This window comes from Flavobacterium hungaricum, from assembly GCF_015182285.1.
Lineage (GTDB): Bacteria > Bacteroidota > Bacteroidia > Flavobacteriales > Flavobacteriaceae > Flavobacterium > Flavobacterium hungaricum.
In genome coordinates, this window is the sequence record NZ_PRDM01000002.1 from 576,714 (window position 1) to 634,384 (window position 57,671).

Annotated in this window: 44 protein-coding genes and 1 riboswitch (2 of these 45 cut by a window edge); of the genes, 36 read left to right on the top strand and 8 right to left on the bottom strand. The window is 35.0% G+C overall.

Annotated features, from left to right (window positions below; genetic code table 11):
• The 13 genes from C4F50_RS10285 to C4F50_RS10340 form a co-directional block, all read left to right on the top strand.
• Nucleotides 1-1,104 carry the 3' portion of a sulfate adenylyltransferase subunit 1 gene (locus C4F50_RS10285; protein WP_193846586.1) on the top strand. The gene continues 141 nt to the left of window position 1, outside the view, so only the last 1,104 of its 1,245 coding nucleotides appear in the window; its start codon lies beyond the left edge, outside the window; it ends in the stop codon at nt 1,102-1,104.
• A 79-nt stretch (nt 1,105-1,183) separates the two neighbouring features.
• Entirely contained in the window at nt 1,184-3,274 is a 2,091-nt protein-coding gene (locus C4F50_RS10290) for a HEPN domain-containing protein (RefSeq protein WP_193846588.1), read from the top strand.
• Nucleotides 3,267-4,040 carry a uroporphyrinogen-III C-methyltransferase gene (cobA, locus tag C4F50_RS10295; protein WP_193846590.1) on the top strand — a complete coding sequence of 258 codons (774 nt, stop codon included), beginning with the start codon at nt 3,267-3,269 and terminating at the stop codon, nt 4,038-4,040. The genes C4F50_RS10290 and cobA overlap by 8 nt, the downstream gene beginning before the upstream one ends.
• Before the next feature lie 283 nt (nt 4,041-4,323).
• Nucleotides 4,324-4,905 (top strand): precorrin-2 dehydrogenase/sirohydrochlorin ferrochelatase family protein, encoded by a 582-nt coding sequence (locus C4F50_RS10300; protein ID WP_193846592.1) that lies wholly within the window; start codon nt 4,324-4,326, stop codon nt 4,903-4,905.
• A gap of 94 nt (nt 4,906-4,999) precedes the next feature.
• Complete coding sequence (locus C4F50_RS10305; protein WP_193846594.1) at nt 5,000-6,052, top strand: NAD(P)/FAD-dependent oxidoreductase; 1,053 nt, start codon at nt 5,000-5,002, stop codon at nt 6,050-6,052.
• A gap of 510 nt (nt 6,053-6,562) precedes the next feature.
• Complete coding sequence (locus C4F50_RS25775) at nt 6,563-6,697, top strand: hypothetical protein (protein ID WP_255521127.1); 135 nt, start codon at nt 6,563-6,565, stop codon at nt 6,695-6,697.
• Between the two features lie 249 nt (nt 6,698-6,946).
• Nucleotides 6,947-7,061, top strand: a riboswitch (SAM riboswitch).
• A 328-nt stretch (nt 7,062-7,389) separates the two neighbouring features.
• Nucleotides 7,390-8,391, top strand: a complete 1,002-nt coding sequence (locus C4F50_RS10310) for a homocysteine S-methyltransferase family protein (protein WP_193846596.1) — start codon at nt 7,390-7,392, stop codon at nt 8,389-8,391.
• Nucleotides 8,392-8,450: 59 nt separating this feature from the next.
• Nucleotides 8,451-9,053: a hypothetical protein gene (locus tag C4F50_RS10315; RefSeq protein WP_193846598.1), complete on the top strand. Its 603-nt coding sequence runs from the start codon at nt 8,451-8,453 to the stop codon at nt 9,051-9,053.
• 221 nt (nt 9,054-9,274) lie between these two features.
• Nucleotides 9,275-11,950 carry a methionine synthase gene (gene metH / locus C4F50_RS10320; RefSeq protein ID WP_193846600.1) on the top strand — a complete coding sequence of 892 codons (2,676 nt, stop codon included), beginning with the start codon at nt 9,275-9,277 and terminating at the stop codon, nt 11,948-11,950.
• A 162-nt stretch (nt 11,951-12,112) separates the two neighbouring features.
• On the top strand, nt 12,113-13,069 hold the full coding sequence (gene metF, locus C4F50_RS10325) for a methylenetetrahydrofolate reductase [NAD(P)H] (protein WP_193846602.1): 957 nt from the start codon (nt 12,113-12,115) through the stop codon (nt 13,067-13,069).
• A gap of 215 nt (nt 13,070-13,284) precedes the next feature.
• A complete protein-coding gene (locus C4F50_RS10330; RefSeq protein ID WP_193846604.1) occupies nt 13,285-13,938 on the top strand; it encodes a class I SAM-dependent methyltransferase in 654 nt (217 codons plus the stop codon).
• A 151-nt stretch (nt 13,939-14,089) separates the two neighbouring features.
• Nucleotides 14,090-15,313: a dicarboxylate/amino acid:cation symporter gene (locus C4F50_RS10335; RefSeq protein ID WP_193846606.1), complete on the top strand. Its 1,224-nt coding sequence runs from the start codon at nt 14,090-14,092 to the stop codon at nt 15,311-15,313.
• Nucleotides 15,314-15,420: 107 nt separating this feature from the next.
• Nucleotides 15,421-16,830, top strand: coding sequence for a pyridoxal phosphate-dependent decarboxylase family protein (locus C4F50_RS10340; RefSeq protein ID WP_193846608.1), 1,410 nt, complete (start codon nt 15,421-15,423; stop codon nt 16,828-16,830).
• An 85-nt stretch (nt 16,831-16,915) separates the two neighbouring features.
• On the opposite strand, the gene C4F50_RS25840 is transcribed toward C4F50_RS10340, so the two are convergent.
• The 3 genes from C4F50_RS25840 to gldA all read right to left on the bottom strand — a co-directional run bounded on the left by C4F50_RS25840 (nt 16,916) and on the right by gldA (nt 20,290).
• On the bottom strand, nt 16,916-18,184 hold the full coding sequence (locus tag C4F50_RS25840) for an outer membrane beta-barrel family protein (protein WP_348536994.1): 1,269 nt from the start codon (nt 18,182-18,184) through the stop codon (nt 16,916-16,918).
• Nucleotides 18,185-18,213: 29 nt separating this feature from the next.
• Entirely contained in the window at nt 18,214-19,035 is an 822-nt protein-coding gene (locus C4F50_RS25845; RefSeq protein WP_348536996.1) for a TonB-dependent receptor plug domain-containing protein, read from the bottom strand.
• A 358-nt stretch (nt 19,036-19,393) separates the two neighbouring features.
• On the bottom strand, nt 19,394-20,290 hold the full coding sequence (gldA, locus tag C4F50_RS10350; protein ID WP_193846610.1) for a gliding motility-associated ABC transporter ATP-binding subunit GldA: 897 nt from the start codon (nt 20,288-20,290) through the stop codon (nt 19,394-19,396).
• A gap of 147 nt (nt 20,291-20,437) precedes the next feature.
• Between gldA and C4F50_RS10355 the strand changes: the two genes are divergently transcribed.
• The 19 genes from C4F50_RS10355 (at nt 20,438) to C4F50_RS10440 (ending at nt 42,722) form a co-directional block, all read left to right on the top strand.
• Nucleotides 20,438-21,016 carry an outer membrane beta-barrel protein gene (locus C4F50_RS10355; protein WP_193846612.1) on the top strand — a complete coding sequence of 193 codons (579 nt, stop codon included), beginning with the start codon at nt 20,438-20,440 and terminating at the stop codon, nt 21,014-21,016.
• 195 nt (nt 21,017-21,211) lie between these two features.
• Complete coding sequence (locus tag C4F50_RS10360) at nt 21,212-21,796, top strand: outer membrane beta-barrel protein (RefSeq protein ID WP_193846614.1); 585 nt, start codon at nt 21,212-21,214, stop codon at nt 21,794-21,796.
• Nucleotides 21,797-22,148: 352 nt separating this feature from the next.
• Nucleotides 22,149-23,804, top strand: a complete 1,656-nt coding sequence (locus C4F50_RS10365) for a T9SS type A sorting domain-containing protein (RefSeq protein ID WP_193846616.1) — start codon at nt 22,149-22,151, stop codon at nt 23,802-23,804.
• Between the two features lie 55 nt (nt 23,805-23,859).
• The gene (locus tag C4F50_RS10370) at nt 23,860-27,390 is read left to right on the top strand and encodes a hypothetical protein (protein ID WP_193846617.1); all 3,531 of its coding nucleotides are present in this window, start codon (nt 23,860-23,862) and stop codon (nt 27,388-27,390) included.
• Between the two features lie 4 nt (nt 27,391-27,394).
• The gene (locus C4F50_RS10375) at nt 27,395-30,916 is read left to right on the top strand and encodes a DUF6443 domain-containing protein (RefSeq protein ID WP_193846619.1); all 3,522 of its coding nucleotides are present in this window, start codon (nt 27,395-27,397) and stop codon (nt 30,914-30,916) included.
• 2 nt (nt 30,917-30,918) lie between these two features.
• Nucleotides 30,919-31,302, top strand: a complete 384-nt coding sequence (locus C4F50_RS10380) for a hypothetical protein (RefSeq protein WP_193846621.1) — start codon at nt 30,919-30,921, stop codon at nt 31,300-31,302.
• Between the two features lie 67 nt (nt 31,303-31,369).
• A complete protein-coding gene (locus tag C4F50_RS10385) occupies nt 31,370-31,627 on the top strand; it encodes a hypothetical protein (protein WP_193846623.1) in 258 nt (85 codons plus the stop codon).
• Nucleotides 31,628-31,629: 2 nt separating this feature from the next.
• A complete protein-coding gene (locus tag C4F50_RS10390; protein WP_193846625.1) occupies nt 31,630-32,010 on the top strand; it encodes a CHASE3 domain-containing protein in 381 nt (126 codons plus the stop codon).
• A gap of 325 nt (nt 32,011-32,335) precedes the next feature.
• Nucleotides 32,336-32,458 (top strand): hypothetical protein, encoded by a 123-nt coding sequence (locus C4F50_RS25780; RefSeq protein WP_255521128.1) that lies wholly within the window; start codon nt 32,336-32,338, stop codon nt 32,456-32,458.
• A gap of 224 nt (nt 32,459-32,682) precedes the next feature.
• Nucleotides 32,683-33,081 (top strand): hypothetical protein, encoded by a 399-nt coding sequence (locus C4F50_RS10395; RefSeq protein ID WP_193846627.1) that lies wholly within the window; start codon nt 32,683-32,685, stop codon nt 33,079-33,081.
• Nucleotides 33,082-33,106: 25 nt separating this feature from the next.
• Complete coding sequence (locus C4F50_RS10400; RefSeq protein ID WP_193846629.1) at nt 33,107-33,250, top strand: hypothetical protein; 144 nt, start codon at nt 33,107-33,109, stop codon at nt 33,248-33,250.
• Nucleotides 33,251-33,506: 256 nt separating this feature from the next.
• On the top strand, nt 33,507-33,947 hold the full coding sequence (locus C4F50_RS10405) for a hypothetical protein (RefSeq protein ID WP_193846631.1): 441 nt from the start codon (nt 33,507-33,509) through the stop codon (nt 33,945-33,947).
• Between the two features lie 384 nt (nt 33,948-34,331).
• On the top strand, nt 34,332-34,733 hold the full coding sequence (locus C4F50_RS10410; RefSeq protein ID WP_193846633.1) for a hypothetical protein: 402 nt from the start codon (nt 34,332-34,334) through the stop codon (nt 34,731-34,733).
• Between the two features lie 313 nt (nt 34,734-35,046).
• The gene (locus tag C4F50_RS10415) at nt 35,047-35,481 is read left to right on the top strand and encodes a hypothetical protein (RefSeq protein WP_193846635.1); all 435 of its coding nucleotides are present in this window, start codon (nt 35,047-35,049) and stop codon (nt 35,479-35,481) included.
• A 561-nt stretch (nt 35,482-36,042) separates the two neighbouring features.
• The gene (locus C4F50_RS10420; RefSeq protein WP_193846637.1) at nt 36,043-36,465 is read left to right on the top strand and encodes a hypothetical protein; all 423 of its coding nucleotides are present in this window, start codon (nt 36,043-36,045) and stop codon (nt 36,463-36,465) included.
• Nucleotides 36,466-36,850: 385 nt separating this feature from the next.
• Nucleotides 36,851-38,023 carry an L-lactate MFS transporter gene (locus C4F50_RS10425; RefSeq protein ID WP_193846639.1) on the top strand — a complete coding sequence of 391 codons (1,173 nt, stop codon included), beginning with the start codon at nt 36,851-36,853 and terminating at the stop codon, nt 38,021-38,023.
• Nucleotides 38,024-38,132: 109 nt separating this feature from the next.
• Nucleotides 38,133-40,367 (top strand): formate C-acetyltransferase, encoded by a 2,235-nt coding sequence (gene pflB, locus C4F50_RS10430; protein ID WP_193846640.1) that lies wholly within the window; start codon nt 38,133-38,135, stop codon nt 40,365-40,367.
• 77 nt (nt 40,368-40,444) lie between these two features.
• Nucleotides 40,445-41,227, top strand: a complete 783-nt coding sequence (pflA, locus tag C4F50_RS10435) for a pyruvate formate-lyase-activating protein (RefSeq protein WP_193846642.1) — start codon at nt 40,445-40,447, stop codon at nt 41,225-41,227.
• A gap of 145 nt (nt 41,228-41,372) precedes the next feature.
• Complete coding sequence (locus tag C4F50_RS10440) at nt 41,373-42,722, top strand: deoxyguanosinetriphosphate triphosphohydrolase (protein WP_193846644.1); 1,350 nt, start codon at nt 41,373-41,375, stop codon at nt 42,720-42,722.
• Nucleotides 42,723-42,799: 77 nt separating this feature from the next.
• Here the strand turns inward: C4F50_RS10440 and C4F50_RS10445 are convergent, their stop codons facing one another.
• From C4F50_RS10445 to C4F50_RS10465, 5 genes are read right to left on the bottom strand one after another with little or no spacing between them, the layout of a single operon-like run.
• A complete protein-coding gene (locus C4F50_RS10445) occupies nt 42,800-43,801 on the bottom strand; it encodes a DUF3078 domain-containing protein (protein WP_193846646.1) in 1,002 nt (333 codons plus the stop codon).
• Nucleotides 43,802-43,836: 35 nt separating this feature from the next.
• A complete protein-coding gene (locus C4F50_RS10450; protein ID WP_193846648.1) occupies nt 43,837-45,624 on the bottom strand; it encodes a 1-deoxy-D-xylulose-5-phosphate synthase in 1,788 nt (595 codons plus the stop codon).
• Between the two features lie 53 nt (nt 45,625-45,677).
• On the bottom strand, nt 45,678-46,343 hold the full coding sequence (locus C4F50_RS10455) for a hypothetical protein (RefSeq protein WP_193846650.1): 666 nt from the start codon (nt 46,341-46,343) through the stop codon (nt 45,678-45,680).
• A complete protein-coding gene (locus C4F50_RS10460) occupies nt 46,340-47,224 on the bottom strand; it encodes a hypothetical protein (protein ID WP_193846652.1) in 885 nt (294 codons plus the stop codon). Before C4F50_RS10460 ends, C4F50_RS10455 begins: the two co-directional genes overlap by 4 nt.
• A 4-nt stretch (nt 47,225-47,228) precedes the next feature.
• Complete coding sequence (locus tag C4F50_RS10465; protein WP_193846660.1) at nt 47,229-48,473, bottom strand: energy transducer TonB; 1,245 nt, start codon at nt 48,471-48,473, stop codon at nt 47,229-47,231.
• Between the two features lie 146 nt (nt 48,474-48,619).
• Here C4F50_RS10465 and C4F50_RS10470 point away from each other — a divergent pair, with 146 nt between their 5' ends.
• The 4 genes from C4F50_RS10470 to pbpC all read left to right on the top strand — a co-directional run.
• On the top strand, nt 48,620-49,063 hold the full coding sequence (locus C4F50_RS10470) for a nucleoside deaminase (protein WP_193846662.1): 444 nt from the start codon (nt 48,620-48,622) through the stop codon (nt 49,061-49,063).
• 13 nt (nt 49,064-49,076) lie between these two features.
• Nucleotides 49,077-49,709 (top strand): hypothetical protein, encoded by a 633-nt coding sequence (locus tag C4F50_RS10475; RefSeq protein WP_193846664.1) that lies wholly within the window; start codon nt 49,077-49,079, stop codon nt 49,707-49,709.
• A gap of 278 nt (nt 49,710-49,987) precedes the next feature.
• Nucleotides 49,988-55,672: an alpha-2-macroglobulin family protein gene (locus tag C4F50_RS10480; RefSeq protein WP_193846665.1), complete on the top strand. Its 5,685-nt coding sequence runs from the start codon at nt 49,988-49,990 to the stop codon at nt 55,670-55,672.
• Between the two features lie 215 nt (nt 55,673-55,887).
• On the top strand, nt 55,888-57,671 hold the 5' portion of the coding sequence (gene pbpC, locus C4F50_RS10485) for a penicillin-binding protein 1C (RefSeq protein WP_193846667.1). The gene runs 592 nt beyond the window's last position; the window shows 1,784 of its 2,376 coding nt (coding positions 1-1,784); its start codon is at nt 55,888-55,890; its stop codon lies off the right edge, out of view.

A 57,671-nucleotide genomic window follows, 5' to 3' on the forward strand; every position in this document is an offset into this window, starting at 1 on the left:
GATTATCTTGATTTTTCTTTGGCAACAGACGGATTGGTAGCAGAAAGAGAACAAGGAATCACAATTGACGTTGCGCATATTTATTTTTCGACTGCGAAGAAAAGTTACATTATTGCAGATACTCCAGGGCACGTAGAATATACCAGAAACATGGTTACAGGAGCGTCGACTTCTCAGGTTTCAATCATTTTAATTGATGCCAGAAAAGGCGTGATCGAGCAGACATACCGTCACTTTTTTATCAATAATTTATTGAGAGTAAAAGAAGTAATCGTAGCGATTAACAAAATGGATTTAGTGGATTATTCAGAAGAAGTTTTCAATAAAATCAAAGCCGATTTTCAGGCATTAAATGCAAAAAGTACTTTCAAGGAACAAAACGTAAGTTACATTCCGTTAAGCGCTATAAACGGCGGAAACGTGGTTGACAAATCAGAAAATATGCCTTGGTATGATGGACAGACAGTTTTAGAACATTTAGAAGGATTGCATTCTCATGATGTTTTTGAAACAGGAAAAGCACGTTTCCCAGTTCAAACTGTTATTCGTCCAAAAACAGAAGAATACCACGATTTTAGAGGATACGCAGGAAAATTATACGGAAACTCAATTAAGGTTGGAGATGCCGTAACGGTTCTTCCTTCATTAACAGAATCAAAAGTATCAAAAATTCACTTTTTCGATAAAACATTTGACGAAGCTGCAGCAGGATCTTCAATTACAATCGAATTAGAAAATGATATCAATGTAACGAGAGGTGACATGATTGTAAAATCATCTGAACTTCCAAAAATTGAAAAAGAAATCACCACAACCGTTTGCTGGATGGACAGTAAAAAACTGGTTGCAGGAACAAAATATATTGTACAGCACAACACAAACTCTGTTCTGGCAAAAGTAGAAAGTATCAAAAATACAATTTCAACAGATTATTCTGGAACAAAAGAGGCATCGCAATTGGCGATCAACGAAATTGGAGAAGTAAACATCAAATTAAGCAAGCCTTTATATTTTGATGCCTATAACGAAAATAAATCAAACGGAGCTTTTATCTTAATTGATACCGCAACCAATACCACCGCTGGAGTTGGATTTATTAGATAAAATGCAATAGACTTTAAGTCTTGAGCACAAATAAGAAAGTTAAAGTTAGCTATTAGCTAAGAGCCAAAAGCAAAAGAAAATGGAAAGTTTTAGAACAGAAATAGAAAATCCGATCGTTCAGAAAGAGATCATCGAATTAGAAAAAAAGATTCATTTATTCCGTGGAGGAAAAATTGATGATGAGCGTTTTCGCAGCTTACGTTTAGCGCGTGGTATTTACGGGCAGCGTCAGGAAGGCGTTCAGATGATTCGTATCAAACTGCCTTATGGTAAAGTTACCAGTGAGCAATTAGTACGTATCACGCAGGTTTCTGATGAATATTCTACAGGACGTTTACACATAACGACGCGTCAGGATATCCAGATTCACTATGTAAGTCTAGACAGAACACCGGAACTTTGGGCAGATTTGGCTAAAGACGATATTACACTTCGTGAAGCCTGCGGAAACACGGTTAGAAATATTACAGGAAGCGAATTGGCTGGTGTTGACGTAAACGAACCGTTTGACGTTTCACCTTATGCGCACGGGCTTTTTCAATATCTATTAAGAAACCCAATTTGTCAGGAAATGGGGCGTAAATTCAAAATTTCGTTCTCGTCTTCAGACGAAGATACTGCTTTGAGTTATTTACACGATTTAGGATTTATTCCGAAAATTAAAGACGGGCAAAAAGGTTTTAAAATCATGTTTGGCGGAGGTTTAGGATCTCAGCCGGCACATGCCGAATTGCTTACAGAATTTGTTCCGGTAAATGAAATCATTCCAACTGCAGAAGGAATCATCCGTATTTTCGACCGATATGGTGAGCGTGCCAAAAGAATGAAAGCACGTATGAAATTCTTAATCAAAGAAATGGGAAAAGATGTTTTTCTTGATTTGGTTGAAAAAGAGAAAAAAGCCATCGCTTTTGAAACATACGAAATAGATACAACAGCTTTTGAAGGACCAATTGCTGAACCATTATTGCAAGTTCCACAAGTTACAATCGAAGATACTGCAGCTTATGAAGCCTGGAAAAAATCGAATGTAATCAAACAGAAACAAGAAGGTTATTATGCCATTGGAATCAAAGTTTTATTAGGAGATTTTTATACGGATAAAGCCAGATTATTAGCAGATTTAATAAAAAATTACGCAGCAAACGAATTACGTTTTTCATTGCGTCAAAATATTGTAATACGTCACGTAAAAGAAGAGAATCTTCCTTTCTTTTATCAGGAATTAGCCAAACTGGACTTTGTTCATTTAGGTTATAATTCAACGGCAGATATTACAGCTTGTCCGGGTACAGATACTTGTAATTTGGGGATTGCAAGTAGTACCGGAATAGCTGAGGAATTAGAAAAAGTTTTAAATGCAGAATATCCTCAGTATTTAAACAACCGCGAAATTGAAATTAAAATCTCAGGTTGTATGAATGCCTGCGGACAGCATAATATGTCTGCAATTGGATTCCAAGGAATGTCTATAAACTCAGGAAAACTAGTTGCTCCGGCTTTGCAGGTTCTGTTAGGTGGAGGAAGATTAGGAAATGGAGCTGGACGTTTTGCAGACAAAGTAATTAAAATTCCGAGCCGTAGAGGACCAGATGCTTTGCGTACCATTTTAAATGATTTTGATGCCAATGCAAACGGAGAAAAATTCCTAAACTATTACGATGCAAAAGGAGAGAAATATTTCTATGAAATTTTAAAACCTTTCGCAGATGTAACCAATTTAACAGAAGCTGATTTTGTGGATTGGGGTAATGCGGATAATTATGTAAAAGCAGTAGGAGTTGGAGAATGTGCCGGAGTTGTGATCGATTTAGTAGCGACTTTATTATTAGAAGCAAAAGATAAATTAACATTCGCACAAGAATCTTTCGACGAAGGAAAATGGTCAGATGCAATCTATCACGCTTATGCTGGATTTGTAAACGGTGCCAAAGCATTATTACTTTCTGAAAACGAAAAAACAAACAATCACGCTGGAATTGTTGATTTATTTGATAAAGTTTTTGTAGAAAGCGCAAAAATTGGATTGCCGACAACCTTTAGAGAATTGGTATATCAAATCAATCAAAATGATCCAACCGAAGCATTTGCAAAACAATATATCGAGGAAGGAATCGCATTTTTTGCAATCATAGAAAAATACAGAGCACAAGAATTAGCAAATGCTTAATATAAAACCCAAAATAACTTTAGTTGGTGCAGGTCCTGGTGATCCGGATTTACTTACGCTCAAAGCTGTAAAAGCATTGGCTGAAGCGAATGTGGTTTTGTATGATGCATTGGCAAACGAAGAAATATTAGAACACGCACCAAAAAACGCCATCCGAATTTTTGTTGGAAAACGAAAAGGAAACCACAGTTACACACAAGAACAAATCAATCAGCTGATAGTTGATAATGCTTTGACGTATGGAAATGTAGTCCGATTAAAAGGCGGAGATCCGTTTATTTTTGGAAGAGGAAGCGAAGAAGTTGAATTTGCAGAAAGCTTCGGAATTGAAACCACTGTTGTTCCCGGAATTTCATCTGTAGTTGCCGTTCCTGCAAGTCAGGGAATTTCAATTACAAAAAGAGGCGTTTCAGAAAGCTTTTGGGCAATTACAGGCACAACATCAAACAGAGAATTATCTGCAGATGTAGCTTTGGCAGCTCAATCTTCTGCAACCGTAGTGATTTTAATGGGAATGCATAAATTGACAGAAATCGTTCATTTATTTCAAAAAGAAAATAAAGGGGATTTACCGGTTGCCATCATCCAAAACGGAACAACGGCAGAAGAAAAAGTAGGAGTAGGAACGGTAGATTCGATTGTTGAAGTGGTGAAAGAACAAAAATTGAGCTCGCCGGCAATTATTGTGTTAGGAGAAGTTGTCAGAGAAAGCAATAAATTAAAAGGGTTTTACGAAGAGTTTGTTTCAAAAGAAACCATTCATTAAAATTAGATGTTCCGTTAGGACATTTCATCGGTAGAAAAAAAAGAAATCATTGATCAAAATTAGATGTTCCATTAGGAACATTTCATCGGTAGACAAAGAAAGAAACCGTTCATTAAAATTAGATGTTCCGTTAGGAACAATTCATCGGTAGAAAAAAAAAATAAATGTTTTCAATAATAATGTTCCGTTAGGAACATCTGATTGACAATCTATTTTGCAGCGTCAGGTTTTAACCCGAAGTTTGCAGTATTAATTGTTCCTTTAGGAACAACATATTGGTAACATGGAACAAAACGAATTATATCCGATATTTCTAAAACTCCACAACTTAAATGTTTTAATTGTGGGCGGAGGGAACGTAGGTCTGGAAAAGCTTTCTTTCTTGCTAAAATCAAGTCCGAACGCCAATGTTGAGGTTGTAGCAAAAGATTTCCATTTAGAGATCAAAGTGCTCGCAGAACAACATCCTTCGATAACCTTAACAGAATCGAAGTTTAAGAAAAAAATGCTCAAAAAACGGCATATGGTAATTGCGTGTACTGACGATTTAGAAGTCAATAAAAAAGTATACGATTTAGCCCGAAAGCGTTATTTGATTTGCAATATTGCCGATACGCCAGATTTATGCGATTATTATTTGGGCGGAATTGTAACAAAAGGAAATGTAAAAATTGCCATTTCGACCAACGGAAAGTCGCCGACAACAGCCAAAAGACTGCGAGAGTTTTTTGAAGAAGTAATTCCGGAAGACATCAACCAAATGGTTGAAAATCTCAACGAATACCGAAAAACACTCAAAGGAAACTTTGAAGAAAAGGTTAAAAGAATGAATGAGATTACCTCTTCATTAAAAAATAGAGAGTAAAAAGAGCAAGGAAATCAATGATAAAAATCATTTGTCAATAGAATATATTATTCGTTTCTTTGTATTATTAAGAATGATTATAAACAACACCATAATGATTAAAACAGATATACTTATAATTGGAGCAGGACCAACAGGTTTATTTGCCGTTTTTGAGGCAGGATTGCTAAAATTAAAATGCCACATTCTAGATGCCTTGCCACAAGCGGGAGGACAACTATCAGAGTTATATCCAAAAAAACCAATTTATGATATTCCTGGATTTCCAGAAGTATTAGCAGGAGATTTAATCGATGGTTTGCAAGAGCAGATCAAACAGTTTGAACCTGGCTTTACTTTAGGCGAACGTGCAGAAACAATCGAAAAGCAAGAAGACGGAAGTTTTATCGTGACCTCCAACAAAGGAACTAAATTTCACGCACCTGTTATTGCAATCGCAGGAGGTTTAGGAAGCTTTGAGCCGCGTAAACCACTTATAGAAGATATCGAGTTTTATGAAGATAAAGGAGTAAAATACTTCATTAAAAATCCAGAGAAATTCAGAGACAAAAGAGTTGTAATTGCCGGAGGAGGAGATTCAGCATTAGACTGGTCAATTTTCTTAGCAAACGTAGCTTCAGAAGTAACTTTAATTCACCGCAGAAATGAATTTAGAGGTGCTTTAGATTCTGTAGAAAAAGTACAGGAATTAAAAACAGCTGGAAAAATCAAATTGATCACACCGGCAGAAGTAATCGGAATCAATGGTGCTGAGCATGTTGAATCATTAGACATCGAAGAAAACGGAGCACACCGTAAAATCGAGACAGATTATTTTATCCCGCTTTTCGGATTAACGCCAAAATTAGGTCCGATAGGCGACTGGGGATTAGAAATCGAGAAAAATGCTATTAAAGTAAACAATGCATTAGATTACCAAACTAACATTCCGGGAATCTTTGCTATTGGCGACGTAAACACTTATCCAGGAAAGTTAAAATTAATCCTTTGCGGATTCCACGAAGCAACCTTAATGTGTCAAGCTGCGTACGGAATCATCAATCCAGGTAAAAAATATGTATTAAAATATACAACAGTTTCTGGAGTAGACGGTTTCGATGGAACTCGTAAAGAAGCACCAAAAGCGGTTGTTAAGGCGATTGTTTAAGCTTCTAAATTAATAAAATTGAAATATAGTAAAGCCCAAACTTTTAAAGTCTGGGCTTTTTTTTACGGATAATCCTACGAGAATTCCAGAGAGATAAATGCCTGCAGCATTGAAATTATTGTGTCATAATTAGAACTCAAAAGAAGTGACATGTTAGAAATAGAATATAATGCCGCTCCTCTGGAGCCTTTTTTTTGGCTGGTTTAAATTTGTTTTTACAAACATTTTGCTTCCTTCAGGGCATGTCAAATAATCTAATAAACATAGGCCGTAGTTGAAACCACGGGCTGTATTTTTCTGAATTTTGTTTTTTCAGTTTAGTTGCTTAGTCCCGAATTTTCGGCATAGAATCTCGGCAGTTCAAATAATTTAATATTAACTTAAACTCAGTCCCTTTGTCTCGAAGCTGCGAGAGACTAACTTTGTAACATAAATAAAAAAATGATTTTAGTGTTTGTAAAACGAATATAAAATACTAACTTTAAGAATGTATTAAAAAAATTATCTATTATGAGCAATTGGGATGAAGAAACACTACTCGAAGAAAAGTCAAAGATTGACAATGAAATGAAAATGACAGATAATGAATTTACAGATCATAAAGAAGTCATGGATACATTTTTAAATTGGGACAGAAGTTTTTAGACAAACTTGCTGATCAAAAGAACAACACTCTCAAATTTATTGAGTGGACAACAAAAAATCAAACAAACGCTCAAACTTTTTTAAAAGTTTGAGCGTTTGTTTTTTTAAACTTTCCTCTTTACAGCTTACAACTTTAGCGCCTTTAAAAGAATCTTAGAAGCTCAGAACCTTAGCCATTTAGAAACTTTAAAAAACACTTGCAATTAACGGCTTTATGTCTTTACTTTGCACTGTTCATAATTTTATTGAAAGTTATCACGAAAGGCGGAGGGATAGACCCAATGAAACCTTAGCAACCCTTTACCATAAAGAAGGTGCTAAATTCTACTTTATACTGTAAAACAGTAATTAAGATAGATAACACAAATACAAACAGTATTTCTCAAAACTTTTCCTGACAACATTACAACAAAATTTCACTGAATTAATTAGTGAAAGGAGCGAAGCATTGGCGCATTTTTGCCGTCATGGGTTCCCGCTGTACACAATATCTTTTTATTCTGAACCCCAGAATAAAAGGATATTTGCTTCCATCGGGGCTAAAAAGCCATCAATTGTGAACTTTTGAAAACAAATTAAAAAAATGATTAGAGTTCAAACCTAACAGGTTTTTAAAACCTGTTAGGTTTAATTTGAAAAAATATAAAAAAGCTTAGTGTCTTAGCGCCTTCGTGGTAAAAGGCAAAAAAAATATGTCAACAATACAAGAAGCAATAAAAGAAAGAATCCTAATCCTCGACGGAGCAATGGGAACAATGTTACAGCGATACAATTTCTCAGAAGAAGATTTTCGAGGCGAACGTTTCAAAGATTTTCCGCATCCGCTAAAAGGAAACAACGATTTATTATCCTTAACACAACCGCAGGCGATTCGTGCTGTACATGCCGCGTATTACGAAGCGGGAGCCGATATTGTAGAAACAAACACCTTTTCTGGAACCACAATCGGTATGGCGGATTATTTTATGGAAGATCTGGTTTATGAACTCAACTACGAATCGGCAAAAATTGCCCGTGAAGTAGCCGACGAATTCACAGCCAAAAATCCAGCAAAACCGCGTTTCGTAGCCGGTTCAATCGGACCTACAAACCGTACAGCAAGTATGTCACCAGACGTAAACGACCCTGGATACAGAGCGGTAACATTTGATGATTTACGAATCGCTTACAAACAACAAGTTGAAGCTTTATTAGATGGTGGCTGCGATTTACTTTTAGTAGAAACCATTTTTGATACCCTAAACGCAAAAGCGGCACTTTTTGCTATTGAAGAAGTAAAAGACGAAAGAAACATTGATGTTCCAATCATGGTTTCAGGAACGATTACAGACGCTTCAGGAAGAACACTTTCTGGGCAGACAGTAGAAGCGTTTTTGATTTCAGTTTCGCATATTCCGTTATTGAGTGTTGGTTTCAATTGCGCTTTGGGAGCCGATTTGCTGAAACCGTATTTAAAAACATTAGCACAGCATACACAGTTTAACGTTTCAGCGCATCCAAATGCAGGATTGCCAAACGCATTCGGACAATACGATGAAACGCCAGAGCAAACTCAGGTTTTTATAAAAGAATATTTAGATGATAATTTAATCAATATCATCGGCGGATGCTGCGGAACAACACCAGATCATATCCGATTAATGGCTGAGGTTGCAAAGGATTATAAGCCGAGAGTGGCGCCGGTATTTGCGTAATATTTACGTTTCCTGTAAGGTTTCAAAATCTTGCAGGTACTTAGATTTTAAAGAAATTGATGAGAATAATATTAATAGTAATTGGTGTAATTGTTTTAGCAATCTTATTTTTTGCTATTTATAGATATATAGTTGTTAGTATACAAAACAAGAAATTAAATGAGATAAGACTTGGAAGAATTAAGCCAATCTATGAAAAATTAAGCAATGGATTAGAAGTTACTAAAGAAGATGTCTTTCCTTTTGCATCTGATTTATTGACAAGACAAATTACATTTCAGTTATTGAAAGAATATAAAAAATTAGAATTGTTTCCTGATGTTTTTAATACAATTGAAAAAGGAGCGGAAACAGATCTAGCAAATTGGCTTGAATTTCCAACGGAATTAGATGCTTGTCCAGATGAAATAGAATTGGAAGAAAAAGTTACAATTGATTTTGATGGCAATAATGTTTTTTATTATGTTTTTAAGTTTAAAACTTATGAACCGCATTGGGCATCGAAAAACGATTGGATGTTAGGAGTTGTTGGTCCATATTTTGACGATAGCACACCATATGATTTTACTACTGTATTTAGTAGACTATCCAGTAAATATGGAGAAATATCAGCACATGAAGAAGCAAAATGGGTTCATGAAAATATAGCGGGACCAAGATAATATTTTGAAACCGAGTTTGCGTGAGGGATAGAAGTGAAAAGCCCACAGCCTGACGAAGGAAGTGCGAGGACTTGCAACGGATAGCCCGGTTCGCCGCGGCGAATCACGCCCAAATTAATAAAATAGAATACCTACAAGGTTTTGAAAACCTTGCAGGAAAAGAAATTAAGAATAAAAACTTAGAACCTAAGCCTCTCAGAAGCTTAGCAACTTTAAAAGAAATGACTGAAAAAAGAAGAGACCTTGTATTATCAGGATTAGAACCATTAATTATTACGCCCGAAAGTGTTTTTGTAAACATTGGAGAGCGTACGAATGTAACAGGTTCACGAAAATTCCTTCGCTTAATCAAGGAAGAGAAATACGACGAAGCACTTGATATTGCAAGACAGCAGGTAGAAGGAGGAGCGCAGATTATCGACATTAATATGGATGAGGGAATGCTGGACGGAGTTCAGGCAATGACTAAATTCCTGAATTTGATAGCATCTGAGCCCGATATTTCGAGAGTGCCGATTATGATCGACAGTTCGAAATGGGATATTATCGAGGCTGGATTAAAAGTTGTACAAGGAAAAAGCGTTGTAAATTCTATTTCATTAAAAGAAGGAGAAGAAGCTTTTATTCATCATGCAAAATTGATCAAACGTTACGGTGCTGCGGCGATTATTATGGCTTTTGACGAAGTAGGTCAGGCTGATAATTACGACCGAAGAATAGAGATTTGCCAGCGTTCTTATGATATTTTGGTGAATCAGGTTGGGTTTCCTCCTCAGGATATTATTTTCGATTTGAATATTTTCCCAGTTGCAACCGGAATGGAAGAACACCGCTTAAATGCAATTGACTTTTTTAGAGGTACAAAATGGGTTCGTGAGAATCTGCCTCATGCACATATCAGCGGTGGTGTGAGTAACGTTTCGTTTTCTTTTAGAGGTAACGATCACGTTCGTGAAGCCATGCACTCGGTTTTCTTGTACCACGCGATTAAAAACGGAATGACAATGGGAATCGTTAACCCAGAGATGTTGACGATTTACGATGATATTGAGAAAGATTTATTAGAACACGTTGAAGATGTAATTCTAGACCGACGTGACGATGCTACAGAAAGACTTTTGGATTTTGCAGAAAATGTAAAAGGCGAAGTAAAAAGCGACGAAAAAGCGGTTCAGGAATGGCGTCTAGGAACGGTTCAGGAACGTATTACGCACTCACTTGTAAAAGGAGTTGATGCTTTTATTGAAGAAGATGTAGAAGAAGCACGTTTGGCAGCCACAAAACCAATTGAGGTAATCGAAATCAATTTGATGACAGGAATGAATGTCGTTGGAGATTTATTTGGAAGCGGCAAAATGTTCCTGCCCCAGGTAGTAAAATCGGCTCGTGTAATGAAAAAAGCCGTTGCTTATTTACTGCCGTTTATCGAAGCAAGTAAACAAGCGGGAGACAAATCTGGAAACGGAAAAATTCTGATGGCAACTGTAAAAGGTGATGTTCACGATATTGGTAAAAACATTGTTTCGGTGGTTTTGGCTTGTAACAATTACGAGATTGTGGATCTCGGTGTAATGGTGCCTCCAGAAAAAATTATTGCAGCAGCGATTGAACATAATGTTGATATTATCGGTTTAAGCGGATTGATTACACCTTCACTTGACGAAATGGTATATCTGGCCAAAGAACTAGACAAACAAGGAATAAAAATCCCGATTATGATTGGCGGAGCAACGACCTCTCGTGCACATACGGCTGTGAAAATCGCGCCGCAGTACAGAGAAACGGTTATTCACGTAAACGATGCTTCGAGAGCGGTAACGGTTGCAGGAAACCTGTTGGATCATAACCGAAAAATATACGCGGCAGATATTCGCGCAGAATATGATTCTTTTAGAGAAACTTTTCTGAATCGCTCGAGAGATAAAAACTTCTTGACAATTGAAGATGCCCGTAAAAATAAATTACAATTGGATTGGAGCGAGTATACGCCAGTTAAACCAAAAGTGATCGGCCCACAAATTGTTGATGTAGAATTGGATGTTTTAGTTCCATATATCGACTGGACACCATTTTTTCAGACTTGGGAATTGTATGGAAAATATCCAGCGATTTTAACCGATGAGGTTGTGGGAGAACAAGCGACTTCTGTTTTTGCAGATGCTCAGGCAATGTTGAAAATAATCTTAGAAGAGAAAAAACTAAAAGCAAAAGGAATCTATGGCATTTTTCCGTGTAATCAGGTTGACGATGACGATATCGAATTGCGTGATGAAAACGGAAAAGTATTAGAGAAATTTTTGACTTTGAGAGTCCAATCTCAAAAAACAAAAGGTGCCCCGAACATTGCTTTGGCCGATTTTATTCTGCCAAAAGAAAGCGGCATCGATGATTATATGGGGGCTTTCTGTGTAACAACCGGTTTTGGTGTAGACGAATGGGCTGCAGAATACGAGAAAAACCTCGACGATTATAATTCGATTATGGTAAAAGCACTTGCCGATCGTTTTGCTGAGGCTTTCGCCGAATATCTTCACGAAAGAGTTCGTAAAGATTTCTGGGGTTATGATAGAGAAGAGTCTTTAACAAACGAAGAATTGATTAAAGAAAATTATAAAGGGATCCGTCCTGCGCCGGGTTATCCAGCTTGTCCGGATCACTTAGAAAAACCAACGATTTGGAAGCTTTTGGATGTTGAAAAACAAATAGGAGTTAAATTGACAGAAAGTATGGCCATGTGGCCGGCATCATCGGTTTCTGGATATTATTTTGGAAATCCGAAAAGTAAATATTTCGGGCTTGGAAAAATAAAAGAAGATCAGGTTGCAGATTACGCTAAACGCCGAAATGTACCTTTAGAATACGCACAAAAATGGTTAAACCCTAATATTGCAGATTAACGAAAAAAGTTATTTAGTTTCAAGTTCAGGTTTCAAGTTCTCTATAGCAACTTGAAACGTGGAACATGAAACAGGAAACAAATAAAAAGATTGATTTAAGTTTTTGATTCAGATTTTACACAAACCCATTCAAAACACTTAACTCATAACCTAACTTTAAGAATGAAAGTAACAGAACATATAGAAAACGCTAAAGGAAAAACATTATTCTCATTTGAAATTATTCCGCCTCAAAAAGGGAAAAGTATTCAGGAATTATACGATAACATCGATCCTTTGATGGAGTTTAAACCGCCGTTTATTGATGTAACCACTTCGCGTGAAGAATACATATATATCGATAAAGGCAACGGACTTTTGGATAAAAAACTAACTCGTATGCGTCCGGGAACGCTTGGAATCTGCGCTTCTATAAAACATAAATACAATGTAGATACTGTGCCGCATTTGCTTTGCGGCGGTTTTACACAAGAAGAGACAGAATACATGCTGGTTGATTGTCAATATTTAGGAATCAACAATGTAATGGCGCTTCGTGGTGATGCAATGAAAGATGAGCAGTCATTTACGCCAAAAGTGGGAGGGAATAATTTTGCAATTGATTTAGTTCGTCAGATCAACGATTTAAATTGTGGAAAATATCTGCATGAAGTGATGGATATCGATAATAAAGCTAATTTTTGTATTGGTGTTGCGGGATATCCTGAGAAACATTTAGAATCACCGTCGTTACAATCTGATTTAAAAAGATTAAAAGAAAAAGTAGATGCAGGAGCTGATTATGTGGTAACACAGATGTTTTTTGATAATGCTAAATATTTTAATTTTGTGGAAAAGGCAAGAGAAATTGGCATCACAATTCCGATTATTCCAGGAATTAAGCCAATTGCTGTTCAAAGACACTTACAAATATTACCGCAGATTTTCAGAATTGATCTGCCGGAAGATTTAATCGATGCAGTAGATAAATGCAAAAACAATGCTGAAATCAAACAAGTTGGAATCGAATGGGCGATTCAGCAGTCATTAGAATTAAAAGCAGCCGGAGTTCCGTTTTTACACTATTATTCAATGGGAAAATCTGAGAATATTAGACAGATCGCAAGTCAGGTTTTTTAATCTCCTAATACTTAACACGACAGTTTTGTCATTTCGACGAAGGAGAAATCTTCGCTAGAAACTCGATAAAAATTGGATTCTCGTTGCGGAGCTGCTTACGAAGATTTCTCCTTCGTCGAAATGATAAAAAATGTGTGAAGTTGGAATTTGGATTTTTTTATTTAGATTTTCATTCAAGGATTTTGTTTAATTTAGAAGTTTAAAATTTTCATATCATGAAAGACGAAGAATTACAAGCCATTGCTTCTCAATTAAAAAAACCTTCTGGAGAAAAAGGAATTGAAATGGGAAATATGATGAACGAAACGAACATCAATATGACCCGACATTCGATTGAAAATCTAAATATTTCGGCATCAAATAAAATTCTGGAATTGGGTCACGGAAATGCCGGGCACGTTGAATTTTTATTTGAAAAAGCAAAAGACCTAAAATACTACGGACTAGAAATGTCAGATCTGATGTTTCAGGAAGCACGACAGATTAACCGAAATTTTGTTTCTCAAAAGCAGGCGTTTTTCTCTTTATATGATGGAAATAAAATTCCGTTTGAAGAGGAAACTTTTGATAAAATATTTACGGTGAATACCATTTATTTTTGGCAGAAGCCAGAAGAGCTGCTTTCGGAAATCTACAGAGTTCTAAAACCAAATGGTAATTTCTGTTTGACTTTTGCAGAAGAAAGTTTTATGAAACAGCTTCCGTTTACACAATTCGAATTTGAATTGTACAGTATAGAAAAAGCATTGCAATTAGTTGAAAAAACTTCATTTAAAATTATTTATAAAGAAACTTTAACTGAAAAAGTAAAAAGTAAAACCGGCGAATTGGTCGACAGAGCTTTTACAACTATTGTTCTGGAGAAATAATTTTTTTGCCGCAGATAGAAAAGATTCGCACAGATTAAAAATCATTTTAATCCTATAATCTGTGGAAAAAATGACTAATCAATTTTCGCAGTCTTTTTTTAAGTACTTTCATTCTTTTATTAATCATTCTGAATTATAATCGTTTACAATTATGGAAGTTAAGAAAATCAATTTTCTACAAAATTATAGCAGCATACTTTTGCTTCTTGGAGGCATTATAATTGGGAGCATTTTCGGATTGGTATTTGGAGAAAAAGTTTTGGTAATAAAACCGCTTGGAGATATTTTCTTGAATTTACTTTTTACAGCAATAATTCCTTTAATATTTTTTACAATTGGTTCGTCGATTGCTAATTTGGAGAAAACAGAAAAATTAGGAAAATTGTTTGTTATCATGATACTGGTTTTTTTGGCGACTATTCTTATTTCAGCCCTTGTCATGATCTTTGCCGTTTATCTTTTTCCAATTCATCAGGATATAGCTATTACGAAAGTTGCGTTTGAAAATGTTGATTCGGGATCAGCGGGCGATCAGATTGCAAAACTGCTTACGGCAAATGATTTCTTTGAATTGTTGTCACGCAAAAGTATGCTGGCATTGATTGTTTTCTCTTTTTTAATTGGATTTGCTACTTTGCAGTCTGGCGAAAAAGGAACTGCCTTTAAGAGTTTCCTCGATTCTGGAAACGAGGTTATGAAACAACTTTTGAATATCATAATGAAATTTGCACCCATTGGTTTGGGGGCATATTTTGCTTATCAGGTTGGTATTTTCGGGCCACAGCTGTTTGGTGTTTATGCAAAACCTATGGCAGTTTATTATACTGCCTGTATCTTTTACTTCTTCACATTCTTCAGTTTATATGCCATTATTGCCGGCGGCAAAAGAGCTTTCAACGTTTTCTGGAGCAATAACATTACGCCGTCTTTAACTGCAATCGGGACTTGCAGCAGTATTGCAACGATTCCGGCCAATTTGGATGCTGCGCAAAAAATGGGAATTCCGTCTCACGTTCGAAATTTAGTTATTCCGCTTGGAGCACCTTTACACAAAGACGGTTCGAGTATGTCCTCTATTTTAAAAATAACGTTTTTATTCGCGATGTTCGGAAAAGATTTCACAGAACCTTCAACCATACTTTTAGCTTTAGGAATCACGGTAATCGTTTCTATAGTCGAAGGCGGTATCCCGAACGGTGGTTATATCGGCGAAGTTCTGGCAATTACCGTTTATGGTTTTCCGATGGAGCAAGCACTGCCGGTTGCAATGATTTTAGGAACACTAGTAGATCCAATTGCAACTTTGTTAAACGCAAATGGAGATGTAATTTCTTCGATGCTTGTTTCGAGATTTTCGGAGAAAACCAAATGGTAGCTTCAAATAAAAAAAATAAATTCTAAAATTCAAATCTGCGTTGTGTGCTCCAGATAGCTGTCGGGACTGCGTGAAACCAATTTGCAGTTCATTCAAATAAAAATTATATGAATTCAATACTACATCAAGATCTTAATGATTTCGAAAACATCTTAGAAAAAGCAAAACAACAGGGAATAGATTTTCTAAATAATCTGGAAAACATTCCAACATCAACTACCTATAAAATAGATCCCAAAAGAAGTCTGAACGAAACAGGTTTGGGCTCTGTCGAAGCTCTAAAAGAATTTAATCAAAGATTAGCGCCTTTAATGGTATCTTCTCCCGGACCAAGATACTGGGGATTTGTAACGGGAGGATCAACTCCTGCTTCTATTGCCGGCGATTGGCTTGCTGCAGTTTACGATCAGAATCCGCAGGGTGTAAACGGGCAGGGCGGTACAGCAGCCTTAATAGAATTTGAAACGATTAACCTTTTGCTGCAGCTTTTAGATTTACCGGATACTTTTCTGGGCGGATTTGTAACGGGGGCAACCATGTCAAATTTTACTTCACTTGGTGTTGCCAGACAATGGTTTGGAGCACAGTTTGGAAAAGATTTTGCTAAAAACGGAATCTCTGAAAAGATCAATATTTTAACAGCAACACCGCATTCTTCTTCGGTAAAATCCCTTTCTATGCTTGGAATAGGGAGTCATAATTTTACTTTGGTCAAAACAATTGAAGGCAATCGTGAAGCTGTCGATATTCAAGATTTAGAAAAAAACATTCAAGCATTAAACGGAAAACCATTTATCTTAATTTCGAGTGCTGGAACTGTAAACACAGCCGATTTTGATGATTTTAATGCTATTTCAAAACTTAGAGAAAAATATAAATTCTGGTGGCATATAGATGGAGCTTTTGGAGGTTTTGCAGCAGTTTCAGAAAAATACAAGCATTTAATAGAAGGCTGGGAGGGAGCAGACAGTATTACAATTGATTGTCACAAATGGCTGAATGTTCCGTATGAAAGTGCTTTTTATTTGATTAATAAAGAGCATATTAATCTGCAGATTGAAACTTTTCAAAATTCAAATGCACCCTATCTCGGAAACGCATTAGAGAATTTTAATTATTTAAATTTTCTTCCTGAAAACTCCAGACGTCTGCGTGCACTTCCGGTTTGGTTTTCTCTAGTCGCGTATGGAAAAGAAGGATTTTGCGATCTTATCGAAAAAAGCACCTCATTGGCACTGCATTTTGGCAATGCCCTGATCGAGCAGGATTCGTTTGAGTTATTGGCGCCAATTCGATTAAATAATGTTTGTTTTACCCTAAAAGGAGATCACAATCAAGAGAAAGTGTCCTCATTTTTAACTGCTTTAAACGACCGAGGCAATGTGTTTATGACGCCAACCGTATATCAAAACCGAAAAGGGATCAGAGCATCTTTTGTAAATTGGAGAACTGCCGAAAATGATATTAAAATTGTAATCGAGGAGATGAAAGAAACACTTCTGGATTTAGAAATATAATTAAAACACAAGAGCCTGTTTGAAGGAACAGGCTCTTAACTAACACAAAAAAAAACAAAAAACAAGGTATTATAAAGAACGAATTTTAGATTCGATATGTAAAAGCAATGGTTGCAATTCGATTATCGAGCTCATATTTTTTATCCATACTGGTTTGCGCCACTACAGATTTGATATAGAAATTATTAGTATTGAAAATATCAGTAAAGTTTAATTTGATCGTTCCTTTCTTATCCAAAACTTGTTTGGAAACGCCCGCACTAAAATCAAAAAAAGCATCACGCTGATAAACTCCAAGATTTGATTTTGACTGAAAATTAGCATTCACTTCAGCTTTTAAAGTTTCGGTTATTGTAAATGAATTCTGGAGATTCAGGTTAACCGTCACGATTGGGTCAATTGTACTGCTGTTTAGTACATTCCCCATGAATTTATTTTCGAACACATTAAACAAAGTATTGACAGACCACCATTTACTAAGCTCAGAACTATTCGTGATGTTTACGCCGTAATTGTATGATTTGGCTACATTGATCTGCGTGGTGACAGTTGTGTTCGTGTCCGGATTATAGTTGTACACTTCTGTAAAAACATCTTTTGTGCTGTTAAAATAAACGGTTGCCATAAAAGCATTTTTCCAAGCATAACCCATTTCCGCAGCATGCGTAATTTCAGAAATCAGATTCGGATTTCCCTGTGAGTAATTAAAAGAATCATCATAAAAACGAAACGGGTTCAAATCAAACTGACTGGGTCTGTTAATTCTCTTACTGTAAGAAACATGAACGGCATGGTTACTCGTAAATTCATATTTTAGCGAAAGACTCGGAAACCATTTTAAATAATCGTCTTTGTGTTTTTCATTCAGCGTTTTCTGGTCAATGTCAATCATCGTGTATTCTGATCGTAAACCGCCTTGAATGTTCAGTTTTTCCAGCTGATATTTGTAATTGATATAACCTGCATAAATTTGTTCGTTATATTCAAAATGATTGGTCGAATTAGGATCGATCTGCCACTGATTGTCTTCGTAAAACTCATAAACAGACGGATTATCATTGTTTTTAATGCTTGTTTTAAAACCCCATTCGATAGATTGTTTTTCTTTGAATGGATTAACAAAATCAATTTTACCTGTAAAAACTTTTAACTGCGACGGAATAAAACCGCGTCTATCATTCACAACTGTGGCGTTTGCCGTATTAGCTGCACTTTGAAACTGATTCGATCTAAATTTTGAGGTTTCATATTCAAAATCAAAATTCATAGTACTTCCTTCGGTATTAAATTTATGAACGCCCGAAAAAGCATACGTATAATCATTCCATTTTTCTTTGCTGTCGTTATAAGTCAAAGCATTAAAAATAGGCAGATTTGTATTGTCTATAAGAGTATTAGTCCCATTTGCAAAGTTTTTTCATAACGCCCAATTTTGGCATCGACGTAAAATTCTAAATTGGTTTTTGGCGAAACTTCATATTGTGTTCCAACTTTAAAATTATTAGAAGTCAAAGGTTCATCGGTAATCGAAGTCTGATGATTTTTGGTTGCAATTTCCTGACGGGATACATCTGTAAACTGCATTTGATTGAATTCTTTATGTTCTTCTTCACCGCGGAAAGTATAACTGTAATTCCCAAAAACACCCCATTTGTCTTTATTATAATTTAAATTAAAGCCAGAATTGGTTCTATTTTTTCTGCCGCGTCCGTAGCTTGTAAATGCAGTTCCTTTTAAGCCAGACGCATTTGGCTTTTTCAGTATAATATTGATAATTCCAGCTTTTCCGGCAGCATCGTATTTTGAAGAAGGATTGGTAATAACTTCAATCTGTTTTATATTGGATGAGGTAGTTGATTTTAAATAATTAGCCAGTTCTTTTTGAGAAAGCTGGGTTAATTTACCATTGATCATCACGCTCACTCCCTGCTGTCCGCGAATAGATAAATTTCCGTCCTGCGAAACCACCACGCCAGGCGCACGAGACAAAACGTCGAGCGCCGTCCCGCCTTCAGAAACAATGCTGTTTTCTACATTAAAAACAAGGCGATCTGATTTTTGTGCATACAAAACTTTCTTTTTTGCGATTACAATTTCGTCCAGCAAATTGACAGAAGATTCAATTATGCTGTCCTTTTCTTTTTCAGTTTGTGAAAATCCATATGCTGAAAAAGCAAACATTATGGAGGTTATAATATTTTTCATGTTGTTTAAATTTGACAATACTTTAAATTTTATTTCGGAGAGATCATTATTGAAGAACAATTTGTTCTAATCTCTTTGAAACTCTTTTTTGAAGATTTAAAGCTTGAATTGAAACAGCTGAAATAATTTTTTTTATGGTGAAACGTATACGTAACATACTTGTGGCATTTAATTTTGATTTGCCAAAGATATAATTATTTATAATAAGTCTAAATAAAAATAGTTGTTAATTTTTGCTATTTATTTTTAAAGAATTGATTAGTAGGCGGAATGCGATTTTGATAAAAATAAAAAATCGGTTCGTTTTGAATCCAAACGAACCGATTTCCTTATAAAATCTTAATTGAGATTTGAAGAATTATTTGGTAATCTCTCTAAAAACGGCTTCCAGATTTTTATTTTTCTGATTCAATTGTAAAGTTTTTAAACCGTTTTCGTTTGCAAAGTCAAAAATTGCTGGGCGCATGTCTTTATCGGTAACAAATGTCAGTTCCCAGGTCATGTCATGCGTATTAACGTACGAAGAAATGTTTTGCAGTCTGGCCAAAAGCTGCTCTTCAACCTTGAAATCAAACTCTACCTCAATAACTTGCTCGTTATTGGTATTGACTAAATGATCCAATTTATTATCTGCAACAATCTGCCCTTTGTCAATTATTATGACACGATCGCAAATTGCTTCGACTTCCTGCATGATGTGTGTCGATAAAAAAACCGTTTTATCTTTTCCTGCATTTTTGATTACATTTCTAATTTCCATTAACTGGTTAGGATCCAGACCTGTAGTTGGTTCATCCAGAATTAAAACATCGGGATTGTGCAGCAAAGCATTCGCAAGTCCTACACGCTGGCGGTAACCTTTAGAGAGCTGGCCAATTTTTTTATGGCTTTCTGGTGTCAGTCCTGTCAGTTCGATAACTTCTTCAATTCTTGATTTTGGCACCGAATATACATCGGCATTAAAAGCCAAATACTCACGAACATACAAATCCAAATACAACGGATTATGCTCTGGTAAGTATCCAATTGACCGCTGTACTTCTTTGGTGTTTGTCATGACATCGTGACCATTTACAAGGGCTGTGCCATCATCTGCCAATAAATAAGTGGTCAAAATTTTCATTAAGGTAGATTTTCCAGCTCCGTTTGGACCTAAAAATCCAACAATTTCTCCTTTTTGAATCGAGAACGAAATTGAATTTAATGCTTTTTGTGTTCCGTAACTTTTTGATATGTTGTTTACTTCTATCGACATGGACTTTTTATTTACTGCAAAAGTAAACAGAAATAGTCTTGATTGCTACATTTTGTATTCTAAAGAATTTCTTAAAAAAATTAAGAGACCCGCAATTCACGGCATTGTTGTTGTTAAAGGAAACATAAATTTAATAAAAATCCCAAAATGAAAAAGATTTTAGTGATGGCTGCTTTAGCTATCTGCAGTTTTGCAAACGCACAAAAAGGAACAATTTTAGTTGGTGGAAACATCGGTTATACTTCTGAAACGACTGATTCTCGTTTTAGTGAAACAAAATCAAACGAATTTAGCTTTTCTCCAAAAGTAGGTTACCAATTTCATGATAACTGGACTGTTGGAGGTGAATTTACTGTTGCTTCTTCAAAAGATGATCAAGGAGCAAACGAATACAAAACAAATACTTCAAGATTTGGAGCATTTGTACGTTATACAATGCCATTAAGCCAAACTTTTGCTGTATTTGCTGATTTAGGAGCTGGTTTTCAAAACCGTACTGAAAAAGATTATATTGGAGCAAACTACTCAAAATATAAAGCAGACGGAATGTACATTGGTGTAGTTCCTGCTCTTTTCATCAACATGCAAAAAGGTTTCGGTTTAAACTTCAGCATTGGAGGTTTAGGATATGATACATTAAGCTATGATAATAATGGTCCAGACGTTAAAAGATTTAACTTTAACTTCGGTCAAACATTTAACATTGGAATTTCTAAAAACTTCTAATCTTAGTTTTTATATTCAATTTCAGAAAGCACTCCAATTGGAGTGCTTTTTTTATGATAACAATTTGTTTTCATTTTTTTAATTTACGCTCTCTCAAAGAAGGATTGTTTTTAATTAATTGTTACTAAAAACACTATCTGTTGATCTTGGTATTTTTGTTGCTCATTGTATGTGAAATCTTAATAAATATCACAAATGAAAAAAATGCTACTAATTCTTGCATTGTCAGTATTTGGCTTTGCAAATGCCCAAAAAGGAACAATTTTAGTGGGAGGAAACATTGGTTACAATTCTCAAAATGTTGATTACGGTGTAGTTGACATAAAAACAAATTCGTTTGAATTCTCTCCAAAGGTCGGGTATCAATTGCACGATAACTGGACAGTGGGAGGAGAATTTGGACTTGAATCTTCTAAACAAAACAACGGAGGTAGCGAATCAAAATTTAATAGTTTCAAGGCTGGGGCATTTGTACGTTATACAGTTCCTTTGACCGAGACATTTTCTGTTTTTGCAGATTTAGGTGCCGGTTTTCACAATCAAAAAGTAAAAAATTATGATGATGAAGGAGACCTTCTTTCAACAACAAAAGCTGATGGACTGTATGCAGGTGTAACTCCAGCTCTTTTCATTAATATGAAAAAAGGTTTTGGTCTTAACTTTAGCATCGGAGGTTTAGGGTACGAAACATTAAGCTTCGATAATAACGGACCCGATGTAAAATCATTCTATTTTAATTTTGGAAAAACGATTAACATAGGTGTTTCTAAAAACTTCTAATCTTTAGATTTCAATAATCATTAAAAGCACTCCAATTTGGAGTGCTTTTTTTGTATAGCTTGATTTCGTTAAGCATTTGATAGCGGTAGTGAGTCCATAAAAAATGCACCCTATTGAGTTTTTATAATACTTCAAAATAAATTTTCAAGAGGACAGGACAGCCTCCAAAAAAGATAGATTCTATTTGGGGGCATTTTTATGTAGAGAAAAATAGAATACAATTAGCTTAAATTTTATATAAGAAATATTTGTAAAAAATACCAAGATCCCGGTATTGTTTTGTAGTTAAATCCTGCTTATAATTGCTAATTGTGAGTTTTTTACTAAATAAATATTCTTAATATAAATTGATATGAAGAAAATCTACTATTGCATGCTCTTTTTTTACACCTCACTTATGTATTCTCAAGATATTCTTTGGGAGAAAACTTATGGAGGGATACATGCAGATTATATGTTTGATGCGCAGCCAACTGCAGACTACGGTTTTATTTTAGCGGGCAGTTCCTTATCTGATAAAACGGGAAATAAAACAGATAGTAATTTGGGGGACCTTGATTATTGGCTTTGGAAGATGAATGAAAATGGAGATCTCGATTGGCAAAAAAATATAGGAGGCAGTGGCTTCGACTTACTTCAAAGCATAAAAATTACCAGAGATGGCGGTTATATTCTTGCTGGAACATCCAATTCTCCTAATGATTTCCAGAAAAAAGATCCTTGTAAAGGAGGTACAGACTTTTGGGTAATTAAGCTCAATGCCCGAGGTGAAGAACAATGGCAGCGAACAATAGGCGGTACCGGTCAGGATGAATTGTTGTGTGCTTTTCAGACTACAGACGGTTATATATTAGGAGGCTCCTCTTCTTCCAGTCCCAAAATAATCGAGACTACTGTATCAGAGGTTTCGTCTTCTTTTGCTGTTGAAGATCTATATGCAAAATCAGAAAAAAGTTATGGCAACATGGATTATTGGATCGTTAAGCTGGACAAGCTGGGTGTTGTAGAATGGCAAAAAACCTATGGAGGCAGCTATGCCGATGTATTAAGAAGCATGGAGCAGACCAAAGATGGCGGCTACATTTTGGGCGGCTATTCCAACTCCCCGCAATCTGGAAATAAAACAGAAGCCGGTAAGGGAATTGGAGATTACTGGATTATAAAAATTAATGGAACAGGCAGTATCGAATGGCAGAGAACTTATGGCGGTAATGGAGACAACCAGTTATATGTAATTCACCAGACAGAAGACGACGGTTATATTGTAGGAGGAAATTCCAACAGTACTGGTCCGCTTACCTCATTAGGTGGTATGGTGGGGCGCGGTACAGATTATTGGGTTTTAAAACTTGATGCCGACGGGGATGTAATCTGGAGCAAAACGTTTGATTTTGGAGAAACAGACATACTCACATCCTTATTAGAAAATAAGGATCACACGTATCTTATTGGCGGCTACAGCCAGACTGAAGATTCACACACGGGAGAAGGAATTGCGGGTAAAGCAGCAGGAATTGTCAATAAAAATAAAGGGGGCTACATCGCTTTAAAAATAAATGAAGAAGGAGAGGAAATCTGGAGAAAAAAAATAGGAAGTAATGGTGAGGACGTATTACAAAAACTTTTCGAAATACGAGACGGTGGTTATTTGATGGCAGGAACATCAAAATCCAGCACCTCAAAAGAAAAGAAATCCAGTATTGGCGGCAACGATTTTTGGGTCGTTAAATTAAAAGACAAATTAAAACCAGATAAAATTAAAAGAAAAAGTCTGGAAGCGATTCCGAATCCTGTAGTTGATTTTACCAATATAATTGTAGGGTACGAATATGAAAGAGGAACTGCAACAGTAGTAGATATGGCAGGTCGTGTACTGCAGCAATTTAGTATTACAGGCAGAACGATTCCTGTTGATTTAAGTCGTTACGCCGAAGGGATTTATATCATAAATATAAAAACTAACGTACAGAGTGATGGAGTAAAAGTAATCAGAAAAGGTAAAAATTAAATGCTTTGCTTTTATATCATTTCTAACCGAATAAAAACCAGTTAATACAACTATAATGAAAATTAAATTTACAATACTGATTATATTATTATCTGTTAATTTATACAGTCAAAAATCTAATGAATACGATTACGGCATTCCGTTGCCGCCAGAAACTTATCAGTTTAAGAAAAGATTAATCAATAATGTTTCTTTATATACAGGTCAGCCTTCCATAAATATTCCTTTATATTCGATTAACCTTGATGGAATGGAAATCCCTATTTCCATTTCTTACAATACAGGAGGTATAAAAGTAGAAGAAGATGCAACATCTGTAGGTTTAGGATGGAGCCTGAATATTGGCGGACAAATTACAAGAAATAATCATGGTGTATTAGATGAACGTTATTTTATGCATCAGGATTATGGTAACAAAAATACTTATGGCATAGGAAGATTAAAAACTTCGATAGATCCTCATGAAAGTACGCCATTTGATTGCAGAGGTCCAGGAGATGAATACAGGTATAGAGCTCAATTTTACTCAAAAGCATTTTTAGCAGGAAATGATAAAAGAAATGTTTACGGAAATGAAGATTCCCGCCCAGATGAGTTTTATTATAGTTTTTTTGGACACAGCGGTAAGTTTATGTATAGTCAGGAATTAAGAAAATTCATCACTTTTCCATTAGACGATATCGATGTTGGCTATGAATTAAAGACAGTCTCTGATACTAAGTTTTTTGATCATTTTAATGTTAAATTACCTAATGGATATAATTTAATTTTAGGAAAAGAGGGAACATCCTCTATAAGTCAGTATGGGCTTACTCCATTTGATCAGTCGTGGCAATTAAAAAAGATTATTTCTCCAAAAAACAAAGAAGTTGTTTATAATTATATTTCAGCTGATTACTATTTGTTTACCAATTTATCCAGCGAAACAATTAAAACCGCAACAGCTTCTAAAGGGTCTGAAGAACAGGTAATTGCTGCTACTCCTGAATGGAATGTTACTAGTACGAAAGAAAAATTGATTTCGGAAATTATTTTTCCCCAAGGAAAGATAATTTTTGTTTACGGAGACAGATTAGATTTATTACAAGGGGCTAAAAAGCTGCAGGAAATTAAAATTTATGATCAATCAAATAATTTAATTAGAAAGATTGGATTTGAACAAAGTTACTTTAATGCCAATATCCATCTTTTTCACAAAGAAGAAGTGAACAAACGATTAAGGCTTGATGCAGTTAAATTTTACGATTCAAAAAATACTGCAATCGAGAATTATCAATTTGATTATCATTTATACGATAAAATACCCTCTAAATCATCAAAAGCCCAGGATCATTGGGGCTATTTCAATGGTAAAGAAAGTAACTATTCTCTTTTTCCTAAACATATCCTGCCCTTTCAGAATGTCGAGAGCAGTTATGGTTTTAATCGAGATCTGGATACTTTGTACACTAAGACATTCTCACTCAAAAGTATTAAGTTTCCAGAAGGAGGAGTTAAACACTATAATTATGAAAATCATAAATGTTTAACCGGAGCTACAACGGCAAATTATTTTGATGCAATCTCAAATGAAAGATATGCTGTAAAATCTCCTTCATTTAGTGTTTCAGGATATAGTTTAGATTATTTTTATCCTACTCCTAGCGAATCAAATCCGTTAAGAAAAATATTTTACAGCGACCCTTTTGAAACAAGCATTTTTAGTACTTCTTTAAATGCCAATCAGGTAAGTATACTAATCAATTCAAATTTTCCATTTCAAGCTCCTGATTATAAAAATATAAATGCAGAGTTTAATAAGGTGGAGTTTTGGCTGCAGCAAAAGCAAACTGATGGAACTTTTAAGGATATCAAATACCATGGTACGATTTCTAAAGATGAAAATACATCAGGAAATATAAAAAGCTATTTTGAAGTTGGAGGTAAAGGTACTTATAGAATGAAAATTGTAATCGTTCAAACGTATTATTTATCAAGTACTAATTACAATTATCATAACAGCAGTTTTACCATTAACTATAGAGATAAAGTGCGTGATGATGTTAGAGTTGGAGGGCTGCGTATCAAAGATATCAAGACTTATACAGATGAAAATTTAAATGATCCAAATTATACAACATACTTTAAGTACTTGGATGATGATAATATTACATCAGGAAGAATGATGAATGTACCTTCATATATTGAAAATATTTCAATTTATACTCCGTCGCGATCTTATGATAAACCTTCTAGAGTTGATTTAGGAATAAGAATGTCATCCTCTTCGGTTTTATCACTTTATAAAACGTCGGGTTCAAATGTTGGGTACACAAAAGTGAGTCAAATTGAACATGATAATATCACTAAAAAAGAAATTAAAGAAGATCATTATTTCAGCTTTAAAGAACCGTTATTTTCAGAAATAACTTTGTTTGACGACAGAAGAGAAGATGAGCCCCAAGAATGGCACAGAGGGAAACTCTTAAAAAAAGCTTCTTACAATGATGATAAAATAGTAAAAGAAGAAATATATGATTATTACGGAAAAGAAGTAGAAAAAAGCAGAGGATATGTAGATGAAATTAATTACGAGTTGTTAGATCAAAATGAACTTTGCAGTGTTACTGAAGAAAATGTGTCAAAGCATATATATCCTTCAATTAGTTTGATTGATGTTGCAGCATTTCCATCAGATCTAAAAATTTTTCTTAACGGATTAGAACGGTATCCTGTCAACAAGTATTCAATAGAAAATTACATTCCTGCCGGTTTAAAAATCCCGTATTTTAAAATTTATACGGGTTTTGATAAACTAAAATCAAAAACGACCAAAAGTTATTTTAAAGAAGGTATAGTCGAAGAAAGTGAAAATTATTTTTACGATAAGACTCCAACAAATCTGCAATTAACTTCACAAACCAGAACAAATTCAAAAGGAGAAGTAATAGAAACCCAATACTTCTACCCGCAGGATCCTGAAATGGCAAGTGAGCCGTTTGTAAAAGATTTGATTGCTCAAAATAGGGTGGGAATCCCTTTAAACACTCAAACCTTTAGAGGAGGAACTAAATTGTCTGAACAAAAAACAGTTTACGATAAAAGTGTTGCAACAAGCAATTTGCTATTGCCTTCGTATATCCTTGAAAATAAAGGTACAGCAGGTTTAAATCCTGTAAAAGATAAGAAAGTTTCTTATGATCTTTATGATGATAAAGGAAATGTCCTGCAATACACTAAAGACGGAAGTGTCCCAGTAGCACTTGTTTGGGGATATAATAAAACTTTGCCTGTAGCTAAAATTGAAAACATAGCCTACAAAAGTATTGCTCCAAATTTGATAAACGAAGTTCAGACCGCTTCGTCAGGTACGGGATCAGAAGAAAACATGTTGAATGCGATAAAAAAAATCTCATACAAAACTTCCGGGTTAGGCAATACCATGATTTCAACCTATATGTATAACCCCCTGATAGGAGTAAGTATGATCAAAAATGCAATGGATGTATTTACCTACTTTACTTATGACAGTTTTGGAAGATTGCAATTTGTAAAAGATGCACAAGGCAATTTAGTTTCTGAAAACCAGTATAATTATAAAGAATAGTACCATGAAAAAAAATATATCTCAGTATACAGCCATTTTATTTTTTTTAATAACAGCTCTATTGCAAGCACAATCCCGCAATGAAAATTATATAATAAACCGTATTTTCAAATCTCCAATGACTGAGGTTAGCGGGGTTAAAAGCAGCAGTGATGTACAGGAGAATATTACTTATTATGATGGTTTGGGACGTCCCGTACAAACCATCGCTATCAGGCAGGGCGGAGATGATTCTAATATTATTACTCCTATTGAATACGATGGTTTTGGCAGACAGGAAAAAGAGTATTTACCATTTACTGCTGCAAACAATAATTACAATAAAATAGATTCTCAAGCAGCTTTAAATGCTGTGCAATCCTACTACCAAACAGATTCGTATGAAAATACAATTTATCCATATTCACAAAAAAAGTTTGAAACTTCGCCATTAAACCGTGTTTTAAAACAAGCAGCTCCGGGTAACGATTGGGCAATGGATAGCGGACATGAAATAAAAATAGAATACCAGACCAATACTGCAGACGAGGTAAGATTGTTTGAAGTAATTACCACATGGAATGAAGCATCAGGAGTGTACGAGATTTCTTTTTGGGACAATGGAAATTATGACAAAAATGAATTGTACAAAACAATTACTTATGACGAAAATACAGTCGCCAATCCGCTTGAAGAAGACGGAAGCACAGTAGAATTTAAAAATAAAGAAGGGCAGGTTGTTTTAAAAAGAACCTATGAGTCTCGTAAAAAATACGATACGTACTATGTATACGACGAATACGGTAATTTAACCTATGTGATTCCACCAAAAGCGGAAGGAGCTATTACAGAAGACATGCTAAACAATTTATGTTACCAATACCAATACGATTATCGCAATCGAATGGTGGAGAAAAAACTTCCCGGTAAGCAATGGGAGTTTATCGTTTACAACAAACAAAATCAGGTTGTAGCGACGGGACCTGTTAATTCTCCTTTTCAGAATGAGACTGCATCGGGCTGGTTCATTACCAAATACGATGCTTTTGGCAGATCCATATATACAGGCTGGGTTAGCGCATTAGTCAATACACAGTCGAGACATAGTTTACAGCAAGAACAAAATACTTTTATTCCGGTAGTAGAGACTAAACCCGGTTCTGTTATAATAGAAGGAATTACTGTAAAAGGAAATGCTGCACAGCCAAAATCAGGTCTTAAGATTCTAACAGCAAATTATTATGATGATTATGAGTACGCAAAAATAAATTATAGGCCATACTTTATTGGTGGACAGCAAGTTGATTACGATAATTACCATTTGACAACCGGTATATGGACAAGAGTACTAACAACTGCAGCTGCACTGTCGGGAGAAACAACCTATCTATTTTATGATACAAAAAAGAGAAAAATAGAAAATCTTATAAACAATTATTTAGGCGGTTTTACCCGAATAGATCATATGCTCGATTTTACTGGCAAAACGCTTACTAAATTTACAGCGCATAGATTGGATACCTCAAAACTTATTACTGAAATATTAGAAAAATTTACTTTTTCGGAACAGGACCGTTTGCTGACCCATACCCATAAAATAAATGCTGAAGCAGCACAACTCCTGTCTAACAACCATTATGATGCAATAGGCAGACTCGAGCAAAAAGATGTAGGCAATACTGTGACAGACCCACTGCAAAAAATACTATATGCTTACAACATCAGAGGCTGGCTTACTCATATAAACGATGTTCGGACAGAGCCGGGAACCAGCATTGGCCCCGATATATTTGCCATGAGATTAACGTATAATAGTTTGTATATGGCAAAAGACAACGCTAAACCTTTGTATAACGGAAACATATCTGGAATTCAATGGAGAACAATTACCGACGGCGGCGTGCGACGATCTTACGATTACCACTACGACCAGTTAAACCGCTTAATCGAAGCAGTCTATCATACACCAAGACTTACAGACAATAAAAATTATTTTGGAGAAAGCTTAGGATACGATAAAAACGGAAACATCCTAAAACTCCAGCGCAAGTTTATGGCAGGTGTTTCGAGCAACCCCTATGCAGACAATATGGATGATCTGGATTATTTTTATAAACCCGAATCCAACCAGCTCACAAAAGTAACCGACAAGTCTAACAACCCTCAGGGATTTAAAGACGACAGCGACGGCTACAACGACACCGAAGACGATTACCAATATGATGATAACGGAAATCTCATAAAAGACCAAAACAAAAACATTACCCAAATAACCTATAACCATCTTAATCTGCCCAAGAAAATAACATTTGCAACAGGCAGCACGATTGATTATATTTACAATGCAACAGGCGAAAAAGTAGAGAAAATTGTCACGGATAATGGGGTTGTAACCAAGACGAATTATTTAACAGGTTTTCAGTATAAAAATGGTGTTTTACAGTTTTTTCCAACGCCAGAAGGCTATGTGCGAAATACCAGCACAACCCCAGGAACGTATACCTTTGGGTACGTGTTTAACTACACCGACCATTTGGGCAATGTACGCCTCAGTTATTTTAAAAACCCAAAAACAAACAAACTGGAGGTTCTAGAAGAAAACAATTACTATCCTTTTGGCTTAAAGCATCAAGGGTATAATACAGATAATTTACAGCCAAATTACAAATATAAGTACAATGGCAAGGAACTCCAAGACGAGCTGGGACTTGCGATGTATGACTATGGAGCACGCAATTATGACCCTGCTCTTGGACGTTGGATGAATATTGACCCATTGGCAGAGAAATCTCGTAGATTTAATCCATATACATATGCTTTAAATAATCCTATTTATTTTATTGATCCTGATGGAATGATGGCAGAGCCGCCCGTTGGGTTTGATGCGGAACAAGGGCAAATTCATAAAGATAAGGATGGAAGCTGGATATATAATAAAGAAACCACTACTTGGGTTGGACAAGATGGAGCAGCAGATATAGGTAATACTATAGAGTTGAACAATGTGAGCATTAAAGGTTATAAGAGTAATTATGTTTCTTCAGGTGAATATGGGCCAGACAAAGATTTTGTACACGCAATAGCTTTTGCTGGTATAGTTACCGCACCTATATTAGGAGCTGCAGGTGGAGGTGCGTATCTATTATCAGAGACAACAGCAGCACTTTCGCAAATAACTTTTGGCTCTGCAGCAACAAATATGTTTTCAAATGCAACGGCTCAATTTCTTGCAAATGGAGGGAATTTGGGAGAAATAAATATGGTTTCCACTATTAGCTCTGTAGTACCAGGGGTAGGTCCTGCTATTTTTGGAGAAACTATTACTTGGACACCTAATCGTTTAATAGATGGTAAAAGTCCTACTACCCCTGACTCATTTAATAAATGGACAGTTCAAGCTGGTTCTGCTGTTCTGGCTAATCGTTTTGGAAAAGCAACCGATAATTATCTATCGGGTTCAAGTTTTGGAGAAGCGATGGTTAGAGAGTATTTTAAAGGAATTGCAACAGTTGGAGCTAATTCAGCACCAAGCTTAATAAAAAAATAATTATGAAAGTAAAAATAAAAGCGCTATTAATTCTAGGTCTTATGTTATCTTTTTTTTTGTTTGCATATATAAGAACTTATATGTACGAGAGAAAGTTAAAAAAAGAAGGTGAAATCACAATTGGTAGAATTGATAGTATTAATCGATTGCCAAAATGGTCAATTATATATGTTTCATATTATATACAAAATAAAAATTACAATTATCATCAGGATGATTTACATACAGGAATAACGAAAAAAGATATAGGAAAGTTTTATGAAGTTAAATATTTATTAAGTTCTCCTGAGATAATCAGAGTGAATTATTACAAACAAATCAAAGATACTATAGCGATTTTAAAAGCTGGATTTCCAAGAGAAGAAATAGTAAGTCCGCCAAAGTAAAACACTACCGAATTTAAAATTTAAGTACAATGGCAAGGAACTTCAAGATGGAGTTAGGGCTTAATATATGAATATTGACCCAGCTATTTTTGGAGAAACACTTACTTGGACTCCTAATAATGTTATGGCTGGTGATGGCATTCAAACACCAGATTCATTTAATAAATGGGTTGCTCAAGCGGGTTCAGTAGCTCTTAGTAATCGTTTTGGAAAAGCAACGGATAATTATCTGTCGGGTTCAAGTTTTGGAGAAGCAATGGTTAGAGAATATTTTAAAGGAATTATAGCAATAGGAGCAAATTCTGTTCCACAAGAAGTAAAATAATTATGAAAATTAAAACAAAAGGTATATTAATTTTTGGACTTATGCTTTCTATTTTTTTAGTTGCATATATAAGAAGTTATTGGGCTGACGAAGAATTAAGAAAAGAAAGTGAAATGAAAATTGCCAGAATTGATTCAATTTTTGTGCCTCCCAAGTGGTCTCCAACCATATACATATCATATTATATTGGTAAAAAAAAATATACTTCTTCTAAAAGTGATGTACAATATAAAAGTTCTAAAAAAGACATTAAAAAATTCTATGAATTTAAATATTTACCAAACCATCCTAAAATAATTAGACTAAATTTTTCAAAACAAATCACAGACACAACTGCTATCTTAAAAGCGGGTTTTTCAAGGGAAGAAATTGAAGGTAAGTAAATAGTAATTTTAAGATATTCTATTCGTGGGAGCTAATTCAGTCCCACAAGAAGTAAAATAGTTATGAAAAAAAGGTGTAAAATCAATATTAGTACTCAGTCCTTTGGCCTTTATTTTTGCTTTTTTATATATAATTAGTCATAGGACAGATACTAAATTACAAGAAAAAGATAAAATAACAACAGGCAAGTTTGATAGTATAAAGGAATATCCTAAACGTTTATATTTCGTTTTGTCTTATTATATTGGAAATTAAAAGTATACTTCTTTTGAAAGTGTTTTACATAAAAGAATTTCTAAAAAAGATATTGATAAATTTTATAAAATGGTATATCTGACTGATTCTCTTGAAATTATTAGCGGAATTTACTCCAAAGAAATTATAGATACGGTAGATATCTTAAAAGCTGGATTTCCATGGGAAGAAATACTAAATTCGTCAAGATAAAGGGTAGTGTTCCAAAGTTAGTGATATGAGGTTTTAGACTTCTACTCCTGACTCATTTAATAAATGGACAGTTCAAGCTGGTTCTGCTGTTCTGGCTAATCGTTTTGGAAAAGCAACGGATAATTATCTTTCAGGAAGTGGTTTTGGAGAGGCAATGGGAATAGAAGTATTTTAAAGAATAATAGTTGTAGGAGCTAATTCAGTTCCACAAGAAGTAAAATGATATGAAAAAAAATATAAAATTAATATTAGTGCTGAGCCCCTTGGCTTTTATTTTTGTTTTTGCATATATAATTAGCCATAGAACGGATAATAAACTACAAGAAAAAGGTAAAATAACAATAGGTAAATTTGATAGTATACAAGAATATCCTAAACGATCATACCTAGGTTTGTCTTATTATATTGCAAATAAGAGATATACTTCCTTTGAAAGTAGTTTGCATAAAGGGATTTCTAAAAATGATATGGGTAAATTCTATAAGATATTATATTTACCTGATTCTCCTGAAATTATCAGAGGAATTTACTCAAAAGAAATTATAGACACTGTAATTATTCTAAAAGCTGGATTTTCAAGAAGTGAGATAGGAAATTTGCCAAAACAGAAAACTGTTAAATAAAAAATATAAGTACAAAGGTAAAGAATTGCAAGACGAGCAGGGACTTGCGATGTATGACTATAGAGCACGTAATTACGACCCTGCTCTTGGACGTTTGATGAATATTGCCCAGCGATTTAATCAAATGGCAGATTCATTTTATGATAAAACTAGTGATGTTTCTTTATAATTTTTCATCTATTCCTGGTCTTATAGCTGGACAAAAGAGGCTGCGAATATGCTCATTTAATTAATTCGGTTTCGGTTTGGGCTACAGGAAGTGTTAATTCTTCTAACCTTTTAGGAAACTCTAAAGGCTTTATGAATTCTGTTAATAGTCTATCGCAAGGCGAGAACCTATTATACAATGGAATTTCAACATATGGAACATATGGGACAATCAATAATGGAATTTCAGCTTATAATAATCTAAAAAAACAATAACAATGATATTTAAAAGGAATAACCAATATTTACTATATAGAATCTTATTATCTCATATTTTGATTTTATTTATTGCTATAGGTGGAAATTTAACTTATACTAATTTTTTACCGATATGGATTTTATTTGTAATGCTTCCTAACTTAATGCTTTCTTTTTTTAAAAATTTGAAGACTATAGAAACTAATCATGAAGAGATAAAGCTGGTATTTAATATTTATTTTTTTAAAAGAGTTAGCGAATCTTATCTATATACTGATATTAGATTTACATATAAAGACGAATATGAAGGATCAAATTCAAGAGGAATGAAGTTTAGGATTTATGGAAAGGATAGTAATAAAAGTATTATTAGTTTAGGTGGTCTTATTGATGGATGGTCTGAAGAAAAAATAACTGAAATAATAATGGAACTACAAAAAAAAGGAATAGAAGTGCTATAAAATGGAAAAGAATAAAAAAATAAAAATTTTGGCTTTTAGTTTAGGCTTAAGCATATTTTGGTCAATTTATTTGCTGTATAAAAGAAGAGGTGAATATTTCACAAATAATGATTATTCAACAATAAGTTTAATATGCATTTTTGTAATTGGATTGTTTTTCTATTTTATAAAAAAATGGAATAATAAAGAATAGCTGTGCCAGCAATGTGCTACCCGATGGAAGTCAATCTTTATTCTAGTGTCAGCAATATAGGCTGAAAGTGGTATAAAAGTCTTCCTGGATTAAATGTTTCAGGTGGTTGGAAAACCACTCTAGTGCAGATATGTATAGTTCACTCTGTTTTGGACAAACTGCAGGTAATGCAAAATAAAATTCAATAAATTATGCTTAAGAGGATCGTACAAAAAATTAATTATATATCTAAAAAAAAATCTTATTGGAATTTATGGATTGTTATTGTACCATTTCTAGGAGTTTTAATATATAATGAAATTAAATTAAATCCCTTAGAAAAGGGTAATTATACTATAGGTTTAGTAACTAAGAAGTATTGGCCCATATTATCTCATAAAAAAATAATTTATACTTATACGGTAAATGGAGTGGATTATAAAAATGGGCAAGTATATTTAAGTGCAGAAGAAGGAAAACGTTATTTAATTCAATATTCATTAGAAGATAATAGTATATCAGATATGTTTCAAAATATTCCTGTTCCAGATAGTATCAAAGAAGCACCTAATGGAGGCTGGAAAGAATTACCAATATGGGCAGAAAAGAAATGAAAAAATGCTTAGAGAAATATTCCACTCTCTGAAAAGTTCCAGTAAAAACCCTGCTCTTGGACGTTGGATGAATATTGACCCATTGGCTGAAAAATCTCGTAGATTTAATCATATACATATGCTCTAAACAATCCAATTTATTTTATTGATCCTGATGGAATGATGGCAGAGCCACCTGTTGGGTTTGATGCGGAACAAGGGCAAATTCATATAGATGGTTTTGGATAAGCTGTAGTGAAAGATATTTTAAAGGAATAATAGCAGTAGGAGCTAATTCAACTCAAAACTTAGTAAAAAAATAAAGTTATAAATCATGGAAAAAAAAATAAAGTTAAATTGGGGGCATTTCATACTATTAATTTCGTTTAGTTCAATAATTTGTTTTGCTATGAGAGATACTTTTATAAAAAACGAAATAGAAAAAAATGGAAAAGAAATTATTGTAAAATTTACATTAAAAGATAAACAACCTAAAATAACAAGCTTTTATTTTGCTTATTTTATAAATGGAAAAAAAATTAGTAGCGCAAATTCTGGGATAAATTATTCGATTTCAAATTCGGAAACAGAAACAAGAAGCATAGATAACTTAAAAATCAATGCTTTTTATTTAGCTAAATCTATATCTAAATATCCTACAATTATAATTGTTAATCCATTAAAACAAGTTACTGACACTATAGCGATTTTAAAAGCTGGATTTTCAAGAGAAGAAATAATAAGGTTGAAGTTCAGTAGGATGAATTAAATGTTAGAGAAAGAGAAAATAAAATTAAAGATGAGCAGGGAGTGAATGCTAGAATAAAACCGAAAGTAGTTAATTAAAAATACAAAATCATGAAGTTGAAATTAATAAACTTTTTTGTATTTTTTTCTGTTATCTTGTTCTGAACAAAAGAAAATTATAACAAGTAAATTTAATAGTAGAATTGCTATTGTTAATAGTTCTGAATATATAAAATCGATTACGAGGAAAAATTATGATCCATGGAACCCTAATAAATTAGAGTTAAACATAATTGATGCTGTGTTAGAAAAAGCGGAGCAGCATTTTCTGACGGAGGAAACAATCGAAACCCAAGTTCGTTACATAAAGGAGGTAGAGATGTATCTTGGATAGATTTTGGAGGTTCGGTAAGCGCTGACTACTAGAAATAATCACCAAGGGTTACCAGTCATCACAAACTCTCCAACTTCAACTGACGTTAATGTATCCAAAACTGTACATTTTAATCAGAACATGGCTAATCAAGGAATATTTTGCACCCCTTTTTTTCTAAAATACATAAAGAAATAAACAACCTAACATATGAAAAGCATATTTTTAATAATTATTATATTTTCAGTCTTAAATTGTAATGTGAAAAATGAAACTTTAAAATCTGATAATCAATATTTAGAGTTTTTTTACTTCAAAGGAAATAAACTTTTTCCTTTTAGACTTAATTGTAAATCTATACGAAGCGAAATGTTTAGAGATGACGTAAAATATAAAAAAATAGAAGATGAAAAATACATTGAAAGATTCATAAAAGAATATGAAAAACTAAAAATTGAAGAAAAGCAAAGTGAAATAGATGTGCGTATGCAAATAATTTTTCATAATGGAAAAATCACAGATACTATTTGCATGGGAAGTCATTTCGGTATCAAGATTAATGGAGTAAGGAAAAATGATTCCAAATCTTTTTTATATTTAATTCAAGAAAAAATGTATGAATCTGAAAAATAGATAAAGGATTCAGGGTGTAGCTCTTTTGATCTTATTGTTCATTTAGATGAAAAGCTTACACAAAATCAATTCAATGTCGTACTTGATTTATAAGGGCTTTGCATAATGAAATAAAAAATATCAAGGTAAAATAGCGATAAATTTTAAACTTGATTATAAGTATGACGGTAAAGAACTGCAGGACGAACTCACAGGCAGATTCTCAAAATGCTAGTAGTCCATATAGAAATAAACACACAGCACCGCATTAATTTTTTTAAATTGGTTTTTTTTACAACGATTTCGTGAATTTATTTACGACTTTTTACTAAAACACGATAAAAATCACATTTTTTGTAACCAATGCCTAATATTTTTATAAGATGTAAATGTAACTTTTCATCTTATGATACAAATAAACAAGTGGATAATTGCGATAGCGGGAATGCTTCTACAATTGTCAATAGGTTCTATATATGCGTATAGTGTATGGATCAACCCAATTCACACTTTAAACGGATGGGATAGTAACCAGTTAAAGCTTTCTTTTAGTCTGGCAATTTGTTTTTTGGGGCTTACCGCAGCATTTATGCAGCAATTTACCCGCCGGATAGGACCTAAAAATGCTGGATTGCTTGCCGCCTTATTTTTTGGACTCGGACTAGCGGGCAGCGGTTTTGCAATAGCAGAAAAATCACTTTTTTTATTTTATATCTTTTATGGAGTAATTAGCGGGATCGGTCTTGGATTCGGATACATTACTCCGGTTTCAATTGTTGTAAAATGGTTTCCAGAAAAACCCGGCTTTGCTGGAGGCTTGGTCATAATGTCTTTTGCTTTGGGATCTATAATTGCCTCAGCAGCAATATTGCCGTTAGTGCATCTTTTTGGGGTCTCGTGCGCATTTTATGTGCTGGGAGCTTTTTATTTTTTGCTAATGACAATGGGATCGTTGTGTTTGTCGGTACCCGCTTCTTCTGATGCCGTAAAAAGCATAAAACAAACTTCAATTCCATTAAAGGATTTATTAAAAGACAATCGGTTTTATAGTCTTTGGCTGATGCTTTTTTTAAATTCGACCTGCGGCATTGCGTTAATTTCAATTGCTGTGCCAATGGCAAAAGAAATAATTCATATCGATGATCGGCAAGCGGTTCAGTTTGTTGCTTTAATTGGTTTTTTTAACGGATTTGGAAGATTGTTTTGGTCCAGTATGTCGGATAAAATTGGACGCTGGAACGTATTTTTCCTCTTCTTTGCTTTAGGTGCCGTTTGTTTTATAATATTAAGTCAGGTAACGGCAGTACTTGTATTTCAAATTTTGGTTTTTATTATCATAAGCACCTACGGCGGCGCTTTTGCAACAATGCCCGCTTTTGTCAAGGATATTTATGGAGCCGATAAAATGAGCACGCCATTTGGTTTTATACTTATCGCTTGGTCTGCCGCTGCTTTTGCAGGCCCTTTTCTCATTTCTTTTCTTAAGGACTATACGCTGATTTTTTACTTTTTTGGAGGAATATTAGCTGCAACATCGGTATTTTGTGTATTAATAAAATCGAAAGTATTTCGTCGATAACGATTGCGTTTTATTTTTAAAAAACCCTGATTTACTGATTATTATCATATTATTTTGGCGTAATATTCATGAAATTTGTGTAAGATAAATCTATTAAACTAATTGAATTATGAATGCAAGTATCGAAAAAACCGTATTTACATTTGGCAGATGGAAAACGTCATTAAATGTTCAGGATTTTGTAATAAAAAACAGCACCTCTTATCTTGGAGATGCATCTTTTTTAACCGGACCTTCGGTAAAGACAACAAAGTTGTGGGATATCTGTAAAGAAACTTTATTAAAAGAAAGAGCCAATAACGGATGTCTGGCAATCGATGTTGAAACGATATCTTCTATAAATGCTTTTAAACCAGGATATATTAATAAAGAAAATGAAGTTATTGTAGGATTACAAACCGATCAGCTTCTTAAAAGAGCCATGAAACCTTTTGGAGGTATTAAATTGGTAGAGTCTGCCGTAAAAGAAAGAGGATTACAAGTTTCTGACCGTGTTATTGATATTTTTAAATATGCTAAAAATCATAATGAGAAAGTCTTTGATGCTTATGATAAAGAAATTAGAGAGTATCGTTCTAAGCATATCCTGACCGGTTTACCAGATAACTACGCACGCGGCCGTATAATTGGCGATTTCAGACGTGTTGCATTGTATGGAGTAAACCAGCTTATTGAATTTAAAAAAGAAGATTACAATAAAGTTTCGGGTTCAATGACCGAACATAAAGTGCGACTGCGCGAAGAAATCTCAAGTCAAATCAGTGCGTTAAAAGACATGCTGCAAATGGCAGAAGCTTACGGCTTTGATATTTCGCTTCCTGCAGAAAATGCCAGAGAAGCAGTGCAATGGGTTTATTTTGCCTATTTAGCTGCAGTTAAAGAACAGGATGGAGCCGCAATGTCATTGGGCAACGTGTCGTCTTTTCTTGATATTTATATAGAAAGAGATTTAGCAGAGGGTCTAATTACAGAATCTGAGGCACAAGAATTGGTCGATCAATTTGTGATGAAGCTTCGAATGGTTCGTCATTTAAGACCAGGAGCTTATGATGAAATATTTGGAGGCGATCCTACTTGGGTTACAGAATGTATCGGCGGTATGTTTAATAACGGAAAAACAAAAGTGACCAAAACATCATTTAGATTTCTTCAAACCTTGTACAATCTGGGAGCATCTCCAGAACCCAATCTAACGGTTTTATGGTCTGAAAAACTGCCGGAAGGATTTAAAAAATTCTGTGCACAAGTTTCTATAGATACATCTTCAATTCAATATGAAAACGATGATCTAATGAGAACCGAAAGAGGTTCTGATGATTATGGTATTGCCTGCTGTGTATCCCACCAGGAAATAGGGAAATCGATTCAGCATTTTGGAGCTAGAGCCAATTTGCCAAAAGCCCTTCTGATTGCCTTAAATGGCGGAAAAGAAGAAAGAGGCGGTGCATTGATAATGAATGATATCCCGAAAATTACCGATGAGGTATTAGATTACAATGTGGTAAGTAATGTTTTTAAACGCACTTTAAAAGAATTAGCTCGAGTATATGCTAAATCAATGTATATTATTCATTATATGCATGATAAATACTATTACGAAAGAGCACAAATGGCACTTATAGACTCAGATCCGCATATTGATATTGCTTATGGCGCTGCTGGAATTTCGATTATTGCAGATTCCTTATCAGCAATAAAATATGCTAAAGTAAGACCTATCAGAAATGAAAAAGGTCTTACGGTAGACTTTAAAATAGAAGGTGATTATCCGAAGTTTGGTAATGACGATGATCGAGTGGATGAAATAGCTAAAGAAATCACCTCTTTTTTTATTAAAGAGCTTAGAAAGCACGAAACGTATAAAAATGCGACACCAACCCTTTCTTTACTAACTATTACGTCAAATGTTATGTACGGAACCAATACAGGTGCCACACCAGACGGACGTAAAGATGGAGAATCTTTTGCACCAGGGGCAAACCCAATGCATGGGCGTGATTGCAGCGGAGCGATTGCTTCTTTAAATTCTGTGGCAAAACTTGAATACAAAGATGCTCAGGACGGTATTTCAAATACATTTTCTATGATTCCGCAGTCATTAGGAGATACAAGACAAGAACAGGTTAGCAATTTAGTGGGAGTCTTAAGCGGATACTTCAAACAAATGGCGCATCACTTAAATGTTAATGTATTAAACCGCGAAACGCTTCAGGATGCTTACGAACATCCCGAAAAACATCCGCAGTTAACAATTAGAGTATCTGGTTATGCGGTAAATTTCACCAGATTATCAAGAGCGCATCAGTTAGAAGTGATAGCGCGTACTTTCCACGAGGCTATGTAATTCAAGAATTGTGGTAAAGTCAAAAAAGGCTGGCTGTAGTTGGCCGGCCTTTTTTTATTATTTAAAAATTAAAAGTTATGAATAAGCAATCCTCAGATATTGAGCTTCTTAAGTTGAATATTTTTAATCCGGATCAATTAAAAATACATTCTCTTGAAACTTTTGGAACCCATGACGGTCCAGGAATAAGAATGGTAGTATTTGTACAGGGATGCCAGTTTAAGTGTCTGTATTGCCAAAATCCTGATTCTATTGATGTCAAAGGAGGAACCTTTATAAAAATAGAAGAACTGGTTCAAAAAGCAGTACGTCAAAAAAATTATTTTGGAGCAGCGGGAGGCGTTACCGTTTCGGGAGGCGAACCCTTACTGCAAAGAAATAAATTGATTCATTTTTTTAAATTACTGCACGAGCAGGGAATTAATACCTGTCTGGATACTAATGGAAGATTGAACAATCATGAAGCTCAGGAACTTTTTGATCATACCGATATTTTATTATTGGATGTAAAACATATCAATGATGACATACACCGCAAATTGACAGGTTTGACCAATAAAAATACTTTAGAAGTTGCTGCCTACCGTGAGTCAACAGGGAAAACGATGTGGCTGAGATATGTGCTGGTTCCAGAATGGACAGATCAGCCGGAATATTTAGAAGAATGGGCAAATTATTTTTCGAATTATAAAACGGTAGAACGTGTTGAAATTATTCCTTTTCATCAACTTGGCGCACATAAATGGGAAGGTCTCAACAGGCCTTATCTGCTTAAAGATGCTTTACCTCCAACTACAGAAAGCAAGGCAGCTGCATTTAAAATCTTTAGTAAGTATTTTAAAAATGTAGTGCTTAAATAATTAAAGGTTTCCAAAAGTAGATTTTTCGTATTTCTATTTTAAAAACGCAATAACAATTGTAAACTAAAAGTATCGTTTTTGTTCATTTTTATTAAAAACATATCTATTTCTGTATCTTTGGATGAAAAATTGGAAATACTATAAAATGAACTGGGAACAACTTTTATCACTAAAACGACAAGGAGACACAAGCAAAAGATTACGTGCAGAACAAGATGATACCCGATTAGGATTTGAGGTAGATTATGATCGAATTATATTTTCGGCCGCTTTTAGATCTTTACAAGATAAAACCCAGGTTATTCCGCTTTCTAAAACAGATTTCGTTCATACGCGCTTAACACACAGTTTAGAGGTTTCGGTTGTAGGGCGTTCGCTTGGACGTTTAGTTGGAAAAAAAATTATTGAAAAATATCCTTACTTACAAGAAGTTCATGGTTATCATATGAACGATTTTGGAGCAATTGTTGCCGCCGCTTCTTTGGCGCACGATATAGGAAATCCGCCTTTTGGACATTCTGGAGAAAAAGCGATCGGCGAATACTTTTCTATCGGAAACGGACAAAAATATAAAGACCAGCTTACCGATAAACAATGGCAGGATTTAATTGATTTTGAAGGAAATGCCAACGGATTTTCGGTTCTTACCGCAAGCCGTCCGGGAATCGAGGGAGGGCTTCGAATTTCATATGCCACTTTGGGGGCTTTTATGAAATACCCAAAAGAAAGCCTTCCGAAAAAACCAACAAAAAATATAGCGGATAAAAAATACGGTTTCTTTCAGTCTGATAAAACGTTTTTTGAAGAAGTAGCCCAAGATATGGGAATGATCCCTAATAAATCGGGAGGAGATATTGGTTTTGAAAGACATCCGTTAGCTTATTTGGTTGAGGCGGCAGATGATATCTGTTATACCATCATCGATTTTGAAGACGGAATAAATTTAGGTTTGGTTTCTGAGGATTATGCTTTAGAATATTTGATTAATCTGGTAAAAGGCAGTCATTACTGGAAAGAAAAATACCAAAACCTGTCGACCAAAGAAGATCGTATCAGTTATTTGCGAGCCTTAGCAATTGGAACTTTGATTAATGATGCTGTAGATGTTTTTATTGAAAATGAAGAAGCAATTCTGGCAGGAAAATTTCCGTTTGCCTTGACCGATAAAAGTAAATACAAAGCGCAGATTGATGACATTATAAAATTAAGCGTAGATAAAATCTATCAGAGCCGTGAAGTGGTAGAGAAAGAAATTGTAGGTTATCAGATTATTCAAACACTGCTGGATAAATTTATCACAGCCTTTAATAATAAATACGAAGAAACAGCTTCAAACTACGATAAATTGATTTTAAAAATGCTGCCAGAAAAACATCATTTAGAGAAAACCAACTTATACGACCGTTTATTGCACATTTGCCATTACGTTTCACTCTTAACTGATGGAAACGCCTTAGAATTATTTGAAACGATTAACGGCAGAAAAAAGAATTAATTCGGTTGAATAGTACTAAAAAGAAAACATCCCATAAACTAGTTTATGGGATGTTTTTAATTATAATCGTTGTGCAATTATTGAAAAGCGTATACCAGACCAACACCTAAAACTTGTCTCAACTGCATTCTAGGTCCGTCGTTTACTTGCGATTTTGTTCCAGTTGTGGGATCAACAACATCTTTTTTGGTTTTAATATCGTCGTCATAAACCAAATGCACGCCGATATTGGCTTTTACATACGCATTAACCACAAGATCTAAACGGGTATCGTAATCAATATCGACATTTCCGAATTTGTTCAGATAGTCGGTGTAAAGACTTAATCTGTTTTCATAAAAAACGTTTTTATAGATTTCGCTTTTCATGTAGCCAGTAAAAAGAATACCAAATTCGGCTTTTACTTTCTGTCCTTCTTCAATTAGAATCTGCGTATTAGGATCTAAAGGATCTGCCATGTAAACGGCTTTTTTAACCCCGAAAGCTCCCTGATTGGCTAAGTTCTGATCTAAAACTAAAGTAGTCTTTAACGTAATAGGAGAGAAATAAAAAGTTCTGTTTTTCTTTTTGTTCGAATTCTCAGCTCCAGCTCCCAGGAAAATATAAGCAGGAGCAAAAGGTTTAGAGATTGCTACATCTCGGTTGGGATAATTGTAACCGTTTGTAAACTGCGTGTTGAAATTAAGCTTTGCAGAGTAAAACCAATTTGAAATAGTATCTCTTCTATAGCCGTATGTTGAGTTAAACTGCACTGCATCGTCTGTTTTTCTTAATTCGATTCCGTCTTGTTTATTTAAACCATATTTAACAATAAGTTCGTTTGCCCACTTATTGTTCTCTTTCAAGTAAGTTCTGTTAAACTCGCCCTTAAACAAACCCGAAATAGAACTTGTTCCCCCGGCACTCCAATTGACAAAAGCAATTTCGGAAATATCAAAACCAAGCTGATTCTTTTTTAACCAGTTAGAAGGCGCTTTAGGCACTTGATTAGGACTCAAAGTAGTTTGTATAATCTGGGCAAAGTTATTAGAAGTACACAAAAGCAGTAATAGCAAAAGGGTAGAACGCAATAAATTCATTATGGTAATTTTAATATTTTGGTGGTGCAAAATACTTATTTTGCACCGTTAGAAAAAAGATTTATTAAACTTTTAACGTCAATTTTACACAATTGTTGTAATTGTTCTACAGTTCCCTGTTCAATAAAATGATCGGGAATACCTAGATTTTTGATGTTATTTTTATAATTAGAAGCAGCAGCAAATTCTAAAACAGCACTGCCAAAACCCCCGTTCACAACACCGTCTTCTATGGTAATAATGGTATCAAATTTTGAAAATATTTCATGTAATGTTTTGATATCTAGTGGTTTGATAAAAGAAAAGTCATAATGCGCTATGGTTTCAGAATTTAGACATTCCTGAAGAGCCAAAATTACATTATTACCGATTGTTCCTGTTGATAAAACAGCCGTTTTAGTGCCGTTTTTTAAGCAGTCTGCCTTGCCGATTTCAATGGGTTGGTAGTGTCCGAAATTTTTTACTTCCCAATCAGGAATAACGCCTCTTCCTCTCGGGTAACGAATCGCGATCGGATGATTTAATCCAGTTTGTACGGTATACAAAATGTTTTGCAGCGCAATTTCATTAATCGGCGCATAGATTATCATGTTCGGAATTAATCTCAAATATGCAATGTCAAAAACACCGTGATGTGTGGCACCGTCTTCGCCGACTAATCCCGCGCGGTCTAAGCAAAAGACAACAGGAAGATCTTGCAGTGCGACATCATGAATGACCTGATCATAAGCACGCTGTAAAAAAGTAGAATAGATATTGCAATACACAATCATACCCTGTGTTGCCATTCCGGCAGCAAGTGTTACTGCATGCTGTTCTGCAATACCCACATCAAAAGCGCGATCTGGAATTTCGTCCATCATAAATTTCAACGAACTTCCAGAAGGCATCGCAGGCGTGATTCCGATAATTTTTTGATTCTTTTTGGCTAAATCTAAAATGGTCAAGCCAAAAACATCCTGATATTTTGGAGGAAGGTTTTCTTCTGATTTTAAATGAATTTCTCCCGTCGAAGCATCAAATTTTCCCGGCGCATGATATTTTACCTGATTCTCTTCGGCTTGCTGCAGTCCTTTGCCTTTGGTAGTTACAATATGAAGGAATTTTGGGCCTTTTATCTTTTTTAATCGATTTAATTCTTTGAGTAAAGTCGGAAAATCATGTCCGTCAATTGGTCCAGAATAATCAAAATTCAACGATTTTATAATATTATTCTGTTTTGGATTTTTGCCGTTTTTTACCGCAGTAAGATACTTTTTCAACGCGCCGACACTTGGGTCAATTCCGATCGCATTATCATTCAAAATAACCAAAATATTAGCATCGGTAACTCCAGCATGATTTAAGCCTTCAAAAGCCATTCCGCTGGCAATAGAAGCATCGCCGATAACTGCAATATGTTCTTTGTTTAAATCTCCTTTTAACTTAGAAGCAATCGCCATTCCTAAAGCTGCCGAAATAGAAGTCGACGAATGCCCGACACCAAAAGTATCGTAAATGCTTTCGCTTCTTTTTGGGAAACCCGAAATGCCTCCTAATTGTCTGTTGGTATGAAAATTTTCGCGTCTTTCGGTCAGGATTTTATGTCCGTAAGCTTGGTGCCCAACATCCCAAACCAATAAATCTTCGGGAGTATTAAAAACATAATGCAATGCAATGGTAAGTTCTACAACGCCTAAGCTCGCGCCCAGATGGCCTTCTTTTACAGAAACAATGTCAATAATAAAATCACGTAATTCCTGAGCAGCTTGCGGCAGCTGTGCCTCAGAAAGTAAACGTAAATCGGCAGGATTTTTTATGTTCGAGAGTAAATTGCTTTTCATTGTACGGAAAAAAGCAAATTTACGGTTTTAAATTTAATTTCTTTTACGGCCTGTTATTTCAATAAAATAGGAACAGAATACTGCATCCTGATTTTTTTTCCATTTGCTTCTCCAGGCAGCCATTTAGGGCAAAGATTCAAAACCCTGATAATTTCTTTTTCTAGAGGTTCTTCAACTGCTGGAGAACATTCAAGAAACGATACAGCGCCATTTTTTTCTACGGCAAAGGCAAGTGTAAAATTGAGTTTCCAATAATATACGCCTTCTGGTTTTTTATATTCCTTCATAAAAAAGGTATGAAATTGGTCTATGCCTCCTGGAAATTCAGCGTTTTTAGGAGTTTCACTCACTTTATTAGAAGAAATCTGCTCTTTGTTTTTTGAGGATAATGTTTTAGGAGAAACGGTTATTGAATCTGATTTTATTTTCTTGTTTGGCTTTTTTTCTAATAGCACAGTCTCGTTTGATTCTTTTGTTGATCGACTCGGAGAAGCATTATTGGAGCTGTTTTCACTTTTAGAAATTTTACTTTCGCTGACATTGGTCACCGAAGTATCAGCTGTTTTTACAACATCGACATCGCTATTCTTTTTGCTGTCGTCTTTACCGTTACAGCCACAGAAAATCAATCCTGTCACAATTGGCAACAGGATAAAAAACATTTTACTGCAGTTTCCAAGATAAGTTTTGATCAAGGCTGTTTTGCATTGTTTTTTCATGTTTGAATAGCTATTGGTAAGCTGTATTTAGTTTTTGTTTTTTTTCCATTTTGTTCGCCAGGAATCCATTTAGGCGATAAACTTAAAACACGGATTATTTCCTCTTTTATCTTTAAATCAACCTCTCTTGGAAACTGAAATGAAGACAGCGATCCGTCTCTTTCGATTACAAAACTAACGACAATCCTGGTTTTTGGAATTTCTACATCTTCTGGAAATTTAAATTCGTTACTAAAAAAATGATAAAAACCAGCAATTCCGCCTTCGAAATAAGGACTTGTTTCAATTGCTGCGCCTGTGTAATAGACGGTTTCATCTTCTTTTATATCATCTTGCACAGCTTTTTCAAGTGATTGACTGTTGTCGTTCGAAGTGATTGCTGAGCAATCTTTAGCTTTTGATTCTGCAAATTTTATGTGATTATCTTTTGATTTTTTGGTTGTATTTTTTTGAACGGAATCATTTAATTTAGGAGTAGTTTCGGTTGTAAAAGAGTTTATTTTGACAACAGTATCTTTTATAATTTCAATCTTATTAATTTTTCTTTTGTTACCGTTTTTATCTGCGCAGCTAAACAAAGTAGTTCCCATTGCAATAAATAATGCCAGTAAAAATATTTTATGATAATGGGTCTGCGAATATAAAACGTGATTTGGAATTTGAATGGTAAGAAGTTCTACTTGAGAACTTTTAAACCTTCCGCAAATCTGCTCATTTCTATGTTCAGCAAAATAAGACTGCATTTCCTCAGGAAGCATTGAAGTAAAATCAACAACCGTTTTAGAACAACTCATACAGAAACGACCCTTTTCATTTGGAGTCATTTCGTCCCAGTTTTCATGACAAGGTTCTGGAATGGTGATTTTGTATTTATTTTCCATTACTTTACTGTTTAAATGAAATCGGCAAACTCATATTTGATCTCACAACGCGATTGTTTATTTTTCCAGGAATCCATTTTGGATACATTTTTAAAACCCTTACAGCTTCTTCTCCAGTTCCTGGTCCTGCATCTCTTAAGATTTTGAAAGTACTCAATGTTCCATCTTTCTCTACTACAAAAGTTAAGTATATTTTTCCTGTACCGTTGATATTTTTCGGAATACTATAATTGGCATTCACAAAAGAATAAAATTTATTCATTCCGCCCTGAGGATTTGGCATTTCATCGAGAGAAAATGTATTAAAAAGACCGTCATAGTCAATAGGAATATCTTCTGAATTTTTACCTATGTCAACAGGAGCTATTTCTCCAACTGCCATTGAGTGATAATCTTCAGAGTTTTTTTTAAGTGTAATTGGTAAAGTATAAGAAGATCGAACAATACGGCCTTTTAATTTTCCAGGAATCCAATTCGGAGCTTTTTTCAAAACATTGATCGCTTTTTCGCCTATATCTTTTGGTGTATTTTTGACAATATTGAAATTACTCAAACTGCCATCTTCTTCTATAACAAATAAGATAGCTATTTCTCCTCGAAATTTTTCTGTTTTGTTTTGCGCAGCATATTCTTTATTAAAAAAATCAAAGAAACTTTTCATACCGTTTTTAGGAACTGGTAAAACATCTAAATCAGATGCACTGTATATTGTGTGATATTGAAACGTTCCTCTTTCATCAAATGGAAGAGGCATTATTAATTTTCCCACAATTTTGATTTCGTCGTCTTCAGTTTCAGTTTTAGTTTTTCGTTTTTTAGATTCGAATTCATGTCCATAACACCAAGAAACAGGTTCATTATCGTCTTCATTTTGCGAAGCATTATCAACAATTTCGATTTTATCTATTTTATTTTTGTTGCCGTCTTTATCGGCACAGCTAAACAAAGTGGTTCCCATTGATACAAACAATGCTAATACAAACATTTTGTAATAATTGGTCTGCGAATACAAAACACGACTCGGAATCTGTATTGTAATCGTGTCTAACTGTGATTTTCTGAATCTTCCGCAAACACTTTCATTTTGATTTTGGATGAAAAAATGCTGAATTTCCTCTGGCATCATAGCCGTAAAATCTACAACGGTTTTAGTACAACTCAAACAAAAACGGCCATTTTCGTTTGGCGTCATTTTGTTCCAGTCTTCGTGACAAGGCTCTGGAATGGTGATTTTGCACTTGTTTTCCATAGAAAGAATTTTGAAATAAATGTAATAAAAAATAGATAGCAAAACAGCACATTATAGCCACCCGGTTTTGAATACTCAATTTATGCTCGTGAACTAATTATTTTTATTATTTCGAAAAACTATCTCAAAAATGTATTTTTGCAGTTATGATAAATCCTTTCACCGACGAGTATTTTATGAAAAAGGCTTTGCAGGAAGCTGAAATGGCTTTTGAAAAAGGCGAGATCCCTGTTGGAGCCATAATTGTGGTTGCAGATAAGGTTATTGCACGAACGCATAATTTAACCGAATTGTTGAATGATGTTACCGCTCACGCCGAAATGCAGGCCATTACTTCGGCAGCAAATTTCCTTGGCGGAAAATATTTGAAAGACTGCACACTTTATGTTACTCTGGAACCTTGCCAGATGTGCGCCGGCGCTTTGTATTGGAGTCAGATCTCTAAAATTGTTTTTGGCGCGCGAGACGAACAAAGAGGATTTTTATCAATGGGAACCAAACTGCATCCTAAAACTACTGTTGTTTCTGGCATTATGGCAAATGAAGCGGCCGATTTAATGAAGCGATTTTTTCTGGAAAAACGTAAGTAAACATAAGACTATTATGACCGATTTTTCAATAATAAAAAATGTATTCCACATCAGAGAATCCGATGGTTTTTCAGATGATGAGATTCAGGTTGTTAAAGATATTTTTGGACAGCTTCCGGAGGTTTTTGTGGATTATTATAATCAATTGGGAAAAATTCAAAGTTTGAATCATACGCAGGATTCGTTGATTGTTCCAGAACGTTTTCAATATTTTACACACAACGACTATCTGATATTTTATATTGAAAACCAGAGAGCCTGCGTTTGGGGAATTCATAAAGATGATTTATCAAATCCGAATCCGCCGGTTTATATGAGTTATGATGAAAAAGAATGGAATCTGGAAACAGAAACTTTGTCGGATTTTTTTACTGCAATGGCATTTCTTCAGGCTGGTTTTGCTTTAGATTTTACCTGTGATACTTTTTATGAATTAGAAACGGAGGATTTAGATTTTATTACTCAAAAATTTTCAAACAAAGGCGTTTCATTTCGACAATGGGCAGCAGGAATTCAATTTTATGGAAACAATGATGATGATGTTATTGTAATCATGAGTAACAATCAGCTTTATTATGCATCAAATACAGAGCAGCATTTTATTGAAATGGATGAAATTTTGTCAAAACTCGGAACAAAATTTTAAAATTTCTTATGTAAATAAGCGGCTAGCCCAGATGGAAGCGGCATCCTTTTTCCTGCTCCTTTAGCAGGGAAAAGATAGAGCGGACAGCTGGAATATGCTCCTTATTAACCCTCAGTGCCTTCTAAACTTCAACAAAAGTTAAATAATCATTATTAGCGAATTTTCTTCTTAAAGGGATTGCAAAATATTATACTTTTATCTTGATTTAATTTGTATTTTGTTATAAAGCTTTAATAGCAAATCATTTCCATTTTGTTAACCCTTAACTCTAAGTAAAATTGAAAGCAAAAGGTTTAGTTCTCGTATTTTGTGTGTTTTTTATTTTTCAATCCTGTGGTCGAAAATCAAATTTTAATTCTGATTTTTCTTTATTTAAAGATTATATCGTGAGTTTTACAGGCGGAATCGTTTCTGCTCAATCCGATATTAGAGTTGTTTTAGCCTTTGATAAAAAAGAATGGAAAGTCAATCAGGAATTAGATCGTGATTTGTTTGATATTTCTCCAAGTGTTGACGGAAAAGTGGTCGCTCTTTCTGGAAATACAATTGCTTTTATTCCAGAAAAGAAACTGAAAGCGGGTACAGAATATCAAGTGACTTTGCACTTAGAAAAGCTCATTACACTGCCAAAAGAGAAAGAAAAAGACCTTTCAGAATTTAATTTTACGGTTAAAACAATCAAACAGGATTTTGTAATTAATACTGGCGATATCCAATCTTACAGCAAAGAGTATCAGTATCTAAACTGCGTTTTAAAAACGGCTGATGAAATGGATCTTGAAACGGCGATCAAGTTGGTAAGCGCGCAGCAGAAAGGAAAAGATCTTAAAATCAAATTTGAAAAAAAATCAGGGACAGCCAAAGAATTCAATTTCATCATAGACAGTATTCAGCGTTTTGAAGAAGTTTCAAATGTAGAAATTAACTACGATGGAAGCGATGCCGATATTGACCAGAAAGGCGAACAAGATTACGCCGTTTCGAGTATTAATGAATTTAAAGTGGTTAAGGTTGAAATTCCAGACGGAAACAATCAATCTGTTTCGATTAACTTTTCTGAACCTTTAGAAAAAGGACAGGATTTTGCTGGTCTGGTTTCTATTCAAAATACAAACAATCTTAAATTTTCTACCCAAGGAAATTTACTAAAAGTATATTTTACAAGCCAAGCCGCTGTTCAAAAAGCACCAGAACCTGTAGAAGTTGTGGTTGAAGAAGAAGAAACTACAGACGGAATAGTTGCAATAGATTCTGCAGCAGCAGTGATTGACACTGCAGCAACGGCACCAATAGAAGAAGAAGTTGTTGAAGTAGTTCCAGACGAAGAGCCGGAAACAGCGCCAGCTTTGAGCGGAGAATTACTGCTGGAAGTTTTTCAGGGAATTGAAAGCCAGTACGGCAAAAAAATGGACAATAATTATTCTGAAAAAATCACTTTTGACCAAATAAAACCAAGTATACGTTTTATTAAAAACGGAACTATTCTGCCGAGTTCGAATAATTTAAAATTAAATTTTGAGGCTGTAAGTCTAAGTGCTGTTGATGTAAAAGTCTATAAGATTTACAAAAACAATATTCTGCAGTTTCTTCAGTATAACGAATTAAATGGTGCGCAGAATCTTAAAAAAGTAGCGCAGCCAATTGCCAAGACAACGCTCAATTTAAAAGAAAGCAACTTAATAAATCCGACAAAATGGAACACTTTTGCTTTGGATTTATCTAAAATAATTACTCCAGAACCGGGCGCTATATACCGCGTAGAATTAGAGTACAAAAAGAAATACTCGATGTATAAATGCGAAACAACAGACGAAAGTGATACTGAAACAGAAGAAGAAGAGGCTGACGAAAATGATGTTAACTACAGTGGCAATTCTTATGACGATTATTATTATGATGATTACGAATGGAGAGAAAGCCAGGATCCGTGTTCAAGTTCTTATTATTACAATGCTAAAATAGGAACCAACATTTTAGCATCAGATTTGGGGGTAATTGCCAAAAGGGGTGAAAATAAATCGTACTTGTTTGCGGTAAATAATATTGTTACAACAGAGCCTGTTTCTAATGCAAGAGTAGATTTATACAGTTATCAGCAGCAGAAGCTGGCAACTGCAGCAACAAGCAGTGAAGGAATTGCTTCTTTTCAATTGGATAAGTTTGCTTATTTTGCCATAGTTTCATTAGGGAATCAATCGACGTATGTAAAACTCGACGACGGACTTTCACTGTCAGTAAGTAATTTTGATGTTGCCGGAGAAACTCTTCAAAAGGGGTTAAAAGGATTTATTTACGGAGAGCGCGGCGTTTGGCGGCCAGGAGACAATCTGTATTTATCTTTTATATTGAATGATGCGGCCAATAAACTCCCGACATCACATCCGATTAAATTTAGACTGAATGATCCAAGCGGTAAAACAATCTATCAAACCGTTCAAAAAACAAACGATTTAAATCATTATTCTTTTATTGTCCCAACAAGCCAAGATGCGCCTACAGGAAACTGGGAAGCCATGGTGAGCGTTGGAGGCGCTAAGTTTTACAAAAGCATTAAAATAGAAACGATAAAACCGAATCGTTTAAAAATTAAAAATAATTTTTCTAGAAAAACACTTTCAGCATCTTATCCAAACGCAAGTAATCTAGAAGTAACCTGGTTGCATGGAGCAATTGCAAAGAATTTGAATGTAGAAATGCAGGCCAAGTTTACACAGCAGAAAACGACTTTTAAGGGGTACGAAAATCATAATTTTGATGATTTGGTACGACAATTTGGTTCTGAGGAAATTAATATTTTCTCAGGAAAATTAAATGAAAACGGAAGAGTTTCTGTTCCGATTGATCCTAAATTACAAGGGCAGGCACCGGGAATGCTTCGTGCATCTTTCATTACAAAAGTATACGAAGAAGGCGGTGATTTTAGCACCGATGTAATTTCTACAACCTATTCGCCATACAAAACCTATGTAGGAATCAAGGCGCCTATTCCTAATAAATACGGCATGCTGGAGACTAGAACTGCAAATCGTTTTGAGGTAGTTACAGTTGATGAAAACGGAAGGCCAAAAGCGGTTAGGAATCTTGAAGTAAGAATTTATAAAATTGACTGGAGATGGTGGTGGGATTCTTCAATTAATAATCTGTCTAATTACAATTCGTCCAATTCAACAACATCGTATAAATCTGCCACAGTCGATACCGATTCCAGCGGAAAAGGAAGTTTTCAATTTACGTTAACCGATGAAGAGTGGGGACGTTATTTAATTCGTGTTGAAGACGGTACAGGAGGTCACGCAACTGCTTTAACAACTAATATTGATTGGCCGATCTGGTCAGGAAAAACACGTAACAGAGACGCATCTACGGCGAATATGCTGGTGTTTTCTACCGATAAGAAAAATTACGAAGTTGGAGAAAAAGCACAGATTTCGTTTCCGTCAAGCGAAGGCGGACGCGCTTTAATTTCTGTAGAAAACGGATCAAAAGTAGTGCAGACCGTTTGGGCTAAAACGCAGAAAGGCGAAACAAAAGTAGAGATCCCGATTACGGGCGCTATGGCTCCAAATGTGTATTTCAACATTACACTTTTACAGCCTCACGCGACGACCAAAAACGATTCTCCAATAAGAATGTACGGAATCGTTCCTATCGAGGTTGTGGATAAAAATACGATTCTGGAACCCAAACTAAACATGCCGGATGTACTGCGTCCAGAACAGCCGTTTACTGTAAAAGTAAGTGAGAACAAAGGCAGACAAATGACTTATACTATTGCGGTTGTAGACGAAGGTTTGCTAGATTTAACCCGTTTTAAAACACCAAATGCGTGGGACAACTTCTATGTTCGTGAAGCTTTGGGAGTAAAAACCTGGGATATTTACGATGATGTAATTGGAGCTTACGGCGGAAAAATAAATCAGATTTTCAGTATTGGAGGAGATCAGGATTTAGGTGGCGGAAAAGCCAAAAAAGCGAATCGTTTTAAGCCTGTGGTGTTGTATTACGGTCCATTTAAATTGGATAAAGGCGAAACCAAATCACATCAGTTAAAACTGCCAAAATACATTGGTTCGGTTAGAACTATGGTTGTGGCGGGTGATGCCAATACAAATGCATACGGAAGTGCAGAAAAAGCCACACAAGTTAAGAGTCCGCTGATGGTCTTGGCTTCACTGCCGAGAAAAATTTCGCCGTCAGAAAAAGTGACGCTGCCGGTAACGGTTTTTGCGACAGAAAATAAAATCAAAAACGTTTCGATTCAGATAAAAACCAGCAACGGATTAAAAGTTGCAGGAAGCGCAGTTCAAAGATTACGTTTTGCGCAGCCAGACGAAAAAATGGCCTATTTTAATTTAGTAGTCGGTGCTGCAACTGGAATTGCAAAAGTGCAGGTAATCGCAACCTCTGGAAGCGAGAAATCGGTTTATGATGTTGAAATTGATATGACCAATCCAAACCCGGTTACGAGTACTTTTACAGATGTTGTTTTAGCACCAAACAGTAGTAAAACAATTTCTTGGCAAACCTTTGGAATTGCCGGAAGCAACAAAGCAAGATTGGAAGTTTCGTCAATGCCGACCATCAATTTGAATGGAAGATTACAGTTTTTAATTCAGTATCCGCACGGTTGTGTAGAACAGACGACATCATCGGTTTTCCCGCAATTATTTTTGAATGATGTGGCTGATATCGATTCTAACAGACGTTCTATTATTCAGAAAAATATTGGGGCAGGAATTGCACGATTAGGAAGTTTTCAATTGGCAAACGGCGGCTTACCGTATTGGCAGGGAAATGCCATTGCAGACGATTGGGGAACTTCGTATGCGGGGCATTTCTTAATAGAAGCAGAGAAAAAGGGATATGTACTGCCAATTAATTTTAAATCAAAATGGCTTTCTTATCAGCAAAAAGAAGCGAAGCAATGGCGATTTGATCCGAAATACGGTAATGATTTAGCACAGGCGTACAGGTTATACACGCTGGCATTAGCAGGAAGTGCAGATTTATCTTCGATGAACAGGCTTAGAGAAACCAAAGGTATTTCTAACGAAAGCAAGCTCCGCTTGGCGGCCTCTTATGTTCTGGCGGGACAAAAATCTGCGGGACAAAGTTTGTTCTTAAATACCAATATTGATGGAAGTTCTGATGGTTACAGTTATTACTATTATGGTTCGACCGAAAGAAATAGAGCAATGGCATTAGAAACCATGCTTTTATTAGATCAAAAACAAAAAGCATTCGTAACAGCAGCCAAATTAGCCAAAGAAATGGCAGCCAATCAATGGATGAGTACTCAAACTACGGCTTATTGCTTATATGCGATGTCAAAATTTGCAGCTTCGAATGGTCCAAAAGGAATCAATATTCAGTTTAGCAAAAACGGAAAAGCAGAAACGATTAATACAACAAAAACGGTCGCAGACAGGAGTTTGTCTGTTCAGTCAGGATCTAACAGCATTACTTTAAAAAACAATAAAAATAACACTGTTTATGTTCGTGTATTGAATACAGGGATATTGCCAATCGGTCAAGAAAATACGACTCAAAGTGATGTTGCAGCTTCTATTGTTTTCAAAAACAGAAAAGGAAGTGTTATTGATGTTTCTAGAATCAATCAGGGAACTGAGTTTGTTGCCGAAGTAACCGTTAAAAACCAAAGAGGAGAAAGCGTTCAAAACGTTGCCTTGTCGCAAATTCTTCCTTCAGGATTTGAAATTGTAAACACACGTTTTACAGATTATGGAGATGCGGTAAATAACGTTGCCGATTACATTGATATTCGTGACGACAGGACAAATTTCTATTTTGGGATGAAAGCCAGAGAGACAAAAGTCTTTAGGATTTTGCTAAACGCATCGTATTTAGGAAACTACTATTTACCTGGCTTACAATGCGAAGCGATGTACGATAATACATTCTTAGCCAGAACAAAAGGATTCTGGGTTGAGGTTGTAAAATAAATTGTTAGCCGCAGATTATACGGATTAAAAATGATTTTGAAAATCTGTGCTAATTTGTGTAATCTGTGGCTGAAAAACTTTGTGTTAAAATATTTCCCGCAGATTTTGCAGATCAAGCAGATAAAATAAATCTGCCAAATCTGCTGAATCTGCGAGCAAAAAAGCTTAGCGAACTTCGCGTTTACTTAGTGACTTTGCGGTTAAAATCATCAATATTGAAAAGTAAATTAAAAGCGTTTTTCCAACGCATTATAACTTGGATAAAAAGAAATAAAATAAAATCAGCAATTGCATTTATGCTCTTGCTGATTTATTATTTTTCTTTGTCAAGACCTTTATTCCAAGAACCCTATTCAACAGTAATCGAAAGTAAAGAAGGAGAATTACTTGGTGCTAAAATTGCCCGAGACGGACAATGGCGTTTTCCAGAGCAGGACAGTGTTACGGACAAATTCAAAAAATGTATTGTTTATTTTGAAGACGAATATTTCTACAAACATCCGGGCTTTAATCCTGGGGCAATGATTAACGCTTTTAGACAAAATCAAAAAGCAGGTAGAGTGGTTCGAGGCGGAAGTACGTTAACACAGCAGGTTATTCGGTTATCAAGAAAAGGCAAAAAACGAACCTACTTTGAAAAAATCATTGAAATCATTCTGTCTACACGTTTGGAATTAGGATATTCAAAAAACGAAATACTTGAATTGTATGCTTCTCACGCACCTTTTGGAGGTAATGTTGTAGGGCTGGAAATGGCATCTTGGCGTTATTTCGGCGTGCAGTCCCATCAGCTTTCTTGGGCAGAAAATGCAGTTCTGGCCGTTTTACCCAATGCGCCAAGTTTGATTTATCCTGGAAAAAATCAAATAAAACTATTAAATAAGCGAAACCGGCTTTTGCTAAAATTGCATCAGGAAGGAATAATCGACAAACAGACTTATGAACTTTCTATAGAAGAACCATTACCTCAAAAACCATATGATCTGCCGCAGATTGCACCGCATTTATTACAGAGAGCCGCTAAAAATGAAGAAGGAACCCGAGTAAAAACAACAATTGATTATGCTTTGCAGAATAGAGTAAATCAAATTGCGAGGTATTATTACAACCAATACAAGCAGAACGAAGTGCATAATCTGGCAATTTTAGTAATAGATGTCCAGAATAGAAATGTGATGAGTTATGTTGGGAATGCTCCGACAGATAAAGACCATCAAAAAGATGTTGACATTATTGATGCACCCAGAAGTACCGGAAGTATTTTAAAGCCCCTTTTGTATGGCGCAATGCTTGATGACGGTGAGTTGCTGCCTAATACTTTAATTGCTGATGTCCCAACGCAAATTTCGGGTTATACGCCTCAGAATTTCAACCTTACTTTTGATGGTGCAGTGCCGGCGCATCGTGCTTTATCGCGTTCGTTGAATATTCCGGCGGTATTGATGCTTCAGGATTTTGGCGTCAATAAATTTTACGAAGAACTCCAAAAGTTTAAACTAAAAAACATTAACAAAACACCCGATCATTATGGATTGTCGCTTATTTTGGGCGGTGCCGAAAGTAATTTATGGGATTTATGCAGAACCTACGCTAATTTATCTTCGACATTAAATTACTACTCTAAACATCAGGATAAATATCGGACAAATGAGTTTACAGAATTAAATTATAAGAACGATTTTAAGCCTGATTTTGGTTCAGAAACCAATCAGAAGAATATTTTGGGAGCGGGATCAATTTGGCTGACGTACAATGCTATGGAAGAGGTAAACAGGCCGGAGGGAGACGAAGCCTGGAAGTTTTATGACAGTTCTTTAAAAATTGCATGGAAAACCGGTACCAGTTTCGGAAATCGCGATGCTTGGGCAATAGGAACAAATTCCAGATATGTAGTCGGAATCTGGGTCGGAAATGCAACAGGTGAGGGAAGACCTACTTTAACCGGAGTTACCAGCGCAGCGCCAATTTTATTCGACGTTTTTAATTTACTGCCGAGACA

Excerpts from the sequence above, each read along its gene's own strand:
- C4F50_RS10465 (WP_193846660.1), bottom strand. The coding sequence starts at position 48,473 with ATGGAAAACAAGTGCAAAATCACCATTCCAGAGCCTTGTCACGAAGAC.
- C4F50_RS10300 (WP_193846592.1), top strand. The coding sequence starts at position 4,324 with ATGGAACAAAACGAATTATATCCGATATTTCTAAAACTCCACAACTTA.
- C4F50_RS10455 (WP_193846650.1), bottom strand. The coding sequence starts at position 46,343 with ATGAAAAAACAATGCAAAACAGCCTTGATCAAAACTTATCTTGGAAAC.
- C4F50_RS10475 (WP_193846664.1), top strand. The coding sequence starts at position 49,077 with ATGACCGATTTTTCAATAATAAAAAATGTATTCCACATCAGAGAATCC.
- C4F50_RS10415 (WP_193846635.1), top strand. The coding sequence starts at position 35,047 with ATGGAAAAAAAAATAAAGTTAAATTGGGGGCATTTCATACTATTAATT.
- C4F50_RS10410 (WP_193846633.1), top strand. The coding sequence starts at position 34,332 with ATGCTTAAGAGGATCGTACAAAAAATTAATTATATATCTAAAAAAAAA.
- C4F50_RS25845 (WP_348536996.1), bottom strand. The coding sequence starts at position 19,035 with ATGAAAAATATTATAACCTCCATAATGTTTGCTTTTTCAGCATATGGA.
- C4F50_RS10365 (WP_193846616.1), top strand. The coding sequence starts at position 22,149 with ATGAAGAAAATCTACTATTGCATGCTCTTTTTTTACACCTCACTTATG.
- metH (WP_193846600.1), top strand. The coding sequence starts at position 9,275 with ATGACTGAAAAAAGAAGAGACCTTGTATTATCAGGATTAGAACCATTA.
- C4F50_RS10470 (WP_193846662.1), top strand. The coding sequence starts at position 48,620 with ATGATAAATCCTTTCACCGACGAGTATTTTATGAAAAAGGCTTTGCAG.
- C4F50_RS10395 (WP_193846627.1), top strand. The coding sequence starts at position 32,683 with ATGAAAAAAAATATAAAATTAATATTAGTGCTGAGCCCCTTGGCTTTT.
- C4F50_RS10355 (WP_193846612.1), top strand. The coding sequence starts at position 20,438 with ATGAAAAAGATTTTAGTGATGGCTGCTTTAGCTATCTGCAGTTTTGCA.
- C4F50_RS10425 (WP_193846639.1), top strand. The coding sequence starts at position 36,851 with ATGATACAAATAAACAAGTGGATAATTGCGATAGCGGGAATGCTTCTA.
- C4F50_RS25780 (WP_255521128.1), top strand. The coding sequence starts at position 32,336 with ATGGTATATCTGACTGATTCTCTTGAAATTATTAGCGGAATTTACTCC.
- C4F50_RS10315 (WP_193846598.1), top strand. The coding sequence starts at position 8,451 with ATGAGAATAATATTAATAGTAATTGGTGTAATTGTTTTAGCAATCTTA.
- pflB (WP_193846640.1), top strand. The coding sequence starts at position 38,133 with ATGAATGCAAGTATCGAAAAAACCGTATTTACATTTGGCAGATGGAAA.
- C4F50_RS10380 (WP_193846621.1), top strand. The coding sequence starts at position 30,919 with ATGAAAGTAAAAATAAAAGCGCTATTAATTCTAGGTCTTATGTTATCT.
- C4F50_RS10390 (WP_193846625.1), top strand. The coding sequence starts at position 31,630 with ATGAAAATTAAAACAAAAGGTATATTAATTTTTGGACTTATGCTTTCT.
- C4F50_RS10310 (WP_193846596.1), top strand. The coding sequence starts at position 7,390 with ATGTCAACAATACAAGAAGCAATAAAAGAAAGAATCCTAATCCTCGAC.
- C4F50_RS25775 (WP_255521127.1), top strand. The coding sequence starts at position 6,563 with ATGAGCAATTGGGATGAAGAAACACTACTCGAAGAAAAGTCAAAGATT.
- C4F50_RS10450 (WP_193846648.1), bottom strand. The coding sequence starts at position 45,624 with ATGAAAAGCAATTTACTCTCGAACATAAAAAATCCTGCCGATTTACGT.
- pflA (WP_193846642.1), top strand. The coding sequence starts at position 40,445 with ATGAATAAGCAATCCTCAGATATTGAGCTTCTTAAGTTGAATATTTTT.
- C4F50_RS10370 (WP_193846617.1), top strand. The coding sequence starts at position 23,860 with ATGAAAATTAAATTTACAATACTGATTATATTATTATCTGTTAATTTA.
- C4F50_RS10375 (WP_193846619.1), top strand. The coding sequence starts at position 27,395 with ATGAAAAAAAATATATCTCAGTATACAGCCATTTTATTTTTTTTAATA.
- C4F50_RS10440 (WP_193846644.1), top strand. The coding sequence starts at position 41,373 with ATGAACTGGGAACAACTTTTATCACTAAAACGACAAGGAGACACAAGC.
- gldA (WP_193846610.1), bottom strand. The coding sequence starts at position 20,290 with ATGTCGATAGAAGTAAACAACATATCAAAAAGTTACGGAACACAAAAA.
- cobA (WP_193846590.1), top strand. The coding sequence starts at position 3,267 with ATGCTTAATATAAAACCCAAAATAACTTTAGTTGGTGCAGGTCCTGGT.
- C4F50_RS10460 (WP_193846652.1), bottom strand. The coding sequence starts at position 47,224 with ATGGAAAATAAATACAAAATCACCATTCCAGAACCTTGTCATGAAAAC.
- C4F50_RS10420 (WP_193846637.1), top strand. The coding sequence starts at position 36,043 with ATGAAAAGCATATTTTTAATAATTATTATATTTTCAGTCTTAAATTGT.
- C4F50_RS10340 (WP_193846608.1), top strand. The coding sequence starts at position 15,421 with ATGAATTCAATACTACATCAAGATCTTAATGATTTCGAAAACATCTTA.
- C4F50_RS10360 (WP_193846614.1), top strand. The coding sequence starts at position 21,212 with ATGAAAAAAATGCTACTAATTCTTGCATTGTCAGTATTTGGCTTTGCA.
- C4F50_RS10330 (WP_193846604.1), top strand. The coding sequence starts at position 13,285 with ATGAAAGACGAAGAATTACAAGCCATTGCTTCTCAATTAAAAAAACCT.
- metF (WP_193846602.1), top strand. The coding sequence starts at position 12,113 with ATGAAAGTAACAGAACATATAGAAAACGCTAAAGGAAAAACATTATTC.
- C4F50_RS10445 (WP_193846646.1), bottom strand. The coding sequence starts at position 43,801 with ATGAATTTATTGCGTTCTACCCTTTTGCTATTACTGCTTTTGTGTACT.
- C4F50_RS10405 (WP_193846631.1), top strand. The coding sequence starts at position 33,507 with ATGATATTTAAAAGGAATAACCAATATTTACTATATAGAATCTTATTA.
- C4F50_RS10290 (WP_193846588.1), top strand. The coding sequence starts at position 1,184 with ATGGAAAGTTTTAGAACAGAAATAGAAAATCCGATCGTTCAGAAAGAG.
- C4F50_RS10335 (WP_193846606.1), top strand. The coding sequence starts at position 14,090 with ATGGAAGTTAAGAAAATCAATTTTCTACAAAATTATAGCAGCATACTT.
- C4F50_RS10305 (WP_193846594.1), top strand. The coding sequence starts at position 5,000 with ATGATTAAAACAGATATACTTATAATTGGAGCAGGACCAACAGGTTTA.
- C4F50_RS10385 (WP_193846623.1), top strand. The coding sequence starts at position 31,370 with ATGAATATTGACCCAGCTATTTTTGGAGAAACACTTACTTGGACTCCT.